Origin of the sequence: Leeuwenhoekiella marinoflava DSM 3653, assembly GCF_900129005.1 — a bacterium.
GTDB lineage: Bacteria > Bacteroidota > Bacteroidia > Flavobacteriales > Flavobacteriaceae > Leeuwenhoekiella > Leeuwenhoekiella marinoflava.
This window is the reverse complement of record NZ_FQUN01000009.1, coordinates 1-57671: the sequence shown is the minus strand read 5'-3', so window position 1 is coordinate 57671 and position 57671 is coordinate 1. Positions and strand designations below refer to the sequence as shown.

The window sequence follows — 57671 nt, the reverse complement described above, 5'->3', positions numbered from 1 at the left end:
TTATTTTTAAACGCTAAACCACCATAAGATTAAGACAATGACTGCCGATCAGGAAAAAAAGCAAGCTGCGCTAGAAGCTGTAAAGTATATAAAAGACACTATGGTCGTGGGCCTTGGTACGGGTTCTACCGCAAAACATATGATAGAAGCCGTGGGCAAACTTGTTGCTGACGGAATGAACCTGACGTGTGTACCTTCATCAGAAGCTACCGAAAAACTGGCAAAAGAATTAGGGATTAAAATTGTCGCTCTCGATGCGATTGATAAAATTGACGTTACCATTGACGGTGCAGATGAGTTTGATGAAAAATTTCAATTGATCAAAGGTGGTGGTGGAGCTTTGCTGCGCGAAAAGATTCTGGCTTGGAATACTAAATTCAATATCATTATTGCAGACAGCAGAAAAGAAGTTCAGAAGTTGGGAGCTTTTAAACTTCCGGTTGAAGTGATTCCGTTTGCAACCAAACAAATCTTAGCTTATTTAGAGACAGAAGGATTACAACCCGTGCAACGTATGCGAGGAGGTGACCCATATCGTACAGATGAGAACAACAATATTATTGATATCGATATTTTTAGAACCGAAGATTTACAAGCTTTAGAATCAAAATTATTGAAGATTCCCGGAGTGGTAGAAACCGGACTTTTTCTGGATACCACCAGTCTAATAATCGTGGGAAAAGAAGGAGGTCCTGAGGTTAAGGAACGTAGATGATAAAACAAAAAAAAAGCTATCAGAAATTTGATAGCTTTTTTTTGCAATTTTTTAATGCTTAGCTATAAACTTGCTCCAATAATTCAGAGATTGCTTTTGGTTTTCTACCCAATAATACTTCAAGATCATTTGATTCAGAATTGAATTCACCAGCAGCAATTCCCAAAGAGAAAACCAGCATCATATCTATTGCTTCTTCAGGAACAGCATAAGACGTCATAGTAGATTTAAAGGTTTCTACATCTGGAGAAACAAAAGCAATTTCTTCAGTTGTAATTTTAGTTAAAATTGAAGCAATTGCTGCAAAATCAATTGCTTCAGGGCCATTTAAAGTATAAATTTTATTGGCGTGGTTTTTATAATTTTTAAGAACATGCATACCGGCTTCTGCTAGATCATCTCGCAATGCGAATCTCGTTTTTCCTGCTTCGGTAGGAAGAAATACTGTTTTAGACCCCAGAAGCGCTTCTTTTTCACCTAAAAACATCGGTACTACTTCAGCATATAAATTATGTCTTAAGATCGTATAATCAAGACCAGATTCTTTTAACCAATTTTCGGTTTTGATATGCGCATCCATAATCATAGCTACAGGAGAATTCTGCGAATCATCTTTTCTACCGGCACTCGTATAAACAATGTGTTTTACAGCGGCTTCTTTTGCAGCTTCAATTACATTTTTATGTTGCGATTCGCGCGAAGGAATATCACTTCCCGAAACAAAGTAAAGCGCGTCAATGTTTTTAAAGGCTGCTACCAACGCTTCTTTATTATCATAATCAGCCACTTTTAATTCATGGCCTTTTTCTTTATAGGATTTAGCTTTTTTACTTTCAGCATCACGAACTAATACTGCTATTTCTGATGCATGAACACTCTTTGATAAATGTGTTATAGCGCTGCTTCCTAGTTCACCGGTTGCTCCGGTAATTAAGTATTTACTCATAATTTTATATATTTAAGTTATTAGCTTACTTTTGGTAAGTAAAGATAGTTGTTATATGTCATCCTTGAAAGAACTTACTAGAATGTAGTTCACTTACTTGGAAGTTAGTTTAGTTGAAACTCAATGAATTAAAATGGAAAATATTTTAGAAAAATATGCAGATGTTGCAAATTGTCCGGTGCGTAACGTGCTCGACCGTTTTGGAGATAAATGGTCTACTCTTGTTTTACTATTGCTTGATGAAGCTGCTGTAATGCGTTTTAATGAATTACATAAAGCGATTAATGGCATTTCGCAAAAAATGCTCGCCGTGACACTTAAATCACTAGAAGCAGATGGTTTAATAATCAGAACCCAATATCCTGAAATTCCCCCCAGAGTAGAATACAAATTGAGTACGCGTGGGGCATCACTTTTGCCACACATTCAAAATCTGGTGCAATGGGCGAATACCAATTTTGGTGCTATTGAAGAATCGAGAGCGGTGTATAAACGCTAAAAAGCTCAAAAGAATTTTCTCCTGAGCTTTTACTATTTAGGTTAGTAGGGGCAATCAGTCTTCGGGTTGCTCGTCTGCAGTCCAGTTGAGATAGCCGCCTTCTAAATCGAAAATCTTAGTAAAACCGGCATCTTGCATAATCTGCGCAGCTTTGCCACTGCGGTTACCCGATCTGCAATAAATATAAATCGGTTTTGATTTGTCTAATTTTTCAATTTCTATATTGAAATTTTCTGGTTCTAGCACATTGATATTTTGAGCATTTTCAATTTTTCCGGCTTCAAATTCTTCAGGTCTACGCACATCTATCAAAAGGACTTGTTTCGATTTTAAGCTATCAGCAAAACTTACTTTATCTAAGATCTGATATTTTAAGCCCTGAGCTTGTGTTTGAAAGCTGAATAACGAGATGAAAATTAGAGATAAAACCAATTTCATAGTCTATTTTTTTAGAGTTGACGGGCAAACAAAGTTTGTTCTGGGAAGTTCTGTCTCTTTGATTGCTTTATAACCACCTTGTACATCAATGAGATTGTGTATACCACGACTTTTTAGAATACTAGCTGCAATCATGCTGCGGTATCCACCTGCGCAATGCATATAAAAATCTTCTTTCTCCGGAAAGTCACTTAGATGCTTGTTGATGTAATCCAGCGGTGTGCTTTCAGCCACCTCAAGATGTTCAGATTCAAATTCTCCCGGCTTACGTACATCAAATACAGGTGTATCTTTATCAGTTTTCACAGCTTTTTCTAATTCGCTTGCCGGAACAGATTTAACCGAGTCGGTTTGTTTTCCTGCAGCCTTCCAGGATTTAAACCCACCTTTTAGGTATCCTATAGTTCCGTCAAAACCTACACGAGATAAACGGGTGATGGTTTCTTCTTCACGCCCTTCATCAGCAACCAATAAAATAGGTTGTTCCGTATCGGCGATAAGCGCTCCAACCCACGGTGCAAAACCACCGTCTATACCAATGAATATAGATCTCGGAATATGCCCTTTTGCAAAATCTCCTGCTTTACGCACATCAAGAATTACGGCGCCGGTTTCATTAGCAGCGGTTTCAAAAGCATCTGGTGATAAGGCTTGTGTACCGCGTTCTAAAACCTCGTCAATATCATCGTAGCCTTCCTTGTTCATTTTCACATTCAACGGAAAATAGGAGGGAGGCGGTAACAACCCATCTGTTACTTCTTTGATGAACTCATCTTTAGTCATATCTGCGCGTAACGCATAATTGGTTTTTTTCTGATTCCCCAGCGTATCAACTGTTTCTTTACTCATATTTTTTCCGCAAGCAGAACCCGCTCCGTGTGCAGGATAAACGATCACATCATCAGCCAAAGGCATGATTTTTTCGCGTAAGCTGTTGTATAAAAAACCGGCAAGATCTTCTTGTGTAAGTTCTTTAGCTTTTTGAGCCAAATCTGGCCTACCCACATCTCCAAGAAACAAGGTGTCACCGCTAAAGATCGCGTGATCTTTTCCATTTTCATCAATAAGTAAGTAGGTAGTGCTCTCCATTGTGTGTCCCGGAGTGTGCAACACTTTTATTGTGATGTTCCCCAATTTAAATTCTTGATTGTCTGTTGCGATAATGGCTTCAAAAGCTGGGTTTGCTTTAGGACCGTAAACAATAGAGGCTCCGGTTTCTTTAGCCAATGTCACGTGACCGCTCACAAAATCTGCGTGAAAATGCGTCTCAAAAATATATTTGATGTTCGCATTGTCAGCCACAGCGCGATCCATATAAGGTTTAACTTCACGTAAAGGGTCAATAACGGCAACTTCGCCTTCACTTTCTATATAATAAGCTCCCTGAGCTAAACAACCGGTGTATATCTGTTCTATATTCATAATTCAAAATTTACGATCTTGATAGCGGGTTTTGAGGCTAAGTTCAGGATCATTTATGCAACAAAGATAAGACACCTTACGCAGTGTAGCAGTAACAGAAGTTACATAGATGAATGATAGAACTAAAAACTAAACACCAAACTTTATTGCAAACTGAAAACGGCCACCTTCATCCCCGGTGAAGTATCCCAGACTGCTGCTGAAGAATCCTCCTACACTAAAATTGAGTCCGCCCCCGTAGCTGTCATGCCATACTTTTGAAGACTCTTCATTAAGCCAAATTCTCCCCAAATCATAGCCGGCAAAAATGTTAGAACGAATCGGGAAAATGGCAGTTTTTAAAGGTTTAAACTGATATAAAATATCTGCGGAAGCACGAAGTGCTTGGTCAGCGGTAAACCTTCCTAAACGGTAACTTCTTAAACCAGAATTTCCACCCAGCTGCGCTGCCTGATAAAATGGAATGGTATTACCAAATCTCAATTGACCATCGATCTGTGTTTTTAAAACCAGATCCCGAGAACTGTCTATCGCGTTCCAAAAAGTGATTTTTGGGTCTGCGGCAAAAACTGTTTCAGAGTTACTCAAATCATCACTATAAAAACCAGAAGCTTCAAAAAGCATTCCTCTTGTAGGAAATTTTGAGTCGTCAATGCTCTTGTAGGAATAAATAGCATTTAAAGTTAAATAATATTTGTTATTCAGATTATTAGGATTGTTTAATTGAAGTGATGAATCAAGTTGGTAATTCTGATATGCAATATCTGTTGCAAATGAACTGCCATATTCACCGTTGTAATACACACCTGTTCCAGCTTCAAATTTTTGCATACTGATACGGTTTACATCAAAATTTGAAGCTGTATTTGAGGTCTCATTCCCAAAACCAAAAAAGTTCTCCGTGTAATTATTTGTGGTCGCGAGACCTGAGATTTTAAAATTCCACTCCGGAAAAATATTTGCAAAATGCACTTCACCTTTAAAAATTGCTGCTTGCGTTAACGAAAAATATTGAGCATCCAGAACAAATTGTGAGGTGAACGGATTGCGTTCAAAACCTAATTTTTGTCGTGCAAAACGCAAATGAGGCGCTACTCCCCAATCTGGATTATAAGGCAATTCTAAACCTATTTTTTTAGCTTCATCAGGAAGGCGTTCTGAGTCATAAATATGATTCTCATATACACTACTAAAGCGCAAACGCGCAGCATTATTCTCTTTAACTTTATTACCATCTGGTTGATCATAAACCGTTAAGTTATTTCCATTTTTAAGATCATACGTGTCGTCATCCTGACCACCGGCAATAACTAGTTTAATTTTTGATTTGGCCGTACCTAATGTCGTAAAAACATCATCATCATCCAGACCATAAATCCAGATTTCTTCAGTTTCTTCCGGATTAAAAATGCGGTCAAAAAGCATTGTTTCGTCTTCACCATCCTTAATGCGAAAAGCTTTAATTTGGGTTGTACCGTCTTCGTTTCGGGTTATGTAAAAATGATCATCCTTATCGGTTCCTTTCAAGGTTTGAAACCTGATGTAGTATTTGTAATACCGTTCAATGATAGCTTTTAAGTTTGCTTTTCGCGCTAGCAAATCCTCTTGCAATTGTTTCCAATCTTCATTTTGAATTTCCACAGGCATCTCACTAAAAGCCTTACTTACAACTTCAGGAGTAATATTTTCTTGAAGATAATAAACCGCATCAAGCCAGTTTTGTTTAGTTGTTTGCTGAAGCACAGCACGATCAAGATTAATCGCACTCTCACTGAACTTTTCTATAAATTCAATGTCCGCACCGTAGTTACCGAGTTCGCGGGTGCCTGCCATAAACTTCTGCATCATTTTTATAATCTTCCCGTCAAACTTAGAGAACACCTGATCACGATCTCGCGGAATGGCGATATAAGTGTACACATCATTTGCATCTTTACGCGCTGCCCAACGCCATTGATCTTCGTGACGGTCCCAGTCACCAACAAGCATATCAAAAACCCGTGCTCTGATGTATTCTTGCTCTGCAACTTGATTTTTCTCATCCTCGCGAATTTTTTCAAAAAGATCTGCGGTACTTTCTACATCTTCATTAAACCCAAACATATGGGTGCCGTTAAAATCATCGTCTGGCTTCTCTACAATCATATAGAGGCGATCTCCGTGTGTCTTATTGAAGTCACCCAGTGTTCTTTGTTTAGGTACATAAAAGACTTTAGGATGCGTGTGGTTGAGATCTGCTGCTCCGGCCAATCTGGGGATAGCAAATGCACCGTAAGGATGTGAAGCGGTATAAAAATCCTCTATAAGTCTCGCAGGTAAAGTTCCTTCAAAATACTCTTGTGCATCCAAGTCATCGTAACCTGATGCTTTTAAAAATGCCAACGGATCTTTTGCCAAAGCACGCATATTGTATTCACGATCGTCTGCATCAATCAGTCGTAAAGATTGGGTTTGATTACCACCGCCAGCACGTTCTACCATAAGACCGCCATATAGGGTATCTAAAAGTACCGTTGGCGCATCGATTTCTAGGCCATATAAGTAGCGGTAATGCTTTCCCCATTTTTTTTCATATTCTGCAGTGACTTCAACAAGTTCTTTTGGGTAGATACTTGCTTTTTTTGACTGTGGAATGTTTTCTTGTAAAGAATCTAAGGAATAAGGTTCCGGTTTTGCATAGCTTTCTTTAGCAAAGCTTACTGAAAGCTTGTTTTCTTTATCTAAACTGTAAAAATGAACGGTAGACAAACCATCCTCAAACAATCTCAATTCTGAAAATCCCGGTTGTACTGAAGCAAAAAGTCCGTCTTTTCCTAAGCGGACATATTCTGTTTTACTACCGGTTCCTGATATGATTTGGCGAATATTTTCATTTTCGATATACTGCATGGAGCGCTCGTGCGCCGAAAGTACAAAGAGCCGTGGCAAGCCAATAGCCATTGTTTTGATCTCGCTCATCAATTCATTCATCAATGGGTTGAATTGATCTTGCTTAGAAATTCCACCTTGTGTTCTTGCAAAGCCCCATAAAAAACCTACTACGGGTACATACGCATTTTCTGCCGATGGTCTGTAAAACGAACGCATACTCATCTCACCGCCGTAAATCCCGTTAGAAAAAAGTGGGTGATGCATTACGAGCAATACGTTTTTATGTCGCGCTTTACGCGCTTCATCTTTGAGTATTGTTAAAAATTGCGTTCGCGTTTTTATAGCACATTTGTCATTAAAACCAGGGTGTTTGCTCCAGTCTTCAATATACCACTGCGAGTCTATGATGATGATTTCGGTTTCATCATCAACAGTTATGGTTTCAATAGGGCAGCCATTTTCGGGTTGAAAATGATTGTCTTTACCCATTTTCTCTTCGATGTAATCTTCAATCTTTTCGAGTCCTTCAACACCTTTATCATTCCAGTCGTTTTCTCCGGGGATAATCAGCGTTTTTCCTTTAAAATCTTTGACTAACTGTACGAGGTGCTTCAGTTGTTCTTCGTTATTATCTTCGGTAAGTTTATTGGCATATACGTTATCACCTAAAATCATCAAGTAATCATCCTCTTTTGCATTTTTATTTTGAAGGCTGTCAAAAGCTTGAATCAAAGCGTCGTTAGGGCCGTTTTTACCGGAACCTAAATTTCCTAATAGAAAGACACTTTTATATTTAGAAGTGTCTTGTTTTACTTGAGTTAAAGTATGCTGTTTATTTCTGTATTGGGTGCGTTTACTCGCACAAGAGTATAAAAATATGAGCGTAAAAACTATTGATATAGAATACTGTAGTTTTTGTTTTTGCATGAAATGGGGTGTAGGTTATAAAGGCAAAAATATTAAATCTGCAGCGCGTCAAAAGTTTTTGTGTGATTGTTAACGTTCTCACTTCTAGGTAATCTGTTTACAGTTGGGTATCAAAAATTGACAATTGAGTAAGTCTTTTTATATAAAAGAAGCATCTGTTTTCATCTTTGAAGCATCTAATCAAAAAATAGCATTATGACGCGGGTATTAATCTGGGTATTTAAGATTGCCGTATCTCTGGCAATGACGCTCCCTAATCAAGAGCAAAGGGCATCTAACAAACAGATTGTTGAACAAGTAAACGTTCAAAGCTGCAAGATGTACAGTAATTATTCAGATTGTAATACCTTTAAATCAGTAGAGAGTTCTGAAGATTGCCTACTATAAACCTTTTTTATGAATACTTTTTTTAAGGAATTTGGTAAAGCTTGTATTGTAGGTGTAGCGATCTATACAGTTTTTTTATTGATTCATTTGGGAGGCGGTAATCCGCTTTATTTTAATAAAAGGCTCGCAGAAGATTTTGGGATCAGTATGCTGTATTCAGTAGTGCTATATATGGCAAATATGGCTGTTTTTAGATATTTCTACTTTAGTAATAAGATCAGGCTTTATTCTTCAAAACACTTAGCTAGAGCTATACCGGCGAGTTTAATAGTTACTGCCATAAGTGTATTTTTTATCAGAGTCTTTATAATTTGTGTATTAAAGGAGTTTTCTTTTTTAGAATTCATAAGTGACGAGAAGTTTATAGATTACTGGATGCCGCTGTTTATTGCGCTCGTTTGTAATGCGATCTTCTATTTCTTTTTCTACTACAAATACAAAAAAGAAAGTCAGGTAAAGGAGCAGAAAATTATCGCTGGTACAGCTTCGGCACAGTTTGATGCATTAAAAAATCAGTTAGATCCTCATTTTTTATTCAATAGTTTGAATGTACTTACCAGTCTTATTGAAGAAAATCCTGCACAGGCTCAGAAGTTTACCACTTCTTTATCTAAGGTTTATCGCTATGTTTTAGAACAAAAAAATAAAGAGTTGGTCACCTTAGATGAGGAACTAGCCTTTGCCAAAACCTATATGACGCTTTTAAAAATGCGTTATGAAGACAGTATTATTTTTAATATGCCTGCGGAAGTAATCCATCCCCAAGCACGAGTTGTGCCGCTATCTTTACAGCTTTTGCTAGAAAATGCGGTAAAACATAATGTGGTAAGCGGTAATCATAAACTACATATTAGCATTGAAGAAGAAGAAGGCAATCTGGTTGTACGCAATAATCTACAGCCTAAAAAGATTATGACCAAAGGTAGCGGAGTAGGGCTCATTAATATCAAACAGCGCTATGCTTTACTTACCTCCAGAAGGCTCCAAATTCAACAAACAGAATCAGAATTTATAATCAAAATACCCAAGTTAACCCGTCAACTAAAATCAGCAGTTATGAATACAGAACAGTACCTTACAGACAAGAAATATGCGCTTGCTAAAGAACACGTAGAACAACTTAAAAGCTTTTATATACACCTAACGGTATATTGTATAGTGATTACTGGTCTGGTTATTCTCAACTTCTTTACGACTTCCTTTCCGTGGGCGATTTTCCCGGCATTGGGTTGGGGATTAGGCGTGTTCTTTCACGGAGCAGAAGTTTTTAAATGGAATCCGTTTTTAGGGAGAGACTGGGAAGCGCGTAAGATTCGTGAGATTATGAATGATCAAGAACAAAAGCGGTAACAGTTCAGTCTAAAAAAATGACAGGTGAGTTAGTAAGAATTTATTGAAACAGTAATTCTCACCAAATTTGTTTCAGTATTAATCATTAAAGAACTTTAAAAATGGAAAATTTTGATAAAGAGAATCGCTACTTAGAAGCTAAAGAACGCGTAGGCCACATCAAGAAATTTTACACAAGTTTAATCAGTTATTTTGTAATTATTGGAGCTCTGGCAATCCTAAATTATTATACAGATAGTTTGCGCTACCCTTGGTTTTTATGGGCTGCATTTGGCTGGGGGATAGGTTTGGTCTTTCAGGCAGCAAAAGCTTTTAACTGGAACCCTTTTGTAAGCAGAGAATGGGAAGAACGTAAAATTAAAGAGTTTATGGAGCGTGATGAAAAATCACATTCTAATATGGGGCGTTGGGAATAGATTTTAAATATTTATAATAACTAAAAATTAAATACAATTAGAAAATGAACGTACTGGTTATTGAAGATGAAAAACCGGCAGCACGCAGACTTACCAGAATGCTTGAAACTTTAGATTTAAATGTTTTGGCTCAATTGCACTCAGTAGAAGAGGCGGTAGAATGGTTTTCAAATAACACGCATCCAGATCTTATATTTCTAGATATTCAATTAAGTGATGGTTTGTCTTTTGAGATCTTTGATGGGGTAGCAGTTACCAGTGCAATTATTTTTACCACGGCTTATGATGAGTATGCGTTGCAGGCTTTTAAATTGAACAGTATTGACTATTTGCTCAAGCCTATAGATGATGAAGAGCTTGAGGCTGCTGTTACTAAGTTTAAAAAACAACAGCCTGCTTCTAGTGATGTTAAACTCAATTTTGAGGACATTCGTAAACTTCTAGGGGTCAATCCGGTTGAGCGCGATTATAAAAAGCGTTTTACCGTAAAAATAGGGCAGCATCTTAAGATGATTAATGTGGATGATGTGGTCTGTTTTTACAGTGAGAATAAAGGGACTTATGCTCGTACAACTGATAAACGAGATTATTTATTAGACACTACTCTAGAAATTTTAGAAGGAGAATTACAACCCGATGTATTCTTCAGGGTGAGCCGTAAGTATTTTGTGAATGTAAATTCCATTCGTGATATTATAAGCTACACCAATTCGCGATTACAAGTTAAATTACAGGCTTGTGATGATCTTGAAATTATAGTGAGTCGCGAGCGCGTAAAAGATTTTAAATTCTGGCTTTCTTAAGAAATTTTACTCGATGATTGAGATCTAAATGCTCCAAGACATTTCTCTAAGTCAAAAGCTGTTTCATTGTATGTCTTTTGGACCTGCCTTTATCAGCCAGACAGGTTTGTCCTATTTAATTTACTTTAAACGAGCCAACTCCCGGTCTGTATTGTTGTAAGCTGCTGCTTTTTCCCGTATTACAAAAATACCTTCAAGATCTGTCTGGTTTGTTATGTTGGCTTTCGCATCAATTAAAATGAGGTTGATCTCGTCTATTATTATTTCTTCAGAATTTTTAACAACGGATTTAGTCTGTAATAAAAAATATAAAGCGGTGAGCATCTTGTGCAGCATAACCACATCGTGTTTACAGTAATTACGAAGCGGAACAAAAACAAAATAGATCAACTCTTTAAAATCTATCGTTCTCAGGCTTATTACTGGTTCATCATCTTTATTCTTTATATAGCTAAAATCTTCTTTACAAAGTCTCAATGCAAAAAGCTCTGAAAGGTAATCTATACAGGTTATAGCAGTTCCGGGATCATTGATACCCGGGCTCATTGCTTTGATTGCAATCTCGGTAAGTTGTTTAAAACCCAGAATATAATTGTGCTTTACGATTTCGCTTCTTGAAAATCCGAAACAGGTGAGTAAGTGGTTTCTTTGTTCTTCATCAAGTTCTTTGTTACAACGGGCGATTGGTACGTTTTTTAAAATAAAAGTGCCTTTAGGAACCAGAATATCAATTTTACAGTCCAGTTCACTGGAGAGTTCGAGTAGGGCATCTACAGCAATGGTTTGCAGATAACCGGTATTGTCTATTTTAATAACATTCCAGTCTTTGCTTTCCGGGAAATCTTTTCTGCTGTATTTTTCATCGGTTTGATTGATGAGTTGGGTTAAACGCGTTTTTGCTTTCTGGTAGATCGTCTCGATTATTTTATTAATCTGAATCGCTTCGGAAATTGAATGAATAAAATAAATAAAGAGTGCTAAAACCAGCATACTCAAAATGATACCAATCAATACTGCAAACCCAGGGAGTTGGTATTTGTTATCCGTAGGTTTTATACTCAGTAAAATGAGAATGCAGTAAATAAGCGTTGCGATATAATAGCCTAAAACATACTGATGCCTTTTATTAGAAATCAATCCCGGAAGAATTCTTGGAGAATAATTGTTAGAAGCCTGATTGAGCAAGATCATAACCATAGAAAAACTGAAAACCATCAGCGAAATAATACCTCCTATGAACGTACTGAGCAGTGTACGCGCAGTGTCTGCATCATTAATGACTAACTGCGGGGCATTTTCGATCAAAAAGCTAGAAACACCTTGGCTTTCTGCATAGAGCATGACAAAACCTATGCAAAGACCTCCAAAAGCAAATAGAGAAGGGTAGAAGCCAATTTTCCCGGTAAGATTGGCAAAAAATAGTCGGAATTTAGTTATAAATTGAAGCATAAGCGAATTTGCGCAATATCTTTAAAACCTGTGTGCTTTTTGATATAGTGTTAACAAACTAAATCTCGGTATCTTCAGGGTTTTGAGTTTCTATTCGGTTTTCATTAAACGCGCTTGGTAACAATTCGGGTATAAATTTTACCAGTAACGGAAGTAAAATGCCACCGCCGGGAAGCATAAAAATTGCAAGAGACGGGATACTTTTACAAATGTCCAACAGCTGTGATTTGACCCGCTTTTTTTCGACTTTGTTCAAATCGCGAACCGTGGATTGTCCCAATAATAAAACCAAATCTTTACTTTCTGAAAGTTCCTGAAGCAAGCGTTTTTTATTCCGAAGAATAAGCGTTTTCACCGTTTGACTGGTTTGTGTATAAAAATGTTTTACCGGATTGCTGTAGTTGAGGTACGAAATACTTTTTCGGTTTGCATGTATAAAGGTGTGTACATAAGTTGTAGACTGCTCGACAATTTCATTAGGAAGTTTAAGAAGGTTACCGAATTTCTTCAGAAAAAGGTATTCGGTTTTATCAAGCTTTACATCATCCCATATGGCCAGTGCAGCCAAGTCTAACAAATAGCGTTTTTCGAGCAGGTCAGTATAGGTTTCAAGAGGAACTTCGTCAAGATTTTGAGCTTCTTGTTTTAAGTTTCGATTATACCTAAGTGACTTTTCAAAAAGTTTAAGCAATAACTTATCATATAGCTCTTTCTCTTCTTTTTGCATCAATGCGAGCCAAATCACATTCATTAATGTAGCTTCTAACTCTGAAGCATAATCGCTAATATTTTCTTCGTTTTCCAGATAATGTTGAAATGCTAAAACATCAATAAAAAGCAGCGCATTGGTTATAAGGTTGCTAAAGTTTTTTTGAAGTACATGTTCATTAGTCTGTATACGCTCTTGAATGATTTTTTCTAAAGAAGAGGCATTGGGTTTTAGTTTAGAGAATCTGGTAAAATAAAGGTGATTTTTAGGATCTAACTGCTTATAATATGTTGTAATAGCTTTAAAAAAATGAGTATCGTCACCATATTTTTGATAGTAAATACAATAGAGACTATCAAAAAAGTTGAGTTTAGCCCGCTCAGTTTCATTCCATTTTAAAGGCTCTGCAACACCGTAGCTCACCGTAGTTACCGAAACTCCATATATAAAACCAGACTGAAGTAGCAATTCATAAAAACCATTTAAGTCTGAGTTAAGCTCTTTAAAAGATTTTTTTATGACCGGTTGATGCTTTGTAATCCATCCTGAAGACGAAGGATTCATAAAATTTGGATTAAATTTTTGAATTTAAAATACTGAAAATTAAATAGTTGTGTTGTGTTTTGAAAATATTTTTATTTTTTTTCAAATTCCGAAAACCACAGTCAGCTTTACTACGTAAATGTAGTGAATAAGTTAAGTTGGGCATTTAACTTTTCAATTGAAAAATCCAAATCTCAATTATTTTGGAGAATATGGAAAGGAAGATTATCAATTTTGGTTAGTTGATTAGTTTTTTTGGATTTTTTGTTAGTTGAGAATCACCTTGTTTTGGAGAAGGCAGGTGATTCTTTTTTTATGCCTATTTGTGAAATTATTTTTTAATTCCAATCTATCTACTATTTCAAGTTTTCAATAAAGTTGAATCTGACGATAAACCCTCGAGGATGCCAAGTTGGAAGAAGTCGCTAAAGTACCGCACGTGTTCCCAGCGTTTGTTCCGGTAGTGTGCTATGCGTCGGTACAGCCTGCTCCCGCTTTATAAGGGAGAACCCTAAGTCTCAGCAAAGCATGATGGGGTTAAGTAAACGCTGCTCAGCAAAGTCTAATGATCTGTATAGGCTCACCTCTTGACAAGGCCTTAAAAATGCCTTATATTAGCAACGCTAGGCTAAGACGCGTTTATCTTAACCGCACAGCCTAGGATAGGGGGGAGGCTTTTTTTATAAGTTGGATCTTAAAGAGCAGCTTGCCATACTACCTGCAGCGAGTACTCCGTGCTGCCATTATTCCATTTTAAACATTCCAGAGCTCCATTCACCCAAGGTTCACCCGTAGTTCACCCGAGGTTCACCCGCGTTTCACCCGGGGATACTGCATAGCAAAGGCAGGGTAACGGTATACTAACGCTATGGGAGGTATAAGGCTGAGGTTCATCAAATAGTCACGGATGCAATGCTACCTTTTCAAGAAACGCAGTTCCTAAAATTTTCAATATGATACGTTGTTTTAAATGGCATGCTTATTTGGCAGTAAGGGTGCCAGTTGTTTCGGTCAAATAGTGCTGCTTGGCCTCAAAATACAGCGCAAACATTACCCAACTCCCTGGATCGGCTACACCCCCCCAGAATAGCGCGTCAGCGTGTATGAAAACCTGTTTTAAAAAGCTGAATTTATGAGTTTGTTATGAAATAGGTAGCTGTCTAAGCATAGCGGTTTGCCCTCCGGAATACTGCAATAAAGCCTTAATAATAAGTATGCTATCCCAATACCTAGAGCTATTTTTTACATACTCCTATTTTACTTCCAGTCTACTAAGCGTATCGTTCTGAGATTAGTCTAGGCGCTACTAACTTAGAACCACTTTGCTACCGTATTCAACCAGAAAAAGTGTGGTAAAGTGTGGTAGGAGTGTGGTTGCAGTGTGGTAGGAGTGTGGTAGCACTCCGACTTTGCCTGCACGTTAACTGCCAGAAGCTATTGAGGAAAGCGGTACTAAAAAAGGAAGTAAATAAATTTGAAATAGGGTAGCGGCTAGGTAATCTGTGAGGGGAGTCAGTTTTGATTGTACGGTATCTTATCATTACAGCATCAAGTCCTATCAGGGCTCAACGGATATCATCGTCAAAAAGTGATGATATCCCGCAAATTTTGCGGGGATATTTATATATTTAGTGTTGATATAACAAGTTAGCTGTAATGGCAAAAAATCGTGCAAACAACGAATTAACCCGAAAAGATAGATTTGGATTACATCAAGAATGATTTGACTACATTTTAAATCTTTTTCATTTTGAACTTTGTAACTCACAAAAAAAGAAAACAAAATGAAAATCACGCTTACAAGTTCTTTAGGTAATATTGGAAAACCGCTCACAAAACAATTAATTAATTATGGTCACGAGGTAACCGTAATTAGCCATTCTATTGACAGAAAGGCTGAAATTGAACAAATAGGAGGAAAACCAAAAATTGGGTCTTTAGAAGATTTAGATTTTTTAATGTCCGCTTTTAAAAATACTGATGCGGTATTTTTATTGAATCCGCCTGATTATTCTAAATCTGATATTCGAGAATACTACCGACTTATAAACGCAAACTATGCGGAAGCCGTTAAAAAAAATAAAATTAAACGTGTTGTTCAGTTGAGTAGTTTCGGAGCGCATTTAAATTCTGGAACAGGACCTATTTTGGGTTCGCATTTTGCGGAAGAAATAATAAAACAATTACCGAACATAAATTTGACAATTTTAAGACCTACCTATTTCTATTACAACCTTTGTAATTATATAGATATGATAAAATATACTGGTCAAATTGCAGCGAACTACGGTCAGACCAAGTTCCCTTTGGTATCGCCAAAAGATATTGCGAACGCAGTTGCTGAAGAACTTACAACAACCAAAAGTAAATTGTTTAGATACATAGTAAGTTCTGAACATACAGGTCAAGAAATTGCTACAGCACTAGGAAAAGTAATAGGGAAAACTGACTTAGAATGGAAAATTGTATCTGATGAAGAAATAAAAAAAGGAATGGAACAAAATGGCATACCTACAAACATCGCCAATCTGTTTACAGAAATGTATGCAAGTCTTGCAAATGGAAAATTGACAGAAAACTATGAAAGTAATAAACCTATTAAAATGGGTACTGTAACACTTGAAGATTTCGCAATAGACTTTGCTGAAATGTATATTAAATAATTATGACAAAAGATATTATTCATATAAAAACTATCTCGGAATATCATAAACGAAATGGACTTGCAAAGCCACAACATCCTTTGTTAAGTGTAATTAATTTCAATGATATTATCTATACGCCAAATATTAATTTAAATGTAACGCACGGATTTTATTGCATTGCGTTAAAACATTTGATTGACGGCAAAATGAAATACGGTCAGCAAGAATATGACTTTGACGAGGGAGTTTTGGCTTTTATCGCACCAAATCAAATAATGCGAATTGAATCCGTCAATCAACAATTTAATCATTCGGGATGGTTGCTGATTTTCCATCCCGATTTTTTATGGGGAACCAATCTTGCAAAAAAAATAAAGCAGTACGACTTTTTCGGTTACGACTTAAAAGAGGCGTTGCATCTTTCAGAAAAAGAAGAGGATATGCTTACCATTATTTTTCGAAGTATAAACAATGAATATAACTCAAACATTGACAAGTTCAGTCAAGATGTTATAATCTCTCAACTAGAATTATTACTTACTTATTCCGAGCGATTTTACCAAAGACAGTTCATAACAAGGAATAAATTTAACCACAGCATTCTTGAAAGATTCGACACCCTTTTAAACGATTATTTTAAAAATGAAGATATGTTATCAAAAGGGCTACCCACAGTTAAAAACCTTTCAACTTCAATTAACTTGTCGCCAAATTATTTAAGTAAACTACTCAAAACTATAACTGGAAAAAGTACTCAAGAATTTATCCACGAAAAAGTGATTGAGCTAGCGAAAGAAAAATTATCTACTACTGAATTATCAGTAAATGAAATTGCTTTCGGTTTAGGTTTTGAACACCCACAATCATTTGGAAAGTTGTTTAAGAAAAAAACTGAATTGACCCCTTTAGAATTTAGAAAAGCATTTAATTAATTAAAAATCGGAAAAACCACTACAGCTAACAATGGTAACCGTTGCACAAGTCCGTGATTTCTATAAAAACCTATTTATCTAAGCCGCTTTTAAGCGGTTTTCTAGTTTTAGACCGTTTGTAAATTAGCAAACACCAGATTTCTTAAAATCAATCTATAAGCTTCCATTAGTGTTGTTTTGAGTTTTAAAAAGAAGTCGAGCAAACCTGCTCCACTTTTCACCCGTTTTTGAGTGAATTTGAAGTATTTCTTAAGGTTGTAGGCGATGGCGGAGAGCTGCATGCATTTATTGGTCTGTTTTAATCTTATGCTATTTGTTTTGTGCGAAAGACAGGTTCTATTGTGTTTTGCCTTTTGCCCAGACAACTGTTGCGTATGGGGAAGTTTACACAAGCCTATTAACAAAAATCCGTAAGGAATTTACTGAGCAGTTTTGTATTTTTATTCTTTCGTGAAAATACACGCCAGTCTTTTCTGCAGAAACACGTTATATATTGAGGCTAAACTTAAAAAAAAAGAGACTTATGAGTAATCTAAAAAAAATTAAATCTAAAAATTGAACAATATGCAAATGACTCAAATTTGACTGAACTGCAAATTGTTGAGAAGTTGGAAAAACATTACTTCAATAAAAAGGTAAACGAGAATTTAAAACTATACAAGAAGGTAAAGAAAAAAGTGAGCGAAATAACAAAAGACCTAAAAATTTCACCACGAAAATTTTATGCAATTTTGGAAAAAAAAGAAAATAATACACAAGAAATACAACAAAGGGTGATTTTCAACTTATTATAGTTTATCAGGATCAAGGGGGAAATATAAATAGCTAAGGGTCAAAAAAAAGTCCAGCGAATTTAGATTCGCTGGACTTTTTTAATAATTAAAATGTAAAACTAATTACATTTCTTAAGCGTTATTCTCTACAACACCTAAGGTATATAATTGTTCCATTGTTGGAGTTTCGCTTCCACCTGCCGGTTCTAGCGTGATACCAAATGCTTGAGAGTCATTAGGATTCTCTAAGCTAAAGATCTTATAGCTATTGTTTGCAAAATCATCTAAGAGTCCCATACTTGTAGGAGTAAGCGGATCTAATTTTAATGACCATACTTGATACACAAAACCTTCAGGAGGTTCTGGTAAGCCCATAGCATCTATATATGCGCTGTTAGATTCCTTATCCCAAAAAACGTTTACATAAGCTTCTGGAGCAACCTGCTGACCGGTAAGAGGTACTTTTATAATCTGTGGTTCGCGAATAACTGCAAGAATCTCTTTAGTTTGAGTTAATACATCTTCAGAATGCTGAAGTTTGCTTTCTAAGGACTTGTTTTCGATTTCTACCACTTGTAACTCTTTACGAAGTGTATTTGTTCTATTCAACAAAATAAATATTCCGATTAAGAAAATTACCGAAGCTGCTACGCTGATAAATGACAGCAAACGTGTTCTTTTTTGAGATGCCGGGTTTAATTGTACCACACCATCATTGCCTTGAAGTTTCGCTTTTATTGCTGCAAGTATTTCTTCAGGATTATAAGGTGCAGCTGCAGTTGCCAGATTTTGAAGCGCGGCTTCTATCTGCTCTACTTCTTTTTCTACTTCAGGGTATTGTTTAAGTACCGTTGAAACTTCTTCACTTTCTTTAGAAGTTAAGGCACCATACACATACAGTTCAAGTATGCCAGATTCTATGTATTCTTGAATATCCATTTAATTTACCAATATAGCTCTTAGTTTATTAATACAAAGTCTGTTGCGCGTTTTAATAGTTCCTAATGGCATATTTAATTCTTCAGAAGCTTCTTTTTGAGTGTAACCTTTAAAAAATAAAAGATTAATCACTTTCTTACAATCTTCTCCTAAAGCTTTGATATATTTCTTTATACCTATCGCATCAACTTTACTTGAAAAACTACTTTTGTTTTCGAGAATATCTACGAAATATTCTTGAGTAAGGTTTTTCTTTTGGTTTTTAAATGACTTGGATCGCGTCTTATCTATTGCTGCATTACGAGCAATATTAAGGAGCCAGGTAAAGAATCTTCCCTTTTTAGAAGAGTAAGATTCGCAGTTATCCCATACTTTAATAAAAACATCCTGTAATACTTCTTCTGAAGCTTCAACATCGTGGAGTACGCTGTTTATAACACCAAAAATGCTTTCTGAGTATAGACTATATAAGCGTTCAAAGGCTTTTTCGTCTTTCTGCTGAAGACGTAAAATTAAATCATCTGGTTGCATAGCAATCTGTTAGTAGTGCTTAAATGTATTAAATTAAAAGTAAAAAAGCAGCTCAAAGAGCTGCTTTTAATAATTTCATTTACAATGTGCATTGTATTATTCAATAATACCACCACAGCTTACACGTGGTCCTGCAGCGCCGCTAGGCTGACTTGTAAAATCATCTGCACCTTGGTGCACAATAAGACCTTTACCTACAATATCCTTCATAGGATCATCACAGCTAATACACCACTCATCTGTAGTCGTTGTAATTGTACCATTACCATTTTCATCTGCCTGAAAATTACCTATATCTCCTTTGTGATAACCTTCTGCAGCACCCCATTTACCATGCTGTTCTTTAGTAGGATTCCAGTGACCACCTGCAGAAGTACCGTCATCTGCAGAACAATCAGCTTTCTCATGAATATGAATCGCGTGCATGCCCGGCTCTAAACCTTCAAATACAGCAGTCATAGATACCTCACCGTCTTCTTCTGTAAAAACAGCACTACCGGTTGCAGTACTACCACTTTTAGATTCTAAATTTACCGTTAATTTTTTAACAACAGGAGCCTCTTCTTGCATGTCTGCTGTTTCGGTTGTAGTTGTTTCGTCCATCTCTTTTTCCTTCTTGTCATTCTTACAAGAGGTGAAACCTAATGTTAATGCAAGAGAGAAAAGTATTGCGTAGTTTTTCATAATAGAAATTTGATTAGTTTAAAAGACTAAATTAAGGGTTTACAATAGCCTGACCAAACGATTAAAGATAAGCTTAACATTAGCGTTAACTAGGGGTTGAAGCTTTTTGGTATTGCAATGGTAAGTTTAGAATCGGTCATTTTGGCTTTAATTAACTGTTTCTCACCCATAAACTCTCCATCAATTTGAAAGGCAATCGGTTTTTTGCTGTGTATACTAACTTCTTTACATTTAATAACTTTTACAAAATCAGGATCCAGTTGCACGTCATCATAAAAGGTTTCTAAAATCCCTTTGATGCTGAAGTTTTTAAAGACCAAAACTTCAAAAATCCCATCGTCCATTTTCCCGGTAGGGTTTATTTTTGCTCCGGTTCCAAATTTATTTGCATTCGCGATAGCTACCAGAACACCTTCTTCAATACAGGTTTCATCATCACATTCAATTTTTACTTCAAAAGGAAAATCATTATTAATGAGGGTAGGGAATGCTTGTATGAGATAGCCTAGTTTTCCGCGTATTTCAGACTTTTCATAATTTTCAATCAACTGCGCGTTAACTCCTAAATCTGCAATATGTAAACAAGTAAAACCATCAATTTCTAGGAGATCCATAGCTATAAAATGCTCACCTAATGCAATTTTCAATTGTTTCTCAAGTGAGTCTGGAATATCAAAATTGGTAGCCAATCCATTAGCAGAGCCAGATGGTAAAAGACCTATTTTTAACGATTCACCTTTAATCGCATCAGCCACTTCGCGAATGGTACCGTCACCACCAGATATTAAAATACGATCTGGTTGTTTCTCTGTAATTAAATCCTGAATAGCTTTCTTGTCGTTTTTACCGGTTGTCTCATATATAATGCTCTCATCATTATTTTGAGAAACATGCTTTTTAAACGCTTCTATAATAGGCTTTTTATCGGTACCACCTGCAATAGGGTTTATGACAAGTAAAATGGTCTTTTGTGTTTTCATTAAGTAGATTTCGATTTAAAATTAGCTATTTTGACAGCAGAAGAGCGTTAATAAAATACCAATTAAGTGAAGCTTGATCTACAATTATACCGCGGATATGCCAACGATGAAGAACTAGTCGTTTTTGGCCATGTTTTTAAATCTTGGGCACCAGATAAATATCAAACAGATCGCAAGGGTTTTAAGCATGCGTTCTCTGTTTTGCATATGTTTAGAATTTCTCCTCTAAAAAATGTTGAAGTTCGGCTGCGGTTTAAAGACATTGATATTACTACCAGAACGATGAATGATGGCTATTTTAGATTTACAATACCGTATGAGAATAGTTTACAAAGTGGCTGGCATACGTATGAGGTGACTTGTAAGCCTGAAGAAGTAAATTATGGAATTGTTGAAAAAGCTCAGTTTTTAAAACCTTTTGAGAGTAAAGTAAGTATTATCTCAGATATAGATGATACTTTTTTAATCTCTCATAGCGGAAATATATTTAAAAAGCTTTTTGTTATGCTAGCGCGAAATGTAAACAATCGCAAAACTTTTGAAGATGTCGTTAAGCATTATAAAGCCTTGAGTAGCAGTGGTCATAAAGAGAAAGGAAGAAGTAATTCTTTTTTTTATGTATCGAGTAGTGAATGGAATTTATATGATTTTATCGTTCAGTTTACAAAGCTTCAGGAATTACCTAAAGCCGTTATTAAACTGAAAGATATTAAAACCGGAATTTCAGATTTTTTAAGTACCGGTGGCGGCAATCATGACCATAAATTTGTCAAGATAAAAGACATTATCTCTTTTTACCCGAAGCAACGCTATGTACTTCTAGGTGACGATTCGCAACAAGATGCTTTTATATACGAGCGTATTTGTAAAATGTTTCCTATGAGTATTGAAGCAATTTATCTGCGTCAAACCGGAAGAACAAAAAAGAGAAAAACTAAAAAAGTGCTTCAGAATATTAATAATATGAAAGTAGCTACTTGCTATTTTAAAAAGAGTACAGAAGCTATAAAACATTCTAAAGAGATTGGTTTTATAGAAGAAGAGTATTAAAAAGCCCAATTGTTTGATCGGGCTTTTTACTTGATAATCGAGATTTAAATGCTCTGAGGCTTGTCTCGAAATTAAAAACTGTTTGCTTTTAATGACTTATGGACCTGCCTTTGTTGGCAGACAGGCTTACCCCAAGTTAGTTAACTCTTATAAAATGGTTTAACTATTTTAATTTAAAGCTTTGTATTTCTTTAAAAGGAGACAGTTCTAACTGTTTCATTTGTTTTTCATACGCACTCCAATCGTTTTTAAAGAAGGTATTTACTTCGCTAAGTGCTGTGGATAGTTCATTTTTCGCTTGCTTAATAAGTGTATTCTCAGTAATTGTTAAGCCACCGGGTCTGCTTTCTACATACCCATTTGCTAGATAAATACGATTGAGAACAGTAACCTCTGCATTGCGGGTGATACCTTGGCGTTCATCTTCTTTACCTAAGAATAGTGCGATTTTCTCATCTATTTTCTTCACAATAGCTTCTGAACTGTCAATCTGAATTTTATATGCTTTTTTATCTAACTTTTTTAAGTCTAAAATAAAATCTTCTGCAATGCTTTTGCTTTCAACCAATTGTTTTACCACATCTGCGGAAACCTCAGTCATATCTTCTAAACCTTTCTGGGCAGTGTAGATTTCGTTGATTGCACTTGCAGAAATATCCAAACGCGGGTCACTTTTTACGGTTATCATTTCTGAATCTTTAAGTGAACCGTAGCTCATCACAACTTTATAGCTTCCGGGTTTTACCGTTACACCGCCGGGCTCAAAATTGCGGTCGTTAATACGACGAGAAGGTCTGTCAACTCCTTTTTCATCCAGAAACCATCTAAAACTATACATACCCGAAGAGTCTGGTGTTTTAGTTTTAAGGGTTCTGATTAGGCGGTCTCCATCATAAATATTTAGAAAAATACTATCCCATTTTGTTTCTGATTCTTCTTTTTCAGAATCAGCAGATTGCTCTTCCGTTTCACTTTTCTCAACTTTCCTAGGATTGAACATATACTTTACAAAAGCACCGCGCTCGCGATTGGTACCGCCATAAGTAGCATCTGCACCAAAACGACTTCCGGTAGGTTGCTGGGAGGCATTTTGATACACCACAGCAGGAGGAACTACATCTAAAACGGTTCCTTCTTCCATATTCAGATTTGCGCCCAGATTCTTGTTTGCTGCTAGCGCTCTAAGCGGTTTTATATCATCTAAAACCCAAATAGAACGGCCAAAAGTTGCAATTGCCAAATCATCTTCGCGTTCCTGAATTACTAAATCTTTTACAGGAACAGTAGGGAAGCCGTTGGTCCATTTTTCCCAGTTTTCACCGGCATCAATAGAGACATATAATCCATCGTCTGTACCTAAAAACATAAGATTAGGTTCTTCTTTATCTTCAAGTATGGCTAAAGAATAACTTTGCACATCATCTGCATCAACAATACTCTTCCAGGATTTCCCATAATCTGTGGTGCGATATACATAGGGTTTGTAGTCAAATCTTCGGTAGTTGTTAGCCACTAACAAGGCTTCTCCTTTATTCGTTGCAGAAGCTTTAATCTGCGCAATCCAGCTTCCTTCTGGTAAACCTTTTAGGTTTTTAGAAACATCTGTCCAATCTTCACCACCGTTTCTAGTGTAGAATACTTTACCATCATCAGAGCCTGTCCAGATCATATCTTGTTGAACAGGACTGGGTTCAATAACCAAAATCGTAGTGTGATTCTCAGCACCGGTCGCATCCATCGTTAAGCCACCGCTTTCGCTTTGTTTTTGTTTCTCAGGGTCATTGGTAGTAAGGTCAGGTGAAATCACCTCCCATGTTAATCCTTTATCAGTCGATTTATGTACGTATTGACTACCAAAATATAAGGTGCTGTTGTCAAAGGGATCAATATTTATTGCCGCGTTCCAGTTGAAGCGAAGCTCTACATCAGGATCAGGATGCGTAGGGCGTACCAGATAATTGGCTCCAGTTATCCAGTCATATCTGCTCACATAACCTTGCTGGCTCATAGACCAACCGTATTGCGAATCATCACGGTCTGGCACAACGTCAAAACCATCTCCAAATGAAATTTCTTGCCAGTAGGAGTTGCGTATGCCTTGTGCACGCCAGATATAGGCTGGTCCACGCCAGCTACCATTGTCTTGCATACCGCCATAAACATTATATGGAAATTCGTTATCTACTGCAATATGGTAAAATTGCCCTACCGGAATATTTTCAGCAAAACGCCAAGAACTTCCTCCATCACGAGAAATATTCAATCCACCGTCGTTTCCGTCAATCATAAACTCCGGATTTTTAGGGTGAATATAAAATGCGTGATGATCGGGGTGAACGCCATTATCAACGCCATAAGCCGGCATCAATTCTTTAAAACTTTTCCCACCATCTTCAGAGACATTTACATAAGTAAATACGCTGTACACGCGATTCTCGTTATTAGGAGCTACATAAATTTCAGCATAATAAAAAGGTCGATTTCCTATTTCATTCATATCATCATTTATCAATTTCCAATTCTCACCACCATCTTCAGAACGGTAAAGTCCGTTCTTTTTAGCTTCAACATACGCATAAACGATATTGGGTTTATTTGTAGCAATGGCAAGTCCCATTCTTCCTAGGTCGCCTTCCGGTAAACCATTTTTTGAAGTAATTTCTTTCCAATTGTCTCCCCCGTCGTAGGTAATATACAGACCAGAACCTTCGCCGCCGCTTTTAAAGAACCAAGGGTCTCTTTTGTGTTCCCACATCGCAGCGATAAGCTTGTTTGGGTTAGAAGGATCCATAACAAGTTCTGCGGTACCCGTTTTTTCATTTATATAAAGTACTTTTTCCCAATTCTTACCGCCATCTTGTGTACGATATACACCACGTTCTTCGTGTTCTCCCCAAGGAGAGCCTATTGTAGCAGCATAAACTATATCAGGATTTGAAGGGTTTATACGTACTCTGTAAATGTGACGTGTTTTTTCGAGTCCCATACATTTCCAAGTTTTACCGCCATCTAAAGATTTATAGATACCAAAACCACCATTTAAACTGTTTCTAGGGTTTCCTTCTCCGGTACCTACCCAAATAACAGAAGGATTAGATTGCTGAATCGCTACAGAACCAATAGATGCTGTTGCTTCGTTTTCAAAAACCGGTTTCCAGGTAATACCGCCAGAAGTAGATTTCCATAAACCACCTGATGCAGAACCCGCATAAATAATGTCTGGATTGTCTGTAACCACATCAATAGCCGTAATACGACCACTCATACCGGCAGGTCCCACGTTACGAGGTTGCATGTCTTTTAAAAGATCAAGGTTCAGTTTTTGAGCAATTCCAGTTATTGAAAAGCTCAGTAAACAGAAAAGTAAAATTTTTTTCATGAAAGAATGTACTAAAGTTTAGCCCTAAGTTAACAAAAACCTAAAAGCTTAAGGGTTAGGCGTAAAAAATTAAGCAGATTAACATAATATATCGCTAATTAACAAAAGCTTACAGTAGTCTTGTGATTTGTTTAAGTTTTAGCTAATATCTTTGAACAAAAGAAAAACCAAAAAACAAGGATTATGAAAAAGTTAGTTTTAAGTATGGTGATGATTGCAACTATCGCATTCACATCATGTAAGGATAATGAAAAGTCTGAATCTGAAGATGCAACGACTCAAGAAGAAGTTGCTATGGAAACGGAGACTTCTGCAGAAGCGACTATGCCAGAGCAAGAAACTATTGCTGCAATCGCAATGGGCAATGATGATTTTAGTACACTAGTAACAGCAGTAAAAGCAGCTGACCTTGCAGAAACTTTAAAAAGTGAAGGTCCATTTACTGTATTTGCACCTACTAATGCAGCATTTGATAAATTACCAGAAGGAACAGTGGCTAGTTTAACTAAAGCTGAGAACAAAGAAAAATTAGCTGAATTATTAAAGTATCACGTAGTTTCTGGTGAATATATGGCAGCAGATATTGTAAAAGCAATCAATGATAATGATGGGAGTTTTACAATTGCTACTGTAGAAGGTGAAGAGTTGACCGCTACTTTAGATGGAGAAAACGTAATCTTAACGGATGCAAATGGAAATAAATCAACTGTAGTAATGGCCGATGTAGATGCTTCTAACGGAGTGATTCATGCAATTGACGCAGTTGTGATGCCAAAATCATAAGTATAAACGTATATAGCATTTAAAAACCCTCCATTTTTTGGTGGGTTTTTTTTATGCATAAATGAAGGAGAACTTTTTTATTAAAAAGTCAGGTTTTACAAGTTATTACGACCAAAAATGCGATCTATATTTTTTACTACTTCCTAAGGTCAAAACTTCAAAATGCCGTAATTTTAATACACTATGAAGAAGAAAACATTAAGAAAGGGATTTGTATTTAAAAGTTACGAAGCCCCGGAACAATCACTATTCGATCAACTTTTTGAAATCTTTAAAGAATTGATCACGCATACTTCTGGAGATTTTGAAGAAGCTATGGATTGGCTGAAGGAGCTGGACAAAGAATACAAACTTACCAACGAAGATTATACCTTAGATGATTTTGTTCAAGAACTTAAAGACAAGGGGTACATTCGGGAAGAAATAGAACCAGATGGTAACGGTGGTATGGCAATTACTGCAAAAACAGAACGAGCTATACGTCAGCGGGCGCTGGATCAAATCTTTGGTAAATTAAAACGTGGAGGAGCCGGAAATCACAAAACTAATAGAGTAGGACGTGGTGACGAGCATACCGGTGAATATAGGGAATACCGTTTTGGCGATGCTTTAGAGCGGGTTTCTATGACCGAAAGTCTCAAGAATGCACAGATCAATAATGGTATTGGTAATTTTGACCTGACAGAAAAAGATCTGGTTGTTGAAGAAACACAGTTTAAGGCCCAGATGAGTACGGTTCTGATGATAGATATCAGTCACAGTATGATTCTATACGGTGAAGATCGAATAACTCCAGCTAAGAAGGTTGCGATGGCTTTAGCCGAATTGATCACCACTCGCTACCCAAAGGACACTTTAGATATTATTGTTTTTGGAAACGACAGTTGGCCTATAAAAATTAAAGACTTACCGTATTTACAAGTAGGGCCGTATCATACCAATACGGTTGCCGGCTTACAATTAGCGATGGATATTCTTCGTCGTAAGCGAAATACCAATAAGCAGATTTTTATGATTACTGATGGTAAACCCAGCTGCGTGCGGGAACCTGATGGTTTTTACTATAAAAACAGTGTAGGTCTAGACGATTATATTGTAAACAAGTGCTACAGTATGGCGAGCCAGGCGCGTAAGGTCAAAATCCCAATAACCACTTTTATGATCGCGCAAGATCCTTATTTGATGAAATTTGTGCGTCAATTTACACAAGCCAATCAAGGGAAAGCGTTTTACACCGGTCTGCAAGGTCTGGGTGAAATGATTTTTGAAGATTATGAGACCAACAGAAAGAAAAGAATACGCTAGAAAAGAATTATAAATCGAAAAAGAAACTATGAGTAAACCAGCTATTAAAACACTAGGTGAGCTAAAAAAATCAGCTTATAAAAGCCGAGGTATTAAAGAAGAACTTCGTGCTAATCTGATTAACAATATAAAAGCAGGTAAAAATTCATTTGAAGGAATTCACGGGTATGAGTACACGGTGATTCCCGAGTTAGAACGCGCTATTTTATCAAAACATAACATCAACCTTTTAGGATTGCGTGGGCAAGCAAAAACACGCTTAGCACGCTTGATGATTCAGTTGTTAGATGAGTGGATTCCGGTGGTTAAAGGTTCAGAATTAAATGATGATCCGTTAAAACCTGTATCGCGTTACGCTCAAGAATTAATTGCAGAACAAGAAGATGATACTCCAATTGTTTGGATGCACCGTGATGAGCGTTTTGCTGAAAAACTCGCAACTCCAGATGTAACCGTAGCCGACTTGATTGGGGATGTTGATCCTATAAAAGCTGCCAATTTAAAGTTGAGTTATGCTGATGATCGCGTGCTGCACTTTGGGATGATTCCACGGGCTAATCGTTGCATTTTTGTAATCAATGAATTACCTGATTTGCAAGCGCGTATTCAGGTGGCATTGTTCAATATTTTACAAGAAGGAGATATACAAATTCGTGGATTTAAATTAAGACTTCCGTTAGATCTTCAATTTGTGTTTACAGCAAATCCAGAAGATTATACAAACCGTGGTAGTATCGTAACACCGCTGAAAGACCGAATAGGTTCTCAAATTCTTACACATTATCCGGAAAGTATTGAGATTGCCCGAACCATCACAGAGCAGGAAGCGAAGCGCGATGCGCGTAATGAAGAGCAGGTTTATGTGCCTTCTTTAGCCAAAGATCTTTTAGAACAAATAAGTTTTGAAGCTCGTAGGAGTGAATTTATTGACGTTAAGAGTGGGGTAAGTGCGCGTATGAGTATTACCGCTTTCGAAAATCTTTTGAGTACAGCAGAGCGTCGTTTTTTACTGGCAGGTGATGACAAGACAGCAGTGCGTCTTGGGGACTTTATGGGAATGATCCCTGCGATTACCGGTAAGGTTGAATTGGTTTATGAAGGCGAGCAGGAGGGAGCAGCATCGGTTGCACATACTTTGATAGGTGATGCGATTCAGACGTTGTTTGTGACGTATTTTCCGGAAATCAAAAAGCTCGAAAAACAAAACGAAAAAAGTCCGTATGATGACATTGTAACCTGGTTTTTTGATCAGAGTGACTTTCAATTATTAGATGATTTAACCGAAGAAGAATATAAAAAGATGTTAGATTCGGTTACTCCTTTAGAAAAGCTTGTAACGGAATATCTGCCTGATTTAGAATCAAAGGATAAATATTTTATGAAAGAATTTATTCTGTGGGCTTTGGTAGAGTTTCAGAAACTGAGCAAATACCGTATGACTGATGGTATACGCTTTAAAGATGTATATGGAAGCTACATTAGCGGATTGTAGTATCAGATAAATAGATTCCAAATAAAAACCCAGTTAAGCACTGTTTAACTGGGTTTTCTGATTTAGGAATTTGATTTAGTTTAGAATGGTAAACTCACTTCTCCGGTTGAGGTCTTGTTGCTCTTCGGAACAATTAATAGCGTTACAGTCATTTATAGGGTCTGTTTCCCCATAACCTTTAGCTTGCAGGCGATCACGATCTATACCTTTAGAAATCAGGTAATCTACTGTGGATTGTGCTCTCTTTTCAGATAACTCTTTGTTGTAAGTGTCAGAACCGCGCTGGTCTGTATGAGAAGCTACTTCGATGCTCATCTCAGTGTATTTCTGCATCAGATCTACAAGTTTATCCAGAATAATAGCAGCGTCAGAACGTATATTCGCTTTGTTAAAATCAAAGTATATTTTTTCAAGATTTACCTGCGTTAATTGATTGCGCTCATTTACCGTCACTATATCTTCAGTATCTGCATAAGCCGACATTTGTAGCTTAATAAGTGTCTTGGTATTCTGAGAGTATTCAATTTTAACCTCTTTTTCCACCAGAGCATAAAGCGCCTTACTCGCTTTAATTTTATAGAGACTATTAGGACGAACTACAAACTTGAAGCTTCCGTCTAGTTCAGTAGTCATTTTTTGAGTGCTACCTGTTTCTGGTCTAAATAATGTGACTTCTGTTCCCGGTAAAGGCTCAAGCGTTTTCTTGTCGTCCACGTTACCTAAGATTTGATAGTCGAGATTAGGATACGTCTCAAAGCTGTAAAGTTTGTCTTTTCCGGTACGGTTAGAAGAGATAAAACCACTTGCCTGACGTTCTTTTATAATTAATGCAAAATCATCAGCATTAGAGTTTATAGAACTTCCTAAGTTATATGCTTCTGCGAAAGTGTCACCTTCAGGGTCACTGCTATACAGGTCAAGTCCACCAAGACCTTCAACACGATTTGAAGCAAAATATAAATTACCATTCTCTGATACATAAGGAAATTGCTCCAGTTTATCAGAGTTGATGTTTCCTCCTAAATTAATGGGAGAACCAAAGGTGTTTTCTCCGGTGATTTCAGCTTTATAAATATCAAAACTTCCAAATCCACCAGGCATGTCACTTGAAAAATAAAGCGTTTTCTCGTCGGGGCTCAAGGCAGGGTGCGCAACAGAATATTCATCAGAACTAATAGGCAACATCATAATGTTATCCCATTCACCTCCAATTAATTCTGCGCTATAGAGTTGTAAAGGCGCCACTTTTGCACCGTTTACTTTTGTGAGTTTATTACTGGTTCGGGTAAAATACATTTTTTGACCATCTGCGGTAAAAACAGCATTACTCTCGTGCGTATCAGTATTGATACTTCCGGGGAAAAGTCCTTCCTCTGTAATCGCTTCACCGTTGGTTTTTGCATAATACAAATCTAGATACGGTTTTCCGGTCCACGGATAAATAGGTCGAGCGCCATTTCGGTTTGAAGCAAAAACAATCTGACGATCATAATAAGCTGCACCAAAATCATCGTAAACAGAAGCAGCATCTATAACTTCAGGTAAAAAGAACTGAGAAACCTCCATATCGTGCTCTTCCATAGTCTTAAGAATATCTATGTTGGTCCCGGTATAATTGGTTAGAATCTCGTTAGCTCTGTCGTAATCCTTGTTGCGCTTCAATGCATCGGCATAGCGAAAATGTGCTTCTGGAGATCGGCCTTGATTCAGTTCCCAGGCAGCGTCATAAGCTTGTACAGCTTCGGTAACATCACCGGTAAAATAGTAGGCATCAGCCAAATTTAAAGCAGCATCAGCATCTAATTCTGATTCATTCTCATAAGCGGTTATCGCTTCGGTATAAGCCTGATCGGCAAAAAGTTTGTTAGCTTTTTCAAGTGTTTTGTTTTGTGCAAATCCTACCTGACAAACGGCTAGCAGAATAAAGAGTAGCGTATAATTTTTCATAGTCGTAGTAGTTTTGATTAAAAGAAACGTGGTGATTTGCGGTAAGACGGTAATTTGCCAAAAATATCGAAGTCAAAAAGAACCATAACCTCGTGGCTACCGTTGTTGTACTCACCAAGATTTGAAGTCGTGTAATCATAAGCATAGCCCACACGCACTCCCGATGTAACTTCAAAGTTTACCATACCGGTAACCGCGTCATCCAAGCGATAGCCTATACCTGCTTCAAAACGTTGATAAAAGCGCACGTTGGCATTTACATCAATACTTACAGGAGCACCGTTTACCCAGCGCGCCATAAAAGATGGTTTTACCTGAAAATCTGCCGAAGGTTCAAACACATAACCACCGGTTAAGAAGTAGTGGGTGTTTTCACTTCCCAGACGCTGCACCCCGTTTTCATCTTCAATATGTGTTGAAGCAACTAGGTTAGGAGCAGAAAGACCTACGTAATAACGCTCAGAAAAATAATAAGCACCTATACCAATTGTAGGATAAGTCTGGTTGATGTTCTGCGCAAAAGAAGGGTCTGTTGCAGGAGCACCGCTACCCAGTTGTAGTCGGCTAAAATCTGTACTGAAAAATGAGGCTCCGGCTTTAAGACCTAAAGACAGCGTAGCATTTTCCTGAATAGGCAACTTATAGGCAAAATCTGCATTGATGTTTGTTTCTTGAACAACATCGCCTATCTCGTCGTGAACCAGGTTTAAACCTAGTTCTACTTTTTCAGACATGGGTAAATGACCGAAGAATGTTGCTGTAGTAGGCGCACCGTCTATACCAACCCATTGGGCCCGGTAGAGCGCTCCCACTTTAGCTTTATTAACTGAAGCGTATGCAGGGTTGATAACACTCATATTATACATATACTGCGTATACTCCGGGTCTTGCTGAGCAAACAGACTTCCACATAAAAGGACGAATGTTGCAAATAATGTGAATCTTGAAGTTGTATTTATCATTGGGAACATCCTTTTATCTGTTGAGGTAAACTTTACCTTGTTTTGGGCTTGTTTGCCCATCATTATAATTTATAATATAAAAATACACACCGTTAGGAAGTGTATTGCCTCCCGTGCGGTTTTGATTGGTGTGACCATTCCAGAAACCGGTACTGCTGTCTCCTTTAAAAACAACCTGTCCATAACGGTTAAAGATTTCAATCTTATAATCAGGATAAACGATATCCATATTTTTCATTTCAAAAACATCGTTAATACCGTCGCCGTTAGGAGAGAACCCATCAGGAATAAATACTGAATCGCATCCGCTAAGATCTACAGTAACTTCAAGTCTTTGGCTGCCTTCACAACCGGTTGCTGTATTTTGAGCAGCGATATAATAGGTTGTATTTGCCATAAGTGGAGTAGAAGGACTAACCAACGTAGTTCCGGTGGCAGAATCATAGGTGATCAAGGTAAAAGATGAACTTATATTAGCTTCGAGGTCTGCAACTGTAGGATCATCGTTGATACAGAAAACAGCTCCATCGCTAGCAAGGCTTGGAATCGCAGGATCTTCTAATGTGAAATCTACCAGAGTTACCGGTAAATTTGTAGCACTACATCCTGTTGTGCTGTTCTGAATATCTAAGAGGCTAAATGTGGTTAAACCTCCTGAAGTAAAAACTGAGCTTTCAAGAATAAGATCTGTGCTTCCGCCGGCAAAAGCGGCAGTTTCTGTAATAATCTCAGAATCAGTAGCGCCACTAAGCTGATAAGAAATCAGGTAATCAGCATCAGGTAGAGAAGTTGCGCCAGAAAGGCTAATGATTATTTGTTCTCCAAAACAAACATCACTGGCAGAACCTGTAATGCCTGTAGCATTAGGTACAGGGGAAACTTCAAAATCAGCATTTACAGAAATAGGAATCGAATCACAACCCGCATCACTACTAATCAATGTTGCGGTTATAGTTGTTGTACCTGTAGCAGCAAGAAAAGCCGCAGGGATTTCAAATGCTCCTGCGCCATTTGCGATTGTTACATCAGCAGAAAGGTTTGAGGCTGTATTTGTTTCACTAAGATCATAAGTGATGGTATAGTCACCATCTACGAGATTTGCTCCTGCTGTGATCGTTACAAAACCATTTTCTGCAAGACATATATCTGAAGCTAATAAATCACCGTCTGTAAGTTCTGGTACAGGATTTACTTCAAAAGAAGTTGAGGTTGCAGTTGTATTTGCACACGTTGAATTTGGGTCTGTAATAGAATTTATAGTAATCGAAGTTGAACCGGTATTTGTTATTGTTGCAGCAGCGATAGGTAATGAAGCTTCGCCATCTGTAAATTCAAGATTTACATTGTCTAAAAGTGTATTCTCACCGGTTAATTCATAAGTTATATCATAACTACCATCGCTCAAATCTGAATTTGTAAAAAGTAATTCAGTAGGCTCACCGACACAAACAGAAGCCACAGATAACGTTGTGTTCTCTAATGAAGGAATCGGTGAAACTTCAAAACCTGTAGAGATAGGAAGACCTGTTGCTGCACAACTTTGAGACGCAGTAGCTAGACTAATAATAGTAATTGTAGTTGTACCCGCTTCAGCAAGTTGAGCTGCCGTTAAATCAAAAGTAGTTTTTCCATCCGTAAAAGTCACTTCAACTTCTGTGTCTGTTGTTGCATTAGCGTCATTCAAATTATAGGTAAGTATATAATCACCATCTTGAATCAAGGTAGGGTCTGTAGTAATAGTTACGTTATTTGCTGCATCCTCACAAGAATCATCAGCACGTATTACTGCACCAGTTGCATCTGGAGTTGCAACAATATTAAATGCTGCTGAAGGCATAGTCAGATTATCAGCCTCACAAGTACTTGCATTGTTAAGAATAGAAGTCAGCGTTAATATAGAACTACCATTAGCTAAAATAGCCTGAGGAAGATCAAAACTTCCGGTTCCGTTAGTAACTGCAACTCCAACTATAATTTGATTTTTTGTGTTTATAGCTCCAGATATATCATATCTTAAGGTGTAATCACCATCGACAAGATTAGGTGTATCTGCGGAATCTGTAAGGGTAACGGTAACCGTATCATCTTCACAAGTATCTTGGACACTCACAGTTACCGTTTCGGCATCAGGTTTTGGAGATACGGTAAATGTGGTATTTATGTCGGTACTTGTAGAACAGCCTGTAGAGTTTGTAATTGTATTTAGAGTTATAGTATAAGCATCTGCAGTAGCCAATGCATTAGCTGCTAGTGTGATTTTAGCTATACCATTAGTAACCATTGCAGTCTGCGAATAATCTCCAGTTGCAGTAGAACTGGCTAACGTGTATGAAAAACTATATTCCCCATCAGTAAGTTCAATTTCTGGAGTATTACCTGCATCAGAAATTGTTAAGGTTCCATTTTTACCAAAACATAAAGGTTGGTTTACACTTAAAGCAGAATCATTTACATCCGGTAAAGCTACAATAGTAATTGTATCACTTAAGTCACCTAACTTTACATCACAAGCATTCTGAGTATTAGGATCTAGAATAGAAACTACTCGTATTTCTGCAACACCGGCTGCAGTTAAGAAATCAGGCTTAATATTAAAATTCCCAATACCATCAGCCATAGTGAGTGTCACTGTTTCAGTACCCGTGTTTGGAGCAGGAGTAACGCTATAGGTTAACTCATAATCACCATTCGGAATATCTACTATATCACCCGTTATTGTAGCAGTAGCATTAATAGGTAATGTGTCTTCGCAAATAATATCATCTTCATCATCAGGAATAGTCAACTCTAAAGCAGCATTGGTAAAGTCAACTACTTCTTCAATAATTATAGCAACAGTTGTCTGACTGAATGTACAAATAGGATTAACCGGTTGAACGGTATACGTAAAAGTATAGGTACCGGGACCAAAAGTGTCTCTGATGTTTTGAATATCTATAGTATTATCATTAAATCCGTTTATTTCATTGGTTTGATTTTCAGTCCAAACGCCTCCATTATCTTCGCCAATAATAGCATCTCTAAGATTGAATGCTGTAAAACCACTTAGATCGTCAGTTTCACAAAAAACAGTGTTAACAGTATTGTCTATAGAACCAGAATCTGGAGCCTCTATAACTTCTACCCTAACGGTACTCATAGTAGAAAGACAAGAACCTTGTGCAGCTACTGTATACGTAAAGGTATAAAGCCCCGGGCCTGCTTGCTGGGCATTGAATATTTGATTTTTAAGAGCGTTAGTAGGGCCTGCTGTTATAGCCCAGGTACCGAATAATGTTGGACTAGGACTAGATCCCACAAACTGAAACAAATTTACGTTTGTTTCTGTTTCGCAAGCTACACCATCATTATTATTACGACCTGCATAGCCTGCAAGAGTTACCGTCACAGTAGCTTGATTGTCTGTACAACCTGTAATACCTTCTACGGTATAGGTGTAATTAAAGGTGCCACCCCTGTTGATTAACCAAGTGTTTAATTCACCGGTTGTGGCATTAAGACCACCACTGTTGTTGTCATCAGACCATGTTCCACTGGTTACCGGCGAACCGCTAAGGGTAGCAAAAAGGTCTATAAATTGGCTCGTTTCTTTATTGCAGAAGGTTGTAGAAGCATCTTCACCAGCACATTGCGCATATGATTTAGATGAAATTCCTGCAAGAAATAAAAAGAAAAACAGGGGTGCTGCTTTTCTAAACAAAGTAATTGTTTTAAGCATAGGAGTTGGGTTAGTAAAATTTAATACAAGTTTAATCGATTAATTACATATTGTACCGATTAAATGTAGAAATTTTTATGAATTTTCACCTATACTTTAAAATTTATAATTATAGTTCTTCTTTTTTTCCGTCAGGATATATAGCAAATCTTTCGGTTTCTGGAGCATGTGTATGCTCATTAGTTGACCAAGGCCAACCGCCAAATTGTGTTTCCTGAAAATTAGAGAATGCCTTTTCTATATCTTGTCTAGAATTCCCCACAAAAGGCCCGTGTTTTACAACAGGTTCACCAATAGGTTTTCCTTCCAGAAGAAGAAGTTGAGCCGGAGAAGAACCATTTTTTAAACGCAATAGTTCATTTACATCAGCTTTGATTTGATGCATAGGCGGAATATCAAAACCTTCAGCTGCAATAGCATCACCTTCATAAAAATAAAGTGATCGGTTTGCTCCATCAATACCTTTAGGAACTATAAACTCAGCGTTAGGTTCTAATGAAATTAACCAAATGTTTATGCCATTATCGGGATTTGCAGCCCATGAGTCAGGCGCAGGATTTAATGCTTTTTGACCATCAAAACTTCCTGCAACAAGTTTAACTTTAATATTATTTCCGTTTGAATCTTCTTTGGAAACAACAGGGATATTCTCGTGCCACATCATTCCAAAATAAGGCGCTACACTTTTGCTTTTAGCAGGTAAATTCAACCATATTTGAAACAACAAAAGCGGATTTTCTTTTTCGGTATTTACTAAAGGAAACATTTCACTGTGTTGAACTCCTTTACCGGCAGTCATCCATTGAACATCACCCTTTCCAAATCTTCCTGAAGCACCTAATGAATCTGAATGATCAACAAAACCTCGTTCTGCTATGGTTATCGTCTCAAATCCTACGTGAGGATGCGCGGGAAAACCGGGAACTTTAGAACCGTGATACATTGCCCAGCCGTCTTTTTGCGTAAAATCCTGACCAATATTACGACCGGTAAGAGAATCTACAGGGCCTAATTTACCGTTTCCTTTAGGAAAATTATCATTGTGAAAAGCACAAAATAAGAATGGGTCTTGTGTGTCCCATTGCATTTGTAAACGAGTGATTTTTTGTATTGCTGCCATTGTTGTTTTTTTTAGGTGGAATACGAAGATACGAGTGCTAAGTGAATTATTGAAAATTTAAAAGTTCGACTTATAACATATTTTAAAGATTTTAGCAATTTTCAAATTTGTACTTTCACATTCAAGTTATAATCAAGTGAATCACTGAAAATATCGTGTTGTGAATTTTTATCAAAAAGAAATCCATTTAAAATCAAGAAGTCGCGGCTTTCATTTAATTACTTCTGAAATCACCAGTCAGCTTGAAGAATTGAGCAGTATAAAAATCGGTCAATTACAGGTTTTTATCAAACATACTTCAGCGAGTTTGACCATAAATGAAAACGCAGATCCTACTGTGCGTCAAGATTTTGAAAGCCATATGAGTAAAATGGTTCCTGAGAATGCCCCGTATTACATTCACACTTACGAAGGACCAGACGATATGCCGGCACATATAAAAGCATCATTAATGGGTGCATCGGTAACCATACCGGTGACTAACGGTCGCCTAAATCTGGGAACCTGGCAGGGTATTTATTTGTGTGAGCACCGCAATCACGGAGGATCGCGCAAAGTAGTACTTACCTTATTTGGTCAATAAACTTTCTTTGGCTTCGATGAGTTGCTCGAGAATATATTCTACGCCACTTTCGTTATTGCTTTTGGTCTGGTAGTTTGCAGCTTTTGTAACATTAGGATGCGCATTTTGCATCGCAAAACTATAATCTGCAAGGCTTATCATTTCTAAGTCGTTGTTATAATCACCAAAAACCATCGTTTCGGCTTTTGTGATATTCAGACTCTCTTGTAAAATTTTAAGCGCGCGACCTTTATCTGTATCCAGATGGCTGATGTCTAACCAGTTCTCACCGCTAACCTTTACTTTAACCTGATCTTCCAGTTTTTTTGCGATAGGATAAGTAGTCACTTCTGATCCGCCAAAGCTATAAACTGCAATTTTAAAGAAATGGTCGTTGCTTATTTCTGTTAGATCGGGTACGCGTTTAAATTTGGTATAATATTCCTGAAAAATCTCAATAAAGGGTTCGTGATCAGATTCTACATAGGCTTGTTCTTTTCCACAAAGTACAATGTATGCATCTTTTATCTCCCGCATCTGACGTATTAAGTCGTGTACTACTTCTGCATCTACGGTACAAGTATCTAAAACCTCAGCTTTTTGAACGGTAATCCCACCGTTTTCTGCTACAACAGTAATCTCGTCTTTAATGCGATTTAATTTGTCAATAATGCTGAAATACTGCCTTCCGCTTGCGGCAACAAATTGAATGTTATGTTTCTGAAGTTCTTTGAATAATTCAAAAAACCGCGGACTTACTTTTCCTTGATCATTTAGGAGTGTACCGTCCATATCTGTAACGACTAATTTTACTTGTGTCAAATCCATATTTGCAAAAATAACCCATAAAAACTAGTCGTGTCTACGGGGTTTATTAATTCATTCTTAAATTATTTTGAGGTTTTAAGCCTTTGGATTTTTCTAATATTTAGCTCCTTGATCAATACCTATACTTGCTTTTTCTATAAAATCACGTAAATCCTGATTAGCTGTTTTAAGATCTTCAGCGCGTAAATACATCATATGTCCGCTGCGGTAACCTTTAAAATCCATACGCTCTGAAAACCTCCCGTTAATGTTTATTTGGCTCATAATATATTTGGCATTGAAATAGGTACACGCCCCATCATAATACCCAGATTGAACCATTAAATGAAGATTTGCATTCATTCCCATAGCATCTCGTAAATCTGAACCGGTATGGTTATTAGAACGATCCCAAGGATGCACATCACCAAATAAATCATAAGTAAGATCTGTTTTAAAACCTAGTTCCTCGCTCATATAATAATTTATAGCCGGCGTAAAACTGTGTAACCACGAGGTTAATTCGCTGTTGTAATCTGGAGAAGAACCAGCATCTGCAATATCTAAACCTTTATAACGTGAATCCAGACGACCAATGGTAAAACCTTCTTTGTCTCGTAATAAGTCTTTCCAGAAATAATTAAATGGAACGGCAAGGTTGTTCTGACTCACTGTTTTTTCTGAAAGACCGGAGTAGTACGCAATTTTTTTAATCGCAGCTTGCTTTTCAGTTTCTGAAGCATAACCTCCTTTTGCTATAACCGGAAGCAACTCGTTAACGGCATATTCTTCAACTTCAGGTAGCATTTCGGTTAAATCTTTATTCTGAAGGGCAGGAGGTAAGGCGTTATGATACCAGGCAGCAGCTGCAAAATAGGGGAGGCGGTTTGCGATTTCTACAGGACCTTCAAATTCAAAACCAATTTCGGTAGGAGATACCAGAATCACACCATTTAGGTACATCCAATTGCGTTGCTGCAATGCTTTAGCTAAACCTGAAACTCGTGTTGTACCATAACTTTCACCGATTATAAATTTAGGAGAACGCCAGCGGTTGTGACGCGTTACAAACGTATTTACCCAATCAGCTAAATATGCGATATCTGAATTGACACCAAAAAATTGATCTCTTTTAGGAAGATTGCCTTCCGAATCGGGAATCATTCTGCTGTAACCCGTATTCACCGGATTTACAAAAACAATATCTGCAACATCTAAAACAGAATTAGGATTGTCTTTTATGCCGTAAGGCTGAACAGGAAAACCTTCATCTGTGATTTTTAAAATTCTTGGACCGGTATAAGCAATATGCATCCATACGGAAGCAGAACCGGGACCGCCATTAAAGCTTATGAGCAAAGGTCTGGTCTGATTATCTTTAATATCGGTTCTGGAATAGTAGGTGTAATTTAAGGTTGCAATGGGATTGCCCATATCGTCCCAAACCGGCTGAAAGCCTAATTCTGCCTGATACGGAATCGTTTTATCTTTTATCGCAACGCTGTGCTTAGAAATGATAGTCGTGTCAACAGGAACCTTAACTTTTTGAGCTTCAAGCGTAGTGAGAAAACCAAAAGCTATACAGGTTGTAAGCAATGTAATTTTTAGATTCATGTATTGAAATATTTAATTCTGAAAACCTTAAAATTAATCAAACGTATATTTAATTTGTAGAAATAACCAGTCGATATTTAATAATAAACACGCTATTAAAATCAATTATTGATTTTAATAGGTGCTTGTTTTTAGCAGGTTTTCTAGATCTTCAGAACTGAATGTTTTTCCGCTTTTGATTACCATAAAGATATCTTGAGTGTTTTCTATATTATCGAGCGGATTTTTATTGAGTACTAGTAAGTCTGCTGTTGCGCCGCTTCTGATTTCCGGAAGTTGTTTTTGTAAAAATTTTGAGCCATTAGATGTTGAAGTCTGTAAGGCTTGTAGCGGAGTTAAACCAGCATTTACTAAGGCTTTTAATTCTTTATGAAGCGAAATGCCGGGATAGGTATAGGAGTTGAATGCGCCACTGTCTGAGCCAGCTAATACATTTACATCATTAGCTGCGAGTACACCTGCTAGTTTTACAAACGCCGAATCTAGGTTTTTGCGCATAACTACAAATTCCGGGGAAGCATTTTTAGCACTGTTGATGCGGCCGGCATAGGTTTTTTGAATTCCGGGCCCTATGTATTTTAAATACGGGTCCGTGGTGTGGTCGGTTTCATCAAGATGGCTTAAGGTGTGACCAATATGTAACGTAGGCACTACATAAACATTATTTTCTTTAAGCTTAGAAAAGGTTTCTTGAGCTACCGAGTAGGAGTAAGTTTTCAACACTCGGTCTAAAGAAGTCCAGAAACCTGCTTCGTTATTTTTAACAGCTTCAGTGATTGCAATCTCTTCGGCAGAACATCCTTTTAAAACATAATATAAATGTTCAATGGCATCAATGCCCGCATTTGTGGTTTCTTCTACCGTAACGCTATACGGCATATGACCGCTGGTGATCATTCCACGTTTTTCAGCTTCTGTGATAACTTTTAAATAATTCTCGCCACTAATTTTACTGTCGTAAATCTTTACAAAATCTACATTCAATTGTTCTAAAGAATCTAGAGCTGTATTGATTTCTTTATCATTAGAAACCTCAAGCGAACCCGCCCAAGTAGCACCGTGGCCATCAATTTTTGGTCCTGAAGTATATATTGTAGGACCTGCCAAAGAACCATCAGCGATTTGCTTTTGCCATTCGTGTACAGAAGTGGTCAAATCACCACCGGCATCACGTACAGTGGTAATTCCGTTAGCGATGAAGAGATTGAGTATATTCTTATTTTCTTCTATTAGCTCCTTTCCTCCTCTAAAATGAACGTGATTATCCCAAAGACCTATCATTAGAAATTTACCGCTTGCATCAATTTGTTGTGCTGCGGAACTGGTTAAAAGGTCTTTACTCTTTACGATAGAATGAATACTGTCACCCGCAATGAAAACCGATTGATCTTTCAATATTTTACCGGTTTCTAAATCTATAATATTCACATTATGAATCGCAGCACTAAATTGTGGCGGTTGGTTTCCGCAGGAATTAAAAAGTGAAGCAATAAGTACTAACGTAAAAATCAGTCGCATCGTAGAGGTTTTAATTTTGCAGGAAATTACAGCAATCTATTCAATTAAGAAATCTATAAAAAGAAAAGAGCCCCAAAATAGGAGCTCTTATACTTTAAGATTGACAGGATTATTCTATTTACCCCATTCTGTATGAAAAACACCTTCGCGATCGATACGCTCGTAGGTATGTGAACCAAAGTTGTCACGCTGCGCCTGAATTACATTAAGAGGCAAACGACTTGAAGTATACGCTTCAAAATAATTTAAAGCACTAGAAAGCCCAGGAACCGGTATTCCGCTTTGAGCTGCATAAGCAACAGTCTCGCGAACAGAAGCTAAAGTACCTTGAACTTTATCAACAAATGATGGAGCTAACAATAAATTAGGTAGTTCTTTATCTGCGGTGTAGGCATCAGAAATATCTTCTAATAAACCAGCACGTATGATACAACCTGCTCTCCATATTTTTGCGATTACAGACATATCTAAGTCATACTCATATTCTTTAGAAGCATCAGCAAGCTGGTGCAGACCTTGTGCATACGCTATAATAAAAGCGAAGTATAAAGACTCTTCTGCAAGAGCAATAATTTTATCTTTATCAATAGGTAGTGGCGCTGGGCGGTCGTATAATTTATCAGCAACAATACGTTCCTCTTTTAATGCCGAAATCTCACGCATACTTACCGCAACATCAATTGTTGGAACTGGTATACCTAAGTCCATTGCATTTTGAGAGGTCCATTTACCGGTGCCTTTTTGCTTGGCTTTGTCTAATATTTTATCAACCAATCTACCGTCACCTAAGTCATCATCTTGTTTGAAGATTTCAGCAGTGATTTCAACTAAAAAGGATTGTAAACGACCTTTATTCCACAAGTCATAAACCTGATGCAGTTCGTCGTTATCTAAACCTACAGACTTTTTCAATAAATCATAGATCTCAGAAGTCAATTGCATCAAACCGTATTCGATACCATTGTGAACCATCTTCACGTAATTTCCGGCAGATTTAGGGCCTAAATGTGCTACACAAGGTTCTCCATTAAATTTAGCCGAAACAGCTTCAAAAATAGGTTTGATATGGGTGTATGCTTCAGCGTTACCACCAGGCATGATACTAGGCCCTTTACGCGCGCCTTCTGCACCACCACTAACACCAGCGCCAAAGAAATTGATTCCTTTGTCTTTTAAATAAGCTTCACGGCGGTCTGTGTCTGTGAAGAATGAGTTTCCACCGTCTATTATAATATCACCTTCATCAAGATGGGGTAATAAAGTTTCAATTACCTGATCTACAATTTTACCTGCAGGGACAAGCAACATGATTTTTCGCGGAGCGGCAAGAGCCTCTACAAAGGTTTCTATTTCGGTAGAAGCATCAACTTTTTCTAAATTTCCACCTTCTTTCTTTAAAGCATCAACTTTTTCCTGATCTAAGTCATAGCCAAAAGCTTTAAAATCGTTGTCTGCGACGTTTAATATAAAGTTGCGTCCCATAACACCGAGACCTACTAGGCCAAAATCATAATTTTTATGCTCCATAATAATGAGTTATTGTTCTTTTTAATTTGACACCATAATGTTTCTATAAAGCCTCCTGTGTGCCACTAAGATGCCTTATTTTTGTATTGGTTAAAGCCAAAATTAAATGATAACATTGACTTTTTACTGCTTTATTCTATAAACTCATGTTATAATTGCAAATAACCAACTAACACAGCATAAAACCGAAAAATCATTATTTTTTATGAATAATACATCTAACCAGTTATTGGTAATTTTTGGAGCTTCCGGAGATCTAACGGCTCGTAAACTTATTCCTGCTTTATATAATTTATATGAAGGCGGACATTTTCCTGAAAATTTTGCGGTATTGGGAGCGAGTAGAAGTGACCTAACTGATGAAGAATTTAGAAAACGCGTAGTCTATGAAAGTCCGTATTTAAAAGACGAAGTAAAAAAGAAGGATAAAGACTTCATTAAGAAGTTTGCAGATATGATGTTTTATTCAGACTTAGGTAGTGATTACGATTCTGAGTACAGTAAACTAAACAAGCGTATTGAAGCGCTTAACAAAGAACATAAACTAGACGAGAATTATACTTTTTACCTTTCTACGCCGCCTAGTTTATACGAGCCTATAGCAAAAAATTTATCAGACCAAGGTCTTACTAAAGGTTCTGGGGCTGAAAAAGGATTTAGACGTATTGTGGTAGAAAAACCTTTTGGTTACAGTCTGGAAACTGCAAAAGAATTGAATATAGGATTGCAGAAATACTTTAAAGAAAAACAGATTTACCGTATAGATCATTACTTAGGGAAAGAAACCGTGCAAAACCTTATGGTTACGCGTTTTTCTAACTCTATTTTTGAGCCCCTTTGGAATCGTAACTACATTCACCATGTTCAGATTACAAATGCTGAAACTGTAGGAGTAGAGAAGCGAGGCGGTTACTATGACAAATCTGGTGCTTTACGAGATATGTTTCAAAGTCACTTATTACAGATTGTTTCGCTGATTGTTATGGAACCCCCTATCAGTGCAGATGCTGATGAGATACATAACGAGAAGGTAAAAGCCCTGAAGTCTATACGTATGATGACCGAAAAGAAAGATCTTTTTGAAAATACGATGAAAGGTCAATATGTAGCATCTAGTATAAATGGGAAACGCGTAAAAGGATATCGTGAAGAAGAGGGTGTAGATCCTGAATCTAAAACCGAAACTTACGGAGCGGTCAAGTTTTTTGTAGACAACTGGCGCTGGAAAGATGTACCATTTTATGTACGTACCGCTAAGCGCATGCCTACGAAAGTAACCGAAGTGGTTATTCACTTTAAGACTCCGCATCATCAGGTTTTTAAAGAACAGGACGTTAATAACAAAGACAACAAACTGGTTATACGTATTCAGCCAGATGAAGGTATCCTGATTAAATTTGGTGTAAAAGTACCCGGACAAGGTTTTAAAGTAGAACGTGCAAATATGGACTTTTACTACAGCAGCCTTTCTGATAAGAACATAATGGATGCTTACGAACGTCTATTACTTGATGCTATGCAGGGAGATACTACATTATATGCGCGTGCAGATGAGGTTGAAGCAGCCTGGGCATTTGTTGACCCTATCTTAGAGTACTGGGCTAACGACAAAGATGTACCTACTTACGGTTATCCTGCCGGAACCTGGGGTCCTAAAAACTCTGATGATCTTATAGAAGATAGTAATGGGTGGAGAAACCCAGGAGAATTATTGACAGACGAAACCGGTTTCTGTATTATTTAAATTGAATTTTTAATTATTAAAAACTTCCAGTAATGGATTTACATATAAAAGAAACAAAGCAGTTAGTAGCTGAAGCATTTTCTGAATTTTTTAAAGAAAAGTGTTCAACCGGTGATGATGTGCATATCGCATTATCTGGCGGAAGCACTCCTAAAATAGTTTTTGATTATTTAGCTGCGGAATATGGAGCTGAAATCGATTGGTCAAACGTTTTCTTGTATTGGGGTGATGAGCGTTGCGTACCACCCTCAGATTCAGAAAGTAATTATAAGATGACGGTAGAACACCTTATTTCTAAAATTGATATTCCGGAAGAAAATATCTTTAGAATTTTAGGAGAAGACAATCCCGAAGAAGAAGCAAAACGTTATTCTAAAGTTCTTGACGAGCAATTGCCTAAAGCTAACGGAATCCCTTGTTTTGATTTGGTTATGTTGGGTATGGGTGATGATGGTCATACCGTTTCTATTTTTCCGTACAATATAGAGTTATGGGAAATGCCTGAAAATTGTCGCGTAGCCAAACACCCTGATAGCGGTCAGCAACGTGTGACGTTTACCGGTAAGCTTGTAAATAATGCAAAAACAATCGCATTTTTAGTTACCGGTGCCGGGAAAACTGAAAAAGTGACTCGTATTATAAAAGAACAAGAAGGTTATAAAGAATATCCTGCAAGCCTCGTATCGCCTAAACAAGGCGAATTGCACTGGTTTTTAGATCAGGATGCAGCAGCAGGATTATAAGATTATAGTTAATTCATCAAGCAATTCCCAGGCTCAACGTGTATTAATATAAAGTTGAGGTTGGGAATTTCTTCTTTTAGATAGTCTTGTAAACGGTGTGCAATTTCGTGGCCTTCTGCGACTGTGATGCTTCCGTCAACAATAACGTGTAGATCCAGATGATAACTCATGCCGGCCTTTCTAATAAATGCTTTTTCAGTATCAATTACTCCGGAAACTTCTAAAGATTTTTCGCGTACAATTTCAATAATATCATCATAGCGGTTTTCATCCATTATTTCGCCTAAAGCAGGTCTGAAAATAAGATAGGCATTATACAAAATTATTCCGGAAGCAAATAGCGCAGCCCAGTCATCTGCCGTTTCAAATCCCTCTCCAAAAATTATGGCAATCGAGATTCCCAGAAATGCCATAATCGAAGTAATAGCATCGCTACGATGATGCCAGGCATCTGCTTTGAGAGATGAGCTGTTTGTTTCCTTACTGCGTTTTAAAACAATTCTGAATGAAATCTCTTTCCAGGTAATAATCGCCGCAAGAACTGCGAGTGTCCAGGGTTTTGGAGTTTGTTGTGGAGTTACTAAAAGAATATTCTGCACACTTTCATAAGCGATTACTGTGGCTGAAGTCACTAAAAAGGCAACCACTAAAAAAGTAATAAGTGGTTCTATTTTTCCGTGTCCGTATGGGTGATTGTCATCGGCAGGACGCTCTGCATATTTTAGACCAAAAAGTACCAGTAGAGAAGCAAAAATATCAGCCGTAGACTCTATCGCATCAGCAATAAGTGCATAAGAATTGCCAAAAATACCGGCTATACCCTTAGCGATTGCCAGCACAGTATTACCTATAATACTGAAATAAATGGCGCTAATTGCAGATTTGTTTTTGCTCATTACTTTTTGTCTTTCGATTTAAGGGAGCACAAAGTTCACACATTTAAGCCGCCTATTAGAAAAAATAAGCGTTAAGATTCAAGTTTATTGGCACCGCCAAAGGGTTTAATACCCCGAGGCTCGCCTCGAAATTGAAAATTTGTTTCTAACGAATGCCTTATAGGCTTGCCACCGAGGTAGTTTATTTATCCCGAAGTAAATCGGACTTGTCTGGCTCTTTTGTGGCTTTTTCAACCTTGTCGCTATCCTTACGCTCTTGCATTTCTATACGGGTACGTGGTAAGCTATGCGGATAATTTTCCTGAATAAAGATCACCAGTTTTTCTCTTACATGAACGCGTAAGTCCCAAGCAGTAGGAGAGTCTATAGCACTCATTAAAGCACGGGTTTCAACCATTTCATTATTGGTATCAGTAACCTGAAGCACATTTACTTCTTTATCCCATAACTCTGTATTTTCAAGAATACGGGTAAGCTCTTCACGCAATGCATCGAACGGAACATTATAATCTGTATAGATAAAAACAGTACCCAAAATATCTGAAGAATTGCGCGTCCAGTTTTGAAAGGGCTGTTCTATAAAATAAGTGGTAGGTAAAACCAAGCGGCGTTTATCCCAGATCTTGACAACTACATAGGTAAGATAAATCTCTTCAATACGGCCCCATTCACCTTCTACAACTACCACATCATCTAACCGGATAGGTTGCGTAAATGCAATTTGAATACCTGCCATCAACGTACCTAAAGCTTTTTGAGCAGCAAAACCAATAATAATACCGGCAATTCCGGCTGAGGTTAACATACTTACGCCAATAGCACGAATACTATCAAAACTCATCAAGGCTATACTTACTGCAAAAAGGATGATTAGAAACATCAAAACACGTTCTAATACTGTGAATTGGGTATAAATTTTACGGGCGTGTACATTATCTGAAGCGTTCATGTCGTACTTGGTTAAAATGTTACTCTTAAAAGCTTTAAGTACTACAATTAGAATCCAGGTTATACTTAATATGAAAAGTAAGGTGCTGGTATGTGATAAAAACTCTTCGTCTATAAATTCCAAAATTTTATCATTAGTCTTAAGAATACGGGTAACTAATGCCAGCATGAATAATGCTAGGGGCAAACGTATTTTACCGGCAAAGTTTACCGGCAAAATATTTTTAGAACTTTTACCCAGCTTTCTAACAAAATAAAAGATTAAACCAAAAATGAGTATTCCTGCAAAAAGCGTGATTAGTAAAAAATTTGATGTGTAAGAATCTAAATAATCTAGCATAGGGCAGTGTTTTTTGAGGAAACCTTTTTGAATTTAAGAGGTTATTTTTTGAAATTCCGTTAAGGATATTTAAAACTTTTACTATCAAGTAACTATAACGTTAGTAAAGTTTAAAAAAGAAAACCCCATAGCTAATGCTACGGGGTCTTACAAACTTATAATTTAGATATTACTTTAAATTAACTGCCTTGATAACCCGGGTTTTGTGTTAATTCTGCTTCCTTGTTTAATTGAATTTCTCTTAATGGTATAGGGAACAGTTCATGGAATTCTTGTAAACCTTCAATGCGCATGGTTTGTGGTAATGGAATATTTGGGTTTTGAACGTTAAGACGTGTAGCACGCTCTACGAGCATTTTAGTACGCATGAGTGTCATTCTTCTATTTTCTTCTGCTAATAACTCACGAACCCGTTCATCAAGTATAAAATCCATATCCATTTCACCAGCACTCACCTGTGGAGCTTCTGCACGCGTTCTAAGAATATTTATAGTCGTAGCGGCTCCTCCCGGATTGTCTTGCATTACTTGAGCTTCAGCTTTTAAAAGATACGTTTCTCCTAAACGCATCTGAATAAAATCTTTCCACATACCAAATCCAAATACGTCTGCCGGATCAAAATGCCCCCATTTTAGTGTATACGGTTGAATTCTTGATAACGTATCAATACCAGTATACGGTACTAATTCACCATAAATATCAGCGAAATCTGATGCTGGGTTATTGTATCTAAAACGTCTATGAATATTGTATTTAGAATTACGCATATCCGTATCATCATAGAGGTCATAAATAACCCAGTTATTCAGCCGAATACGAGCAACACCACGTCCACCCAAAGAATCAGCCGGAATCATACCATTGATATTATGATATCCTGCTCCCCAAATTCTACGGTGTTGTGGATTACCACTTGAGCCACCACGAACGTCAGCTGGGTTTTCATTTTCAAGAACCCAGATAGCTTCTGTATTTCCTTGTGAACGTCTTTGATTTCCTTTGAAGAACATATCTGAAAAAGGATCTCCCGGTTCACTAGACTTAACACCATATCGCTCGTCAACAAGTTGAAATGCCTGACTGTTTATAATAATGTCAGCTTGATCTTCTGCTAAGTCTGGTTGCCCGCTTCTAAGATAGAAAGTTGCAAAAAGTTGGTGTGCAGCATACTTATTTACACGAGATTCAAATTCTGGAGCAGAAGTAGGTTCGCCTAAGTTTGCTGTTGCAAAAGTTAAATCTTCTTCAATTTGTGCATTGATTTCTTCTAATGAATTACGCGTATAATCAAAGCGTGCTTCGGTAACCGGTTCTGTAATGAGTGGAACCCCACCAAATAGTGTTGCTAGATTATTATACGCATAGGCTCTAAAGAATCGCGCTTCAGCATTGATCGCATCTTTTTCTTCCTGAGCTAATTCTTCTGAAGTATTGTTTTCAACACTAGAAATTATACTATTTGTATTTTCTACCATATTATACCAAAGCTGCCAGCTTTGATAAGCAGCATTATCATCTGTTGTAAGCTGATTGTATTTATAGTAAGGAACTTCTATCCCTTGAGGCTCTGTTGGCCAAGCAATGTCTGTACCGGCTTGCCAAACGCATAACCAACCCTGATCACTACTTCTGGTCTCAAAAGTGCTTAACATTTGATACAATCCTATCAGTTGAGCCTTATAACCCAATTCATCATTTAACGTTTCTGGTGTAAAATCAGAACGTATTTCTTCTTCAAGAAAATCGTCACCACAAGAGCTAAGCACAAGGTTTAACCCAAGTAGCACAATTATTAGTTTAGATATATTTTTCATAAAGTTTATCTTTTTGTGTTTTTCCAATTTTTTACAAGGATACATTAACTCCTACTGAGTAAGTACGTACTACAGGGTAGTTATTTGTCCAGTTTCCTGAACCTCTGTATGACTGATCACTTTCTGGATCCCAACCTATCCAGTCTGTCCAGGTATATAAGTTTCTACCGGCTACATAAAACACAAGGTTAGAAAGACCAAATTGCTCAATCTTTTCTGATGGGAATCTATAGCTTATACGAGCATCCTTAAGCCTTACGTAACTTGCATCTCTAGGATAGCCATAACCTAGTGTGTTGCGATAGGTAAGTGATGGAAATTCATTGCTTTGGTTTTCTGGAGTCCAGTACCCAACATCTTGTGGAGTGTTTCTTCTAGATAACTCATCACCATAGTTGATATCTGGGTTTCCTTTAAGAACTCCCTGTACGGTTTGAATAAAGAAAGACAAATCAAAATTCTTGTAAGAGATGGTATTCGTAATACCACCAGTCCATTTAGGGAGTGAACTTCCTAAGTATTTACGATCGTTTTCCGGTTCAATTACACCATCACCATTTACATCTTCAAACTTCAAATCACCGGGATTCGCATTAAAACTACCGGTGTCTTCACCTTCTTGCCAAACGCCTACCATATTATAATCGTAAATAGCACCAAGTGATTTCCCAATAAACCATCTACTTGGGATATCGTCTTCACCATCACCATATAGGTCTAAAATCTCATTTTTAAACGTAGAGAAATTTACATTGGTTTCCCATCTAAAATCTCCTGTATCAATGTTAGTAGAGCTGATGCTGAATTCAAAACCTCTGTTTTCAACGGCACCAATATTTTCTATAATACTTGTAGTACCTGTTAGCGCAGGGATACTTCTATTTAATAGTAAATCTTCGGTTTTAGACTTGTAAGCTTCTATAGAACCATTAATTCTGTTGTTAAAAAAGCCAAAGTCTAGACCAATATTACTGGATAGCGTTGTCTCCCACTTAAGGTTTGGATTTCCCAGACCATTAATAAACGTACCTGTATAGGATTGCCCTCCAAATGGATATAAAAGCGTACCTGCGCGAGTTTGTGTCTGGTTGATGCCAACTCCACGGTTACCGGTCTCACCAATAGAAAAACGTAATTTAAGATTACTTACAGCATCTGCATTTTCCATAAAGGCTTCTTTGTGAATATTCCATCCTAAAGCGGCAGAAGGAAAGACACCATATTTACTGGTATTTGCACCAAAAGCAGAGTACCCATCACGTCTTACGGTAAACGTAAACAAGTATTTGCTGTCGTAATTATAGTTCAAACGCCCCATTTGAGAAAGTAGGGTAGAACGTCTGCTATAAGTACCACCGGTGATATTCTCTGCAGCTCCAATATTGTTATAAGATAGTTGATCGTTTACAAAACCAACACCCGTTAAAGATTCCTGAAAGAATTCAGTTGCTTGAGAACTGTATAAAGCAGTCAGGTCTAAATTGTGTTTTCCAAAGCTTTTAGAATACTTCAGGATATTTTCAATAATCCATACTTTTTCTTCATCACCTCCCACATTAGCTGTACCGCGGTTGTCATTAGCAGCACGACCAGTGTAATTTCTGTACATATACGGATTGAATGTATATGAAGCATTAATACGATAAGATAAACCTTCAGCAAATCCCGGTGTGATTTCTGCAAAAGCATTTCCAGAAAGTGTACGCTCTCTTTCAACACGATCAGTTTGCAATCCTAATAGTGGGTTTTCATAAAGAAGTTCAGGAAGCATAGGATTTATAATGACTTCACCATTTTCATCATAGGGTACTGAGTATGGACTCATAGCTGTTGCTAACAAAAGGTTAGCTCTACCACCGTCAAAATTATTATTAGCAAAGAAGGCGTTTAATCCCACTTTTAAATAATCGGTAAGTTGCACGTCGATATTAGAACGTAACGTTAATTTCTGGTAATCATAACCTTCAATAACCCCTTTTTGATCTAGGTAACTGCCAGATAGGAAGTATTTTGTACTCTCGTTACCCCCTCGTATACTCAGGTTGTGTTCTTGAATAACCCCTGTTCGGGTTACTTCATCAAACCAATCAGTTGATCTTCCTGCATCGTAGTTAGCAATCTCACTTTGGTTAGCTAAAATGCGATCTTGCTCAGCTCCCGGATTATTTTGGCTGAAAAAATCAGCATATTTTTGAACGTATGCATCTGGCCCAAGTGGTTTAAGAATATTTGCAAATTCTTCAAAGGCACCATACGTACTATAATTGATAACAGGTTCACCTGTTACACCTCGTTTAGTTTGAATAAGAATAACCCCATTGGAACCACGAGTACCATAAATAGCAACTGCAGATGCATCTTTAAGAATTTGAATAGATTGAATATCTCTGGTATTAATATCATTTAGAGTACCTGTAAAAGGAATTCCGTCAAGAACTATAAACGGACTAGTACTACCCGTGATAGAATTTACACCACGTACCTGAATAGATCCAGAAGAACCGGGAACAGATGATCCCTGACTAATATTAAGACCAGCAGTCGTACCTTGAATAGCTTGAGTAAGGTTAGTAACCGGTAAGTTTTCTAAGCGATCCTCATCAACTGAAGATACCGATCCGGTTACATCAGATTTTTTCTGACTACCGTATCCCACGACAACGATTTCGTCTAAAACCCCCATATCTTCTTGAAGAGAAGTATTGAGTGTAGTTTGACCATTTACCGGTAACTCAATCGTTTTCATTCCTACATAAGAAAAAACAAGTACTGCATCTGAACCAACTTCAAGTTCGTAGTTTCCATCAAAGTCTGTAGTCGTACCATTAGAAGTTCCTTTTTCTATTACAGTAACTCCAGGTAGGGGCATGTTATCTGCGGCTGTTGTAACCGTTCCGCTAATTGTTTGCTGTATTCCTGTTTTCACTTTTGCAATTCCATCATAAGGAAATGCAATAAGCGTTAACAAAAAGCTGCAAATCAAAATAGACTTAAAGCGTAAAGTTTTTTGTCTCATAAAATAAATAATAGTTTATTACTGAATATTTGATAAATGTCATATTGACATTTATCAAATATTCAGTAATAATTTATATAGACATGGTGGGTAAATTGATTTTTAAGAGGGGGTAAATCAGTCAATATTAATTAATTCGCTTAATATTAAATCTTTATGTGCTTACTTGCATATCGAATATTTGTCAATATGTTTGTTGAATTGATACTTATTTAACTCAAAATCTTGTTTAGATCATTGATTAAGTTATTTTTACAAGTATAATTAGGTTAAATTGAATCGGTATTTATTAAAAATAAATGTAAATAGAACATTTATTTTTGTTTTATTTGTAGATATAATATTCACAATTCTGAACTAGTATCTTTTAGTTTGAATATTAAGAATATTCCTTTAATGAATTATTTATAAAGCATCATTCAAATGTTAAAATCTAAATTGGTTTTTGTTTTCGCTGTAGTATTTTCAACTCTTTTTTCTTCCTGTGTTACGACAGAAAAAGAAGATGACTTCTCTGCATATCTTTTTGTGTATTTCACAGGTAATGGTCCTGGGGAAGAAGCTGTTCATTATGCCCTTAGTAAAAATGGATATGACTATTATGCACTGAATAATGATAAGCCTATTGTATCTACAGATAGTATAAGTACCACAGGTGGTGTGAGAGATCCTCATATTTTAAGAGGAGAAGATGGTAATTTTTATATGGTGCTTACTGACCTAAAGACAAACGAAGGATGGAATAATACCGGAATTATTTTAGCAAAATCATCTGACTTGATAAATTGGGAAACCAGCAGAATAGATCTTGCCAAAGAGTTTTCTGAATTTAGTGATATTACCCGGGCTTGGGCTCCTCAAACTATATATGATGCAGAGGCTGGTAAGTATATGATCTATTTCTCAATGTTGCAGCCCGGTGGTTATGATAAAGTATATTATACGTATGCAAATGAAGATTTTACAGGTTTAGAAACTGTTCCTGAACACTTATTTTACAGTCCGGATGAGAAGTCTTGTATTGACGCAGATATCATCAAAAAGGGAAATAAATTTTATATGTTCTATAAAACCGAAGGTACCGCTACTAAGGGTATTCGGGTTGCTGTTTCAGATAGCTTAACATCGGGTTATGTTCCTGAAGAAGGCTACAAAGATCAGACTGATAGAGCAGTAGAAGGTTCATCTGTTTTTAAAATGATAGATAGTGATACTTACATTTTACTTTATGATATGTACATTGACGGCAAGTATCAATTTGCAGAAAGTACAGACTTATTAAACTTTAAAGCTTTAGGTGCTGATAAGATCTCGATGAATTTTCACCCGCGTCACGGAACGATAATTCCTGTTACAGAAGCAGAAGCTACTTCGTTGTTAAAGGAATTTCCTTCTGTAGATTTGCCGTTGATTGTTGGAGCTAATGGAGCTGCCATTCGTAAACAAAATATAGTAGTAAACCCAGAAGAAGCATCGGTTTATTTACCGGTTTATACAGATAGTAGTTTTACAGATTTAGATCCGGAGTTAGTTGCTTTTCCTGGGGTTTCAATTGCAGAAAATGGAGCTAAAGACTTTTCAACAGGCGCTAACTCTTACACGCTTAGCTTACCAGACGGATCTCAGAAAATATATAGTGTAGCAGCAGCCGTTGCTAATAATCCGGTTTTAGATGGTTTCTATGCAGACCCTGAGATTATTTATTCCCATAAAGATAAAAAATTCTATTTATACCCTACGAGTGATGGTTTTGATGGCTGGAGTGGAACCTATTTTAAAACTTTTTCTTCTAAAGATTTAGTTCACTGGAAAGATGAAGGTGTTATTGTAGATCTTCTTAAGGATGTCTCTTGGGCTAATAGAAATGCCTGGGCACCATGTATTGCAGAAAAGGAAATAGATGGAGCATATAAATACTTTTACTATTTCTCTGCAGCTCAAAACATAGGTTTAGCAACCGCAGATAATCCTGCCGGCCCTTTTATAGACATGGGTAAAGCTTTCGTAGGGGAGAAGCCTGATGCAATAAAGCGTAGAGGAGGTCAGATTATAGACCCTGATGTTTTTATTGATCCGCAGAGCGGAAAGGGATATTTTTATTGGGGTAATGGTTATATGGCAGGCGCAGAGCTTGATGAAGATATGATGTCTTATAAAGAGGAAACTCTAAAGGAGCTTACACCAGATGGAACGTATAGAGAAGGGACTGAAGTGTTTTTTAGAAAGGGAAAATATTACTTTTTATGGTCTGAAGATGACACAAGAAGTCCTAATTATCGCGTGCGTTATGCTACTGCTGAAACACCATTAGGTCCCCTAACTATTCCAGAAGAGAATATGGTGATTCAAAAAGATGAAGAGGCAGAAATCTACGGTACGGGTCATAATTCGGTAATTAATGTGCCGGGTACAGACGATTGGTATATCGTTTACCACCGTTTTACACGTCCTAAAGGAATTAGTATGGGAGGTCCTGCAGGTTTTCATAGAGAAGTATGTATAGATAAACTTACGTTTGCAGAAGACGGTAGTATATTAGAAGTAACTCCTACAGTAGCTGGTATAGCACCAATTACGATTTCTGAATAATATTTAACGACAGTATCTAAGATTTTGTGGAAACAGAATTTCAGCGGGTTTGGCTTTTTATAGCTGAACCCTTTTTTTTAAAATATAGATAAGAATTGATTAAATATTAGCCCCAGTTATGAATTGAGGTCGTCCACTTTTAGTGATCTGCACTAATTCTCCTAAATTCCTTTCAAGGCTTTATGAGTTTTTAACGGAATTCTGTCGCTATTCTGACCAAAAGGATGCCTGCTATACAATATTCTTGAAAGTGAACGGAGCGTCCGTATTCTGAAATATACTTATGGAATAGAATCCCTATGGGTATTGAAAATTCGTTTTTAAGTATGCCGTTAAAATAAATCCCCGTATTGGCCTATCAGGAGGTTATCGTTAAATTTGACGGGAGCGTAACGTAGCTGGCGGCCGAGTTAAGCGCATGCAGTATAACGAACAAAAAAATTAGAGAACCTCTTGTAAGCTTTGATTTTTTGATTCGTTTTTTCATCGATGGAAATCAAAGATTCACGAAGTCTCGTGAAATAGATAACTCCTTAGTAAAAAATAGAACAGAAATACTAATTGAAGTTGTATTATCGTTTTCTTAAGCTCACTTTTTGCTATTGATTATAAAGCTTGTGAATCTCCTAACGTCGATTTGCTCGTGACCTCTACGAGGTATGGAATTTATTGCTTCTTTGAACAGTGCATTTGGTTCCCTGTGGTCGTCGGATGCAGAAAAAAAGAGCGTTTTTTTAGGTATTTTAAAACCGCCATAACCTCCCTAAACTTTCTCCAAGGCTTCGAAAATTCTTAACAGAAACTTCTGGCTATACTGAAGAAAAGGAATACTAAAGAATGAAATTAACACTACGATTGAAGTTAGATTCAGAATGAAGAGTATTCTGTTTCTATGCTGTGTTGCAGTAAAAGCCCATTTTATCTGAATGTTTTAAGGGTCTTCTTTTTAGACCTGTAGTAAAACAAGCAAATACCGCAGCGTTGGATGTGGATCTTGCATCCTACGAGTGTAACGAGAGGAATGCACAGGCGCAGCGGTTTGCCATCCGCCTGATAAGGGGTTTGTGTCGTTTTCAAGGGTGTAAAAATAAGCCTAGCTTTTTTTGTTTAGCTCACTTGATTGCATGGTTTTAGTGTTTGTGAACCTCTTAAAGTCAGTTTCTTTTTTGCATTGCCCAAAAAAGAAAGAGACGCTTTAGTTTCAAGGCTACCTGAAGTTATCGGTCATTGCTGTGGATTTTGCATACAATAAATGAAAAACGGTAGGGATAAGTCTCCTATCCCAGTCACTCATATTTAGTAGGAATCGTCTTAAGATGCGTATAGTTAATCCTAAAGTAAGTCCATAGTAACTCCATATTCACCCACAAAAAGTGTGGTAAAGTGTGGTTGAGTGTGGTTGGAGTGTGGGGTCAGTGTGGACTCATTATGCTTTTCTCGGGAGGTATCCTAGAGAATTCCATATACGAAAGCAGCTTGATTATGGAATAAGCTATTCCATGCAAGGAGATTTTAAATCGATGAGAATTTCAGGTCAAAATCAGAGTAACACAAAATTAAATGCTATGTTACCCGATCTGGAAAAAGTTAGAAGCATTCATCCCGGGGCAGTTTTAAAACATGCTCTAAAAAAGAAAGGTATGACCGCAAGCGATTTTAAACGGACGAAGATCTGTAAATCCTACACGTTCCATCAAGTTGGCTCAAGTATTTGATGCACGTGCAGATTACTTTATGCTGCTAAAGGCCCGTTATGATGCGCAGCAGGCTGTAGAAACAAGTCCTAAGCGAACGCCTAATTTAAAGTATTTTAGAAAAACGCTTTTTGGGATACCCAATTGGATAAAATCGATTGGAATACCCATAAGCGAGCCGTTATAAAACGGGTGCTCGAACGAGGTAATCAGGAAGAAATAGAGGTGCTCATTGATTTTTACGGAAAGCAGACTCTTTCAAAGGTCGTTCAATCCATCAAGAAGAGTTATCTGCCTCCTTTTGAGGAGAATGTTAAGCCTTATAGCTTTGCTGAATACCGATGAGGCTTTACCTAAATAGTGCTTCTGATTTGCTTTGGAAGTTCACTTAAAACCTGAGTTCGACGTAAGAAAAGTGCTTTTTTAGCATAAAAAAAGCAGAAATATAGTTATATTTAAGTGACTGAATACTAAAACACTAACCTAATTCCTGCTTATGATTTCTACAAATAAAATTACTAAAATTTTCTGTTCTATTGATGACTTTTGTAAAGTTTTTGAACCTGCACTAAAGCAAAGAACACTTACCAGGGGAGAAAACAAACGAAATCGAGCTTTTAAGATGTCAACAAGTGAAATATTAACGATCACTGTTGTGTTTCACCTGAGTGGTCATCGCACTTTTAAGCACTTTTATTTATATTATGTACAAGAACATTTGCAAAAAGAATTTCCGGATACAGTTTCTTACAACCGCTTTGTAGAATTGATGCAGGCCAATATGCTTCCACTTACTCTTTACATGAAAACATGCTGCCTGGGAGCATGCACCGGAATCTCATTTGTAGATTCCACTCCCATACGAGCTTGTAAAAATAAGCGGATAAAGAATAATAGAGTATTCCAAGGGATAGCCACCATTGGCAAGTCTACCATGGGCTGGTTTTATGGGTTTAAGCTTCATATTGTTGTAAATGATAAAGGAGAACTGCTGGATTTTATAATCACCCAGGCCAATGTGGATGACCGAACACCGATCAAACAAGATAATTTTCTAAAGAAAATATTTGGCAGTCTGTATGCTGATAAAGGGTACCTCTCTAAGGAACTAGCTGAACTACTATTCGATCAGGGGTTACATTTA

43 protein-coding genes are annotated in these 57671 nt (G+C 37.2%); 19 read left to right on the top strand and 24 right to left on the bottom strand.

The window, feature by feature from the left end; translation table 11 throughout:
• The first annotated feature begins 37 nt into the window (after positions 1–37).
• Entirely contained in the window at positions 38–715 is a 678-nt protein-coding gene (gene rpiA, locus BUB91_RS08860; protein WP_073098885.1) for a ribose-5-phosphate isomerase RpiA, read from the top strand.
• Positions 716–773: 58 nt separating this feature from the next.
• Here rpiA and BUB91_RS08855 read toward each other — a convergent pair whose 3' ends face one another.
• Positions 774–1661 (bottom strand): SDR family oxidoreductase, encoded by an 888-nt coding sequence (locus BUB91_RS08855; protein WP_073098884.1) that lies wholly within the window; start codon positions 1659–1661, stop codon positions 774–776.
• 133 nt (positions 1662–1794) lie between these two features.
• Here BUB91_RS08855 and BUB91_RS08850 point away from each other — a divergent pair, with 133 nt between their 5' ends.
• Entirely contained in the window at positions 1795–2160 is a 366-nt protein-coding gene (locus tag BUB91_RS08850; RefSeq protein WP_073098883.1) for a winged helix-turn-helix transcriptional regulator, read from the top strand.
• A 54-nt stretch (positions 2161–2214) separates the two neighbouring features.
• Here BUB91_RS08850 and BUB91_RS08845 read toward each other — a convergent pair whose 3' ends face one another.
• The 3 genes from BUB91_RS08845 to BUB91_RS08835 form a co-directional block, all read right to left on the bottom strand.
• Positions 2215–2598 carry a rhodanese-like domain-containing protein gene (locus tag BUB91_RS08845; RefSeq protein ID WP_083557890.1) on the bottom strand — a complete coding sequence of 128 codons (384 nt, stop codon included), beginning with the start codon at positions 2596–2598 and terminating at the stop codon, positions 2215–2217.
• 3 nt (positions 2599–2601) lie between these two features.
• Positions 2602–4020: an MBL fold metallo-hydrolase gene (locus tag BUB91_RS08840; RefSeq protein ID WP_073098882.1), complete on the bottom strand. Its 1419-nt coding sequence runs from the start codon at positions 4018–4020 to the stop codon at positions 2602–2604.
• Positions 4021–4149: 129 nt separating this feature from the next.
• Complete coding sequence (locus BUB91_RS08835) at positions 4150–7818, bottom strand: bifunctional metallophosphoesterase/BamA family protein (protein ID WP_073098881.1); 3669 nt, start codon at positions 7816–7818, stop codon at positions 4150–4152.
• 195 nt (positions 7819–8013) lie between these two features.
• On the opposite strand from BUB91_RS08835, the gene BUB91_RS08830 reads away from it, so the two are divergent.
• The 4 genes from BUB91_RS08830 (at position 8014) to BUB91_RS08815 (ending at position 10774) form a co-directional block, all read left to right on the top strand.
• Positions 8014–8205, top strand: coding sequence for a hypothetical protein (locus BUB91_RS08830; protein ID WP_073098880.1), 192 nt, complete (start codon positions 8014–8016; stop codon positions 8203–8205).
• Between the two features lie 9 nt (positions 8206–8214).
• Entirely contained in the window at positions 8215–9555 is a 1341-nt protein-coding gene (locus BUB91_RS08825) for a 2TM domain-containing protein (protein ID WP_073098879.1), read from the top strand.
• 101 nt (positions 9556–9656) lie between these two features.
• Positions 9657–9971: a 2TM domain-containing protein gene (locus BUB91_RS08820; protein WP_073098878.1), complete on the top strand. Its 315-nt coding sequence runs from the start codon at positions 9657–9659 to the stop codon at positions 9969–9971.
• A 44-nt stretch (positions 9972–10015) separates the two neighbouring features.
• Positions 10016–10774, top strand: a complete 759-nt coding sequence (locus BUB91_RS08815; protein WP_073098877.1) for a LytR/AlgR family response regulator transcription factor — start codon at positions 10016–10018, stop codon at positions 10772–10774.
• Positions 10775–10894: 120 nt separating this feature from the next.
• On the opposite strand, the gene BUB91_RS08810 is transcribed toward BUB91_RS08815, so the two are convergent.
• Positions 10895–12223, bottom strand: coding sequence for a DUF2254 domain-containing protein (locus tag BUB91_RS08810; protein ID WP_073098876.1), 1329 nt, complete (start codon positions 12221–12223; stop codon positions 10895–10897).
• Positions 12224–12281: 58 nt separating this feature from the next.
• Complete coding sequence (locus tag BUB91_RS08805; RefSeq protein WP_073098875.1) at positions 12282–13496, bottom strand: LETM1-related biofilm-associated protein; 1215 nt, start codon at positions 13494–13496, stop codon at positions 12282–12284.
• Positions 13497–15259: 1763 nt separating this feature from the next.
• On the opposite strand from BUB91_RS08805, the gene BUB91_RS08800 reads away from it, so the two are divergent.
• Together BUB91_RS08800 and BUB91_RS08795 are read left to right on the top strand one after the other, a co-directional pair.
• Positions 15260–16138, top strand: a complete 879-nt coding sequence (locus BUB91_RS08800; RefSeq protein ID WP_073098874.1) for an NAD(P)H-binding protein — start codon at positions 15260–15262, stop codon at positions 16136–16138.
• A 2-nt stretch (positions 16139–16140) separates the two neighbouring features.
• A complete protein-coding gene (locus BUB91_RS08795) occupies positions 16141–17052 on the top strand; it encodes a helix-turn-helix domain-containing protein (RefSeq protein WP_073098873.1) in 912 nt (303 codons plus the stop codon).
• A gap of 107 nt (positions 17053–17159) precedes the next feature.
• On the opposite strand, the gene BUB91_RS21010 is transcribed toward BUB91_RS08795, so the two are convergent.
• The 5 genes from BUB91_RS21010 to BUB91_RS08770 form a co-directional block, all read right to left on the bottom strand.
• Positions 17160–17333, bottom strand: a complete 174-nt coding sequence (locus BUB91_RS21010) for a hypothetical protein (protein ID WP_164917851.1) — start codon at positions 17331–17333, stop codon at positions 17160–17162.
• 624 nt (positions 17334–17957) lie between these two features.
• Positions 17958–18764, bottom strand: a complete 807-nt coding sequence (locus BUB91_RS08785; RefSeq protein ID WP_073098872.1) for an anti-sigma factor — start codon at positions 18762–18764, stop codon at positions 17958–17960.
• Entirely contained in the window at positions 18765–19295 is a 531-nt protein-coding gene (locus tag BUB91_RS08780) for an RNA polymerase sigma factor (RefSeq protein ID WP_073098871.1), read from the bottom strand.
• A 96-nt stretch (positions 19296–19391) separates the two neighbouring features.
• Positions 19392–19979: a superoxide dismutase family protein gene (locus BUB91_RS08775; RefSeq protein WP_073098870.1), complete on the bottom strand. Its 588-nt coding sequence runs from the start codon at positions 19977–19979 to the stop codon at positions 19392–19394.
• A gap of 89 nt (positions 19980–20068) precedes the next feature.
• Positions 20069–20959, bottom strand: a complete 891-nt coding sequence (locus tag BUB91_RS08770; RefSeq protein ID WP_073098869.1) for a diacylglycerol/lipid kinase family protein — start codon at positions 20957–20959, stop codon at positions 20069–20071.
• A gap of 66 nt (positions 20960–21025) precedes the next feature.
• Between BUB91_RS08770 and BUB91_RS08765 the strand changes: the two genes are divergently transcribed.
• Positions 21026–22009 carry an App1 family protein gene (locus BUB91_RS08765; RefSeq protein WP_073098868.1) on the top strand — a complete coding sequence of 328 codons (984 nt, stop codon included), beginning with the start codon at positions 21026–21028 and terminating at the stop codon, positions 22007–22009.
• Positions 22010–22172: 163 nt separating this feature from the next.
• Here the strand turns inward: BUB91_RS08765 and BUB91_RS08760 are convergent, their stop codons facing one another.
• Positions 22173–25388, bottom strand: coding sequence for a WD40/YVTN/BNR-like repeat-containing protein (locus BUB91_RS08760; RefSeq protein WP_073098867.1), 3216 nt, complete (start codon positions 25386–25388; stop codon positions 22173–22175).
• Positions 25389–25571: 183 nt separating this feature from the next.
• Between BUB91_RS08760 and BUB91_RS08755 the strand changes: the two genes are divergently transcribed.
• The 3 genes from BUB91_RS08755 (at position 25572) to BUB91_RS08745 (ending at position 28968) form a co-directional block, all read left to right on the top strand.
• Entirely contained in the window at positions 25572–26171 is a 600-nt protein-coding gene (locus BUB91_RS08755) for a fasciclin domain-containing protein (protein WP_073098866.1), read from the top strand.
• 183 nt (positions 26172–26354) lie between these two features.
• The gene (locus BUB91_RS08750; RefSeq protein ID WP_073098865.1) at positions 26355–27476 is read left to right on the top strand and encodes a vWA domain-containing protein; all 1122 of its coding nucleotides are present in this window, start codon (positions 26355–26357) and stop codon (positions 27474–27476) included.
• A 28-nt stretch (positions 27477–27504) separates the two neighbouring features.
• A complete protein-coding gene (locus BUB91_RS08745; RefSeq protein ID WP_073098864.1) occupies positions 27505–28968 on the top strand; it encodes a magnesium chelatase in 1464 nt (487 codons plus the stop codon).
• 75 nt (positions 28969–29043) lie between these two features.
• Here the strand turns inward: BUB91_RS08745 and BUB91_RS08740 are convergent, their stop codons facing one another.
• From BUB91_RS08740 to BUB91_RS08725, 4 genes are all read right to left on the bottom strand, one after another.
• A complete protein-coding gene (locus BUB91_RS08740; RefSeq protein WP_073098863.1) occupies positions 29044–30915 on the bottom strand; it encodes an OmpA family protein in 1872 nt (623 codons plus the stop codon).
• A gap of 17 nt (positions 30916–30932) precedes the next feature.
• Positions 30933–31877, bottom strand: a complete 945-nt coding sequence (locus tag BUB91_RS08735) for a PorP/SprF family type IX secretion system membrane protein (protein ID WP_073098862.1) — start codon at positions 31875–31877, stop codon at positions 30933–30935.
• Positions 31878–31890: 13 nt separating this feature from the next.
• The gene (locus BUB91_RS08730; RefSeq protein WP_073098861.1) at positions 31891–35595 is read right to left on the bottom strand and encodes a T9SS type B sorting domain-containing protein; all 3705 of its coding nucleotides are present in this window, start codon (positions 35593–35595) and stop codon (positions 31891–31893) included.
• Between the two features lie 109 nt (positions 35596–35704).
• Positions 35705–36715 (bottom strand): pirin family protein, encoded by a 1011-nt coding sequence (locus tag BUB91_RS08725; protein ID WP_073098860.1) that lies wholly within the window; start codon positions 36713–36715, stop codon positions 35705–35707.
• 160 nt (positions 36716–36875) lie between these two features.
• Between BUB91_RS08725 and BUB91_RS08720 the strand changes: the two genes are divergently transcribed.
• Positions 36876–37298: a secondary thiamine-phosphate synthase enzyme YjbQ gene (locus BUB91_RS08720; protein ID WP_073098859.1), complete on the top strand. Its 423-nt coding sequence runs from the start codon at positions 36876–36878 to the stop codon at positions 37296–37298.
• On the opposite strand, the gene BUB91_RS08715 is transcribed toward BUB91_RS08720, so the two are convergent.
• From BUB91_RS08715 to gndA, 4 genes are all read right to left on the bottom strand, one after another.
• Complete coding sequence (locus BUB91_RS08715; RefSeq protein ID WP_073098858.1) at positions 37284–38105, bottom strand: Cof-type HAD-IIB family hydrolase; 822 nt, start codon at positions 38103–38105, stop codon at positions 37284–37286. The two genes, BUB91_RS08720 and BUB91_RS08715, sit on opposite strands and share 15 nt — an antisense overlap.
• A gap of 93 nt (positions 38106–38198) precedes the next feature.
• Positions 38199–39698, bottom strand: coding sequence for a S10 family peptidase (locus BUB91_RS08710; protein ID WP_073098857.1), 1500 nt, complete (start codon positions 39696–39698; stop codon positions 38199–38201).
• Between the two features lie 114 nt (positions 39699–39812).
• Positions 39813–41216 (bottom strand): amidohydrolase family protein, encoded by a 1404-nt coding sequence (locus BUB91_RS08705; protein ID WP_073098856.1) that lies wholly within the window; start codon positions 41214–41216, stop codon positions 39813–39815.
• Between the two features lie 114 nt (positions 41217–41330).
• Positions 41331–42743, bottom strand: coding sequence for an NADP-dependent phosphogluconate dehydrogenase (gene gndA / locus BUB91_RS08700; RefSeq protein ID WP_073098855.1), 1413 nt, complete (start codon positions 42741–42743; stop codon positions 41331–41333).
• A 205-nt stretch (positions 42744–42948) separates the two neighbouring features.
• Here gndA and zwf point away from each other — a divergent pair, with 205 nt between their 5' ends.
• Both zwf and pgl read left to right on the top strand, forming a co-directional pair.
• On the top strand, positions 42949–44487 hold the full coding sequence (gene zwf, locus BUB91_RS08695; protein WP_073098854.1) for a glucose-6-phosphate dehydrogenase: 1539 nt from the start codon (positions 42949–42951) through the stop codon (positions 44485–44487).
• A 32-nt stretch (positions 44488–44519) separates the two neighbouring features.
• Positions 44520–45230 carry a 6-phosphogluconolactonase gene (gene pgl / locus BUB91_RS08690; protein WP_073098853.1) on the top strand — a complete coding sequence of 237 codons (711 nt, stop codon included), beginning with the start codon at positions 44520–44522 and terminating at the stop codon, positions 45228–45230.
• A gap of 8 nt (positions 45231–45238) precedes the next feature.
• Here pgl and BUB91_RS08685 read toward each other — a convergent pair whose 3' ends face one another.
• The 4 genes from BUB91_RS08685 to BUB91_RS08670 form a co-directional block, all read right to left on the bottom strand.
• Positions 45239–46126, bottom strand: coding sequence for a cation diffusion facilitator family transporter (locus BUB91_RS08685; RefSeq protein ID WP_073098852.1), 888 nt, complete (start codon positions 46124–46126; stop codon positions 45239–45241).
• A gap of 181 nt (positions 46127–46307) precedes the next feature.
• Positions 46308–47414, bottom strand: coding sequence for a mechanosensitive ion channel family protein (locus BUB91_RS08680; RefSeq protein ID WP_073098851.1), 1107 nt, complete (start codon positions 47412–47414; stop codon positions 46308–46310).
• A gap of 179 nt (positions 47415–47593) precedes the next feature.
• Positions 47594–49228: a RagB/SusD family nutrient uptake outer membrane protein gene (locus tag BUB91_RS08675; protein WP_073098850.1), complete on the bottom strand. Its 1635-nt coding sequence runs from the start codon at positions 49226–49228 to the stop codon at positions 47594–47596.
• Positions 49229–49259: 31 nt separating this feature from the next.
• Positions 49260–52244 carry a SusC/RagA family TonB-linked outer membrane protein gene (locus BUB91_RS08670; RefSeq protein ID WP_073098849.1) on the bottom strand — a complete coding sequence of 995 codons (2985 nt, stop codon included), beginning with the start codon at positions 52242–52244 and terminating at the stop codon, positions 49260–49262.
• A gap of 423 nt (positions 52245–52667) precedes the next feature.
• Here BUB91_RS08670 and BUB91_RS08665 point away from each other — a divergent pair, with 423 nt between their 5' ends.
• The 4 genes from BUB91_RS08665 to BUB91_RS08650 form a co-directional block, all read left to right on the top strand.
• Entirely contained in the window at positions 52668–54833 is a 2166-nt protein-coding gene (locus tag BUB91_RS08665; protein WP_073098848.1) for a glycoside hydrolase family 43 protein, read from the top strand.
• A gap of 1698 nt (positions 54834–56531) precedes the next feature.
• Entirely contained in the window at positions 56532–56714 is a 183-nt protein-coding gene (locus BUB91_RS20770; RefSeq protein WP_128759341.1) for a hypothetical protein, read from the top strand.
• Entirely contained in the window at positions 56672–56872 is a 201-nt protein-coding gene (locus tag BUB91_RS21640) for a DUF6922 domain-containing protein (RefSeq protein ID WP_073098846.1), read from the top strand. The genes BUB91_RS20770 and BUB91_RS21640 overlap by 43 nt, the downstream gene beginning before the upstream one ends.
• Positions 56873–57023: 151 nt before the next feature.
• Positions 57024–57671 (top strand): IS982 family transposase (locus BUB91_RS08650; RefSeq protein ID WP_073098845.1); only part of this gene is annotated, 648 nt, incomplete at its 3' end.

What these genes read in the sequence shown, in the direction of transcription:
- rpiA (WP_073098885.1), top strand. Translation starts at nt 38, where the DNA reads ATGACTGCCGATCAGGAAAAAAAGCAAGCTGCGCTAGAAGCTGTAAAG.
- BUB91_RS08855 (WP_073098884.1), bottom strand. Translation starts at nt 1,661, where the DNA reads ATGAGTAAATACTTAATTACCGGAGCAACCGGTGAACTAGGAAGCAGC.
- BUB91_RS08850 (WP_073098883.1), top strand. Translation starts at nt 1,795, where the DNA reads ATGGAAAATATTTTAGAAAAATATGCAGATGTTGCAAATTGTCCGGTG.
- BUB91_RS08845 (WP_083557890.1), bottom strand. Translation starts at nt 2,598, where the DNA reads ATGAAATTGGTTTTATCTCTAATTTTCATCTCGTTATTCAGCTTTCAA.
- BUB91_RS08840 (WP_073098882.1), bottom strand. Translation starts at nt 4,020, where the DNA reads ATGAATATAGAACAGATATACACCGGTTGTTTAGCTCAGGGAGCTTAT.
- BUB91_RS08835 (WP_073098881.1), bottom strand. Translation starts at nt 7,818, where the DNA reads ATGCAAAAACAAAAACTACAGTATTCTATATCAATAGTTTTTACGCTC.
- BUB91_RS08830 (WP_073098880.1), top strand. Translation starts at nt 8,014, where the DNA reads ATGACGCGGGTATTAATCTGGGTATTTAAGATTGCCGTATCTCTGGCA.
- BUB91_RS08825 (WP_073098879.1), top strand. Translation starts at nt 8,215, where the DNA reads ATGAATACTTTTTTTAAGGAATTTGGTAAAGCTTGTATTGTAGGTGTA.
- BUB91_RS08820 (WP_073098878.1), top strand. Translation starts at nt 9,657, where the DNA reads ATGGAAAATTTTGATAAAGAGAATCGCTACTTAGAAGCTAAAGAACGC.
- BUB91_RS08815 (WP_073098877.1), top strand. Translation starts at nt 10,016, where the DNA reads ATGAACGTACTGGTTATTGAAGATGAAAAACCGGCAGCACGCAGACTT.
- BUB91_RS08810 (WP_073098876.1), bottom strand. Translation starts at nt 12,223, where the DNA reads ATGCTTCAATTTATAACTAAATTCCGACTATTTTTTGCCAATCTTACC.
- BUB91_RS08805 (WP_073098875.1), bottom strand. Translation starts at nt 13,496, where the DNA reads ATGAATCCTTCGTCTTCAGGATGGATTACAAAGCATCAACCGGTCATA.
- BUB91_RS08800 (WP_073098874.1), top strand. Translation starts at nt 15,260, where the DNA reads ATGAAAATCACGCTTACAAGTTCTTTAGGTAATATTGGAAAACCGCTC.
- BUB91_RS08795 (WP_073098873.1), top strand. Translation starts at nt 16,141, where the DNA reads ATGACAAAAGATATTATTCATATAAAAACTATCTCGGAATATCATAAA.
- BUB91_RS21010 (WP_164917851.1), bottom strand. Translation starts at nt 17,333, where the DNA reads ATGCAGCTCTCCGCCATCGCCTACAACCTTAAGAAATACTTCAAATTC.
- BUB91_RS08785 (WP_073098872.1), bottom strand. Translation starts at nt 18,764, where the DNA reads ATGGATATTCAAGAATACATAGAATCTGGCATACTTGAACTGTATGTG.
- BUB91_RS08780 (WP_073098871.1), bottom strand. Translation starts at nt 19,295, where the DNA reads ATGCAACCAGATGATTTAATTTTACGTCTTCAGCAGAAAGACGAAAAA.
- BUB91_RS08775 (WP_073098870.1), bottom strand. Translation starts at nt 19,979, where the DNA reads ATGAAAAACTACGCAATACTTTTCTCTCTTGCATTAACATTAGGTTTC.
- BUB91_RS08770 (WP_073098869.1), bottom strand. Translation starts at nt 20,959, where the DNA reads ATGAAAACACAAAAGACCATTTTACTTGTCATAAACCCTATTGCAGGT.
- BUB91_RS08760 (WP_073098867.1), bottom strand. Translation starts at nt 25,388, where the DNA reads ATGAAAAAAATTTTACTTTTCTGTTTACTGAGCTTTTCAATAACTGGA.
- BUB91_RS08755 (WP_073098866.1), top strand. Translation starts at nt 25,572, where the DNA reads ATGAAAAAGTTAGTTTTAAGTATGGTGATGATTGCAACTATCGCATTC.
- BUB91_RS08750 (WP_073098865.1), top strand. Translation starts at nt 26,355, where the DNA reads ATGAAGAAGAAAACATTAAGAAAGGGATTTGTATTTAAAAGTTACGAA.
- BUB91_RS08745 (WP_073098864.1), top strand. Translation starts at nt 27,505, where the DNA reads ATGAGTAAACCAGCTATTAAAACACTAGGTGAGCTAAAAAAATCAGCT.
- BUB91_RS08740 (WP_073098863.1), bottom strand. Translation starts at nt 30,915, where the DNA reads ATGAAAAATTATACGCTACTCTTTATTCTGCTAGCCGTTTGTCAGGTA.
- BUB91_RS08735 (WP_073098862.1), bottom strand. Translation starts at nt 31,877, where the DNA reads ATGATAAATACAACTTCAAGATTCACATTATTTGCAACATTCGTCCTT.
- BUB91_RS08730 (WP_073098861.1), bottom strand. Translation starts at nt 35,595, where the DNA reads ATGCTTAAAACAATTACTTTGTTTAGAAAAGCAGCACCCCTGTTTTTC.
- BUB91_RS08725 (WP_073098860.1), bottom strand. Translation starts at nt 36,715, where the DNA reads ATGGCAGCAATACAAAAAATCACTCGTTTACAAATGCAATGGGACACA.
- BUB91_RS08715 (WP_073098858.1), bottom strand. Translation starts at nt 38,105, where the DNA reads ATGGATTTGACACAAGTAAAATTAGTCGTTACAGATATGGACGGTACA.
- BUB91_RS08710 (WP_073098857.1), bottom strand. Translation starts at nt 39,698, where the DNA reads ATGAATCTAAAAATTACATTGCTTACAACCTGTATAGCTTTTGGTTTT.
- BUB91_RS08705 (WP_073098856.1), bottom strand. Translation starts at nt 41,216, where the DNA reads ATGCGACTGATTTTTACGTTAGTACTTATTGCTTCACTTTTTAATTCC.
- gndA (WP_073098855.1), bottom strand. Translation starts at nt 42,743, where the DNA reads ATGGAGCATAAAAATTATGATTTTGGCCTAGTAGGTCTCGGTGTTATG.
- zwf (WP_073098854.1), top strand. Translation starts at nt 42,949, where the DNA reads ATGAATAATACATCTAACCAGTTATTGGTAATTTTTGGAGCTTCCGGA.
- pgl (WP_073098853.1), top strand. Translation starts at nt 44,520, where the DNA reads ATGGATTTACATATAAAAGAAACAAAGCAGTTAGTAGCTGAAGCATTT.
- BUB91_RS08685 (WP_073098852.1), bottom strand. Translation starts at nt 46,126, where the DNA reads ATGAGCAAAAACAAATCTGCAATTAGCGCCATTTATTTCAGTATTATA.
- BUB91_RS08680 (WP_073098851.1), bottom strand. Translation starts at nt 47,414, where the DNA reads ATGCTAGATTATTTAGATTCTTACACATCAAATTTTTTACTAATCACG.
- BUB91_RS08675 (WP_073098850.1), bottom strand. Translation starts at nt 49,228, where the DNA reads ATGAAAAATATATCTAAACTAATAATTGTGCTACTTGGGTTAAACCTT.
- BUB91_RS08670 (WP_073098849.1), bottom strand. Translation starts at nt 52,244, where the DNA reads ATGAGACAAAAAACTTTACGCTTTAAGTCTATTTTGATTTGCAGCTTT.
- BUB91_RS08665 (WP_073098848.1), top strand. Translation starts at nt 52,668, where the DNA reads ATGTTAAAATCTAAATTGGTTTTTGTTTTCGCTGTAGTATTTTCAACT.